The following is a 57,671-nucleotide window of genomic DNA, read 5'->3' as shown; positions in this document are numbered from 1 at the left end:
ATTCTATTCTTTGAAAAAATGATGATTCTATGAATCCCAAAAACACACTATTAGTTGTAGCAACAAAGGACTCAAAACTTTAAAAAGTCCACAACAAAATAACAAGAGGGATCCTTTAAAAAGACCCCTCTTCCCTTTAATATCTTGAATATCTACTTACATTTAATAGGACTCCCATCGCCATGAGCATGAGTGTTAACGACGACCCCCCATAGCTAAGGAATGGCAATGTGATCCCTGTTACTGGTATTAGGCCTGTCACAACCCCAATATTAATCATTACTTGTATGGCAACCATCGAGATAATTCCAACAGCAAGGAAACTTCCATAAAGATCTGGAGCTCCTAAGGCAATTCGTATGCCCCTCCATAAAAGCAGTGCAAATAATAATAGGACAACACTTCCACCTATAAATCCAAGTTCTTCGGCTAGGATGGCAAAAATAAAATCAGTTTGTGGCTCAGGTAGGTAAAAGAATTTTTGCCGACTCTCACCAAGACCTAGTCCAAATAATCCACCTGGCCCGATGGCATATAATGATTGGATAATTTGGAAACCACTTCCCAGCGGGTCAGACCAAGGATCCAAAAAAGAGGTAATCCTTTTAATACGGTATGGAGCCGATATGACGAGTCCAACAAAACCAAGAACACCGATTAAACCTAGACCAACGAAATGACTGATTCTTGCCCCTGAAATAAAAATCATAATAATACAGGTTCCAACCATTACAGTTCCTGTTCCTAAATCCGGTTGAAGCATGATGATCCCAAAAGCTGAAAAAACAATCCCAAGTGTCGGAAGTAGTCCTTTCTTGAAGGAAGTGATATATTTCTGACGTTCAGATAAATACTTCGCTAAAAAAACAATCATGGCCAGTTTCATGAACTCGGAAGGTTGAATGGAGAAAGCACCGACCCCAATCCAACTACGAGAGCCATTTCTCACCATACCAATCCCAGGAATTAAAACTAAGATCAATAAACAAAAACAAATAATCATGATGACTTTCGCCCAAGATCGCCACGTCCAATACTCCATATTCATAATCATAAACATTGCGATCACTCCCACTCCCGCAAAAAACAATTGCCTTTTTGCAAAGAAGAACGAATCATCGAATTTATAATCGGCCCAAATAGCACTCGCACTATAGACCATAATTAAGCCAATTGCTAATAGTCCAAGCGTTAAAAAGATTAGGATAAAATCTGGAGTAGATTTTTTATAAGGCAATATCAACACCTCAGATAACTTTATTAGAGCCATCTAAGCACGAACAGGATTTACCCTCTCTAAAGGTGTTGTTCTTGGTGAAACATCTGTTCAAACTGAAAAAGACAAGCTCTTAATCCAGTTTATGCACAGCATCAATAAAAATATCACCACGTTGTTCAAAAGTTTTAAATTGATCCCAACTTGCACAGGCTGGAGATAATAAGATGATGTCCCCAGCTTCCGAATGCTTAAATGCCTCTGGTACAGCCTGTTCTACAGTATCGACATGTTGAATTATTTTTAATCCCGCCCGTTTCGCTGTTTCGATCAATTTTGGAGCCGTTTCACCAAATGTAATGAGTGCCTTGACATGATCAAAATAAGGAATTAAATCATCAAAACCATTTCCCCGATCTAACCCTCCAGCAAGCAAAATAGTTGGTTGACAGAAGGCGGATAAAGCTACTTTAGTCGCTAATGTATTCGTAGCCTTGGAATCATTATAAAATTTTCGACCGTGAAGTTCCCGAACAAATTGGGTCCGATGTTTTACTCCGGAAAAACTAGTTAACACTTTCCGAATCGATTCATTTCGAACACCAGATAATTTCACCGCTGCAACAGCCGCTAAAATATTCTCTAAATTATGAGCTCCTGGAAGAACAATATCGCTTACTTTCATAATCTTTTCGCCTTGAAAGTATAGTTCACCATTTTCCACATAAGCACCATCTTCATCCTTTTTCTTCGTCGAAAAATAAATCTTTTGCGCTTTAGAAGGAGAAATTAGTTCTATTAGCTCTTCTTGGTCCCCATTCACAATGAGAAAATCTTCTGGTGTTTGTTTTTTTATCATATTTGCTTTTGCTTTTGCATATTCTTCTTTTGTCCCATGATAATCAAGATGAGCATCATATAAATTGGTCCAAACTGCAATATGTGGACAGAACTCGTCAACTCCCATTAATTGGAATGAAGACAGTTCCATAACGACAACCGAATCTTCTTTCGCCTCTTGCACAACCTGTGATGCAACTTTTCCAATATTCCCTGCAATGAGTGCATCTTGTTGATCCGTTGTTAATATTTCATGAATTAGCGTGGTGGTCGTCGTCTTCCCATTTGTTCCTGTGATGCCAATAATAGGAGCATCAGATATTAAATAAGCTAATTCCACTTCTGTATAAATAGGAATTCCCTTTTTGATTGCCCCATCCACCAAAGGATTTGAATATGGAATTCCCGGGTTTTTTACGATAAACTCAAACCCTTCGTCCAATAATTCTATCGGATGACACCCACAAATCACTTTAATTCCTTGCTCTAATAAATTTTGTGCCTCTGGATTTTCACTTAATGGTTTTCGATCATTTACCGTTACAAACGCTCCAAGGTTATGTAAAAGCGAGGCTGCACTTACCCCGCTTTTAGCTAATCCAAGAACTAAGACTTTTTTATGTTGAAATTTCGTGATTGTTTTCAATTACATCCACACCCCGATATAAATTCCTAATCCTGCACAAAGTAAGCCCACAAACCAAAACGTCACAACGACACGCCATTCTGACCAACCTCCAAGTTCAAAATGATGGTGTAATGGACTCATGCGAAAGATTCTTTTTCCTGTCGTTTTAAAGGAAGCTACTTGTATCATAACCGAAAGGGTCTCGATGACGAAGATAGCCCCAATAATCAATAATAAAAATTCCATTTTCGTTAAAATAGAAATGGTCGCAATCGCTCCCCCTAATGCGAGTGAGCCTGTATCTCCCATAAAGACTTTAGCTGGGTGGGCATTGAACACTAAAAATCCTAAAACCGCGCCGACTACAGCCACTGAAAAGATCGCAACTTCAAATTGCGATTGATTCCATGCCAACACGCTAAAGGCACCAAATGCAATTGCAGCCGTTCCGGACAGTAACCCATCTAATCCATCTGTTAAGTTCACAGCATTGGAGAAGCCAACAAGCCAAAAGATTACAAACAATACGTAGAACCAGCCTAAGTCAAAGGAAATGTCTGTTAATGGGATTGTTAGTTGAGTAGAAAAATCATTTTGCTTATACACAACATAAAATACGGCTGATATAATAATTTGACCTAATAATTTTTGCTTTGATGTTAATCCTAAATTACGCTTCATCACTACTTTTATAAAATCATCTAGAAAACCAAGGACTCCAAAGCCAGCAGTGACTAATATTAATAAATAAGTTTCTACACTAGGTTTTGAAAATTTACCTGTCATAACGAAGGTCGTAATGATAATCGAAAGAAGGATGACGATCCCACCCATTGTTGGTGTTCCCGTCTTTTTTTGATGAGATTTCGGCCCTTCCTCTCGAATACTTTGCCCAAATTTTAATCTCCTAAGGAATGGGATAAAAATTGGAGAAAGCAATACAGCTATTAGAAATCCCATTAGGGTTGTAAAAAATATAACTTGTTCCAACATTTTTACCCCCTCCCTTCCAACCGAGCCTCTAGACAAGCCTGCAATGCTTTTACATGTTTATCTTCAGCAATATCATATGTGAAATAACAATCATTCAGAAGTTGATCCTTAAAATAAATCATTTTTATCATTTGTTCCCACTCTTTTTGTTTCATTTTCTTTAATGTTTTTTGAAATAAATCGAAAAAAGCTTCTGTAAAAGAGGATTCCATTGTAAAAATTGGAAAATAATTTGGAATCCATCTGGGGATTTCTTGCCCTTTTGGCCAAATAGCTGCAATCGCACCATGTTCAATCGCAGTAAACGTATCCCGAACGTCATCGGTTACGATAAACAGCCCTTTAGGCATCTTCTCATTCGGCGCAATCGAAACTGTATGAAACACCAGATGATCACCTATTATTCCGTTTTTTTGATGAAAAAGCTCTTTCACATCATGTAATGTGAGCATCTTTTTATCGCTCCTTTAAAGCTTCTAAGGCTACCTTTTGATCATCAAAATCGATTACCTGATCCCCAAGAATTTGATAGGTTTCATGACCTTTACCTGCAATCACAATGACATCTCCTGTATTTGCTTCTTTAATGGCATGTGTGATGGCATCACGACGGTCAGCAATTAGTTCATACTGCTTTCCTGGAACGCCTTTTTCCATATCCTTTAATATAGAGATCGGATCTTCACTTCGAGGGTTATCTGATGTGAAAATTGGGTTTGTGGCATATTCGCAGGCCACTTTTGCCATTAAAGGTCTTTTTGTGCGATCACGGTCTCCCCCACAGCCGACGACAACAAAAATTCGTTGATCTGTTAGAGGTCGTACTGTTTTTAATACATTTTCAAGACTATCAGGGGTATGAGCATAATCAACAATGACAGCAAAATCTTGTGTGCCTTTCACTAGTTGAAATCTGCCTGTGACTCCTTTTATTTTTTTCAATGCTGTTAGAATCGTGTTCATGTCGATATTTGCAACAAATGCTGCCGCAATAGCTGCTAAGGCATTATAAACATTGAATTGTCCTACCAAATTCGTTTGAACCTTCTCCATTCCATTTGGATAAAAAAGCTCAAAACTAGTTCCTTCAGCTGTCAATTGAATATTTCGGGCTTGAAATTGTGCGCTTTTTTCAATTCCGTATGTAACGACATGTGCGGCTGTTTCTTTTTCGAATTCTTGCGATGCTTGATCATCCGCATTGAGGACGGCATATTTTGGATTCTTCACATCATACGTATTTCCAAGCTGGGAAAATAATAATGATTTGGCATGGCGATATTCTTCCATTGTATGATGGTAATCTAAATGGTCTTGTGTTAAGTTCGTAAATACAGCAATATTATAATCACACCCATGAACTCGGCCTTCAATTAAAGAGTGTGAAGAAACTTCCATAATCGCTGTTGAAACATCCTCTTCTTTCATTTGATGAAATACTTTTTGCAATGTCAGGCTTTCAGGTGTAGTATTTTTAGTTTTTAATACTTCTTCTCCAATTTTCATATACATCGTGCCAATTAATCCTGTTTTTTCGTTCGCTTCGCGGAACATTTCTTCGATTAAATGGCTCGTTGTTGTTTTCCCATTCGTTCCTGTAATCCCGATTAATCTAAAATCTTTTGTAGGTGAAGCATAAAAATGATTCGCAACTATTGACATTGCTCGTTTCGTATCAGGAACGAGAATGACAGGCACATCTACCTCAACAGATTTTTCCGCTAAAATGGCCACAGCGCCTTTATTGACAGCTTCTTTCGCAAATTGATGCCCATCTACTGTATACCCTTTAATACAAATAAATAAAGAACCTTTTTTCACTTTCCGGTGATCATTTTCGATTGATGTAATCATTGGATTTTTATCTTGGTTTAATTCATAAAATGGCAATGATTTAAGCAAATTTAGCAAATCCATATTTCCCAATCCTTTCTCTGAAAAAGGCTCATGTTTTTCATCAGTCCTTAATTAACGGAAATCCCGCCATTTTATGACCTGATGACTAAAACGCCTTAGTTGTTGGGGATCATTCCTTATGACTTTCTTTTCAGCCTAGCAGTTGCGGCATTTGCTTGTCGCGCCTGGGCAGTCGGCTCCGCTTTCCTGTCTAGCTGCGGCTCCTAGGCGCTCGAGGTCAAATGTGCAGCCCTTCTGTGGCAAAGTTCGCCACGGCATGGCTGCAGCATTTGCTTGTCGCGCCTGGGCAGTCGCCTCCGCTTTCCTGTCTCTTTTGGAAAATCCCTTCCTTATGTATCGAGTGATTTTTTATTTCTTTCTTATTTTAGCGAAAAAGCGAACATTTCGCCAATTCGTTTTCGTATTCACACCATTTCAATCATCATCATGATGAAAAAAACTTCCTTTGCAAATAAAAAACTCACAACGAACATATTATCATAGTTTCATTGTTTTGAACCGTATTTTTTGTCCTGTTTTTTCACATGTAACGTTAAATATCATTTTTATAGAATAAAGGGAACCATATTGGTTGTTTCACCTATCATTTAATTGTAAGAAAGGCGGCTTTTTGCCGCCTATTTAATTCAAATAGATTCGAATAGTGGAACCTGCTTCTACTTTCGTACCTGGTTTCGGAGCTTGACGGACCACTTTCTCTCCATCTCCACTAATATCTAGTTTTAAATTGACTAATTGTTGGGATAACTCTTTCTTTGATAACCCTGTTAAGTCTGGCACTTCTACCATGACTGGATCATCCCATCTAGTTTTCTTTTCAATTTGTTTTTTCCGTGGTTGAACATCCATTGCTTGAAGGCTGTCTTCTAACATTTTCCCTACAATTGGAGCTGCCACCGTTCCACCGAATTGAACGGTCCCTTTCGGATTATCGACGGCAACATATATAACGATTTGAGGGTCATCTGCAGGAGCAAAACCGATGAAAGAGACGATGTGATTATTCTCTAAATACCCCCCTCCTTCTTTCGATTTCTGTGCTGTTCCTGTCTTCCCACCAACACGGTATGATTCAACAAATGCATTTCGTCCCGTTCCTTGAGCGACAACACTTTCTAATGCGTGACGCACTTTCTTTGAGGTTTCTTCTGAAATAACCCTTTTCTTTGCAACCGGTGTTTTTCTCATTACCACTTCCTTCGTCTCCGGATCAATGAGTTCTTTTGCAATATACGGTTGATATAGAACTCCACCATTAATAGCTGCTGACACAGCGGTAATCTGTTGAATTGGAGTGACAGCGACCCCTTGACCAAATGCCGTAGTGGCTAATTCAACTGGCCCGACACGATCGATATTAAATAGAATTCCTTTTCCCTCTCCTTGTAAATCAATCCCTGTCTTCTGACCAAAACCGAAATTATGGATATATTTAAATAATTTTTCCTTTCCTAATCTTTCCCCTAATTCTACAAACCCCGGGTTACAGGAGTTTTGTACCACTTCTAAAAAGGATTGGTGTCCATGACCTCCACGCTTCCAACAACGTAATGTCGCATTTGCCACCTTCACACTACCAGGGTCATTAAAATGATCCTTTTCTAAATCTACCTTTTTTTCTTCTAATGCAGCAGCCAAAGTGATAATCTTAAAAGTAGATCCAGGTTCAAAAGTACTCCAAATGGGTAAATTACGATTATATATTTCTTGTGGAACATGTCTGAAATCAGTTGGATCAAAGGTTGGTCTACTAGACATAGCCAGCACTTCTCCATTATTCGGGTTCATTGCAATAGCAATGATTCCATCAGGATTATACTTTGCTTCCGCTATATCAAGTTCCCTTTCGATTATCGTTTGAATTTTTGTATCAATAGTCAATTTTAAATCGACTCCATCTACAGGTGCTTCATAATCATCTGACATATTAGGCATTCTTTTGCCTTTAGCATCGGAGAAAAATTGCATCGATCCCTTTGTCCCACTTAGTTCTTTATTATAATAAGCTTCAAGCCCCATTAAACCTTGATTATCTACTCCTGCAAACCCTAAAACATGTGATAAATAACTTCCATATGGATAATGCCTTTTCGAATCCTCTGCAATATAGACTCCTTTTAAACCAAGATCACGAATTTCTTTTGCCTTTTCATAGGAGATTTTTCTTCCTTCAGGATGGATTCTCTCGATGGAGGTTTTTTTCGTGACATGTTTATACGCCTTTTCTGTTGACATATTTAAAGCAGCGGCTAATTTTCCGGCCGTCTCCGCTGGATTTTCGATTTGTCTCGGGACGACATAGACTGTTGGAGCACTTTTGTTTGTCGCTAAAGAAACTCCATTGCGATCCACTATTTTTCCTCTTTCTGGTTCGAAAGGGATATTTCTGCTCCAAGAATCTTTCGCTTTTCCCGTTAGTTCACTCCCCATAAAAAATTGTACATACCCTAATCGAGCGTCAATGATGGCAAATATTAAAATCCCTGCAAGTAAAACAAACGCTAAACGTTTGCGAACGGTAACAGTTGAAACCCGCTTCATGATTAGCCTCCCTCCTAGCTCGTTCAAGTATATGCTTGTACAAAAAAAGTTAGAACGTTCAACTAAAAGTTCCAGCCTCCCCTTTTCTATTTGGATCGGAATAAGAAGGGATCTTTTCCATTATACATTGGGCATTTTATCGACATCCTTGATTCAGTGCCTTTCCCTGATTATAAACGCTTCGAATTTCGCGATCCTTTTGGCAACAGAGTTGAAATGATTGAGAAAATTTAATAGGTCTTTTTATGACAAAAATTCATAAATAAAAAGGGAACTACCATCATTTCAGTAGTTCCCTTCTTTCTAATCAAGCGGGAGTTTTTTCTCATCCTTCTCTTTGTCTTCCTCGACCTGATCATCTTTCTTTTTTTCTTGTTTCTTTTTTTCCTGTTCAGCGATATTTTTCGGCTTCGTAAAATTAACGACTAGATGATCCCCTTGTCTAACTGGGGAATTAGGTTTTAAGTTTTGTTTGGTTACATAACCTTCACCATTTACACTTAATTTTAAATCTAATAGTTCTGAAACTTTCATGACATCTCGCAATGACCAACCATCCATATCTGGAACAATTAGATCTCCATCTGTCCGCAACATGATTTTGGCACCTTGCAGAACATTAGTCCCCTCAATCGGTAATTGTTCTTCAACCTTTTTCCCTTTTCCTAATACAACGACATTTAATTGTTGGGATTTTAAATGTTGGGACACCTCATTGACTGATTTTCCATCATATCGATCGATTTTTACTGGCTTTGCTATTTCATTTCCATTAGGTTTTATATTTAAATATTGAAGACTATTCTTCATAACAGGGTTAAATACTTTAGAAACAGGGATCGCCCCATTCTCATTTTTCAGATTAGGTTTTTCTACGGCAACATACATAACGAGTTGTGGATCATCTTTCGGTGCCATTCCTAAAAATGAAAAGAGGTAATTTTCACTTCCATATAAATAACCTCCCCCTTTAGGATCAGGTAGTTGGGCAGTTCCCGTTTTTCCAGCGACGTCATAGCCTTCAATATTGTACATCTTTCCTGTTCCATTTTCAGCTGTGACGACAGTACCTAAAATATTTCGTACTTCTTCCGCTGTCTCTTTTGAAATGGGTTTTCCCACCACTTTTGGTTTGGTATCCTTGATGATTTTTTTCGTATCCGGTTCAACGATTTTTTCAACAACATAAGGTTTCATCATTTGACCATGATTAGCAATTGCTGTTGTTCCTTGGATAAGCTGTAAAGGTGTGACAGTTGATCCTTGTCCAAAAGCTGTCGTAACTTTCTCAATGGGATACCGATATAATATATTTCCGCTCGCTTCATTAGGTAATCCAATTCCCGTTTTCATACCAAAGCGAAAGCGATCTAAGTATTCACGAAACGCTTCCGAGCCCATTGTATCCAACATATTCGCAATCGCTACATTCGATGAACGTTGAATTCCTTCCAAATAACTAATCGTTCCCCATCCGGCACCACCATTATGATCACGAATCGTACCTTTTCCTACAGAATATCTTCCTGATTGGTAAAAAGCATTAGGGTGGAAGGTCCCTTCTTCTACAGCAGCTGCAAGCGTAAAACTTTTCATCGTCGAACCAGGTTCAAATGCCGATTCCACGACTTCATTATGCCAATTATCTGCAAGTCCTTTCCTTGTATCGGGATGAAAGGATGGACGTTGTCCCATCGCTAATAGTTTCCCTGTCTTAGGATCCGCTACAACGGCCAGTACTCGCTCTGGTTTATATTGTTTTTCCACATCGTTTAACGCTTCTTCTAAAAAAGTCTGGATCTTCGAATCAAGCGTTAAATAAATATCATTCCCGTTATCAGGCTCCTTGATCATTTCCTTCTCGTTGGGTAAAAGATAGCCCCATAAATCACTTTCATATTGGATTTTCCCGTTCTTTCCTTGTAAGTATTCGTCGTATTTTTGTTCAATCCCCATTTCTCCAATGGTTTTCTCCTGTTTTGAACCTTCCTCTTTTCGGGCAAAACCAATTAAATGAGAGGCAAACACACCATTTGGGTAAAATCGTTTTGAACTTTTCAGAAAAATAATCCCAGGCAATTTTTCTTTTTCGATTTTACTTTTTAATTCATGATTGAGGTCTTTTCCTGCCGTCCCGAATTCGACTTGTTTGATATCTTCGTCCTTTGGAGTAAGAATTCTATAAATTCTATCCTCACTCATATCAATGTAATTCGCAAGTACTTCAGCGGTCATTTCAGGATCTACGACATGATGTGGGTCTTTCGGATTTGGGGAGACCGACTTATCCAATACAGCAGCAATCGTATAGGAAGTCGTATCTTCAGCAATCACTTCTCCATGTGAGTCATAAATCGTGCCTCGTCGCGCCTCTAGAACATTTGTTTTCATGTATTTTTTCATGATTTCAGTTTCTAATTCACGACCATCCGCTCTGCCGGTCATTTGGATATATAAAATTCGGAAAAATAAAGTAAAAAAGAGCACGGCAAATATCAAAAATATTACCGCAGCTCCTCTTTTTCGATTGAGTCGTATTTCCTTCATTTTGGTTGCACAACCTTAACATTTTGTTCATTTAGATCCAAGCCTAACTCCTTTGCCTTTTTCCATATTTTTTCATATGTACTTTCTTCACTCACTTGGATTTTTAATTCTTTGTTCACTTTTTTCTGAACTTTAATTTGTCTCTCCATATCTTGTATTTCTCTATTTGCAGTGTATATAGCTGTTTCGGTTGAGATAATTTTAACCCCGATGAAGGATATTAACACGACAAATAATAGTAGGAGTAATTTCTCTCCAGGGGTTACCCTAATTTTCTTTTTCTGTTTAGACTGCCGCTGCGAAGCATTCTTTTGTTGATGTTGCTCTTCTATTTGGTACTTTCTTGCTAAATTACTCATCGTTTCCCCCCTATTTCATTTCATCATAATTTCTCGGCGATTCTCAACTTTGCGGATCGAGACCGATTATTCGCTTCTACTTCCTCTTTAGAAGGTAAAATGGGCTTTCGATTCACCAATTTTAATATAGGTTTATATTCATCAGGGATGATCGGTAATCCATGAGGTAATTCGGGTCCTGTGCTTGCTTCCTTAAAAATATTTTTACAAATTCGGTCTTCCAACGAATGAAAGGTAATGACACTAATCCGTCCATGAGGCTTTAGCAAGTCAATGGCCTCTTTCAATGATTGTTCAAAAACATTTAACTCATCATTCACCGCAATTCGAATAGCTTGGAATATTCTTTTCGCTGGGTGTCCGCCTTTTCTTCGGGCTGGAGCTGGAATTCCTTCTTTAATTAAATCTACTAACTGAAATGTCGTCTGTATAGGTCCATCGACTCTTGCAGCTTCAATTTTCCTCGCAATTTGCTTAGAAAATTTCTCTTCCCCGTAGCGGAAAAATATTTTTACCAAGTCCTCATATGGCCAATGGTTGACAACCTCAAAAGCACTTACACCTCTGTCTTGGTCCATCCTCATATCCAGGGGTGCATCATGATGATAGCTAAATCCACGTTCAGGTGTATCTAATTGTGGAGAGGAGACGCCTAAATCATATAAAACTCCGTCTACCTGTTGAATACCATAATGTTCAAGTTCCTCCTGAATATACCGAAAATTACTCTTAATGAAAGTCACCTTGTGTAAATAAGATGCTAACCGATTTTTAGCATGTTCTAACGCTTGTTCATCTTGGTCAAACGCATAAAGATGACCCTCATCCGAAAGCTGGGATAGTAAATATTCACTATGGCCTGCTCCACCTAATGTGCAATCCACATAAATTCCATCTGGTTTAATATTTAAACCATCTACTGTTTCTTTTAATAATACTGTTGTATGTTCAAATGTCATCGTTTCACCATTCCATTTCGATGCTAAATATCAAAATCAATCATATTTTCAGCTATTTCTGCAAAAGATTCTTCAGACTTTGCAAAATAGTCTTCCCATAATGGCTTCGTCCAAATCTCAATTCGATTGGAGACTCCGAGAATAACACACTCTTTTTCTAGCTGAGCATAATTCACAAGGGTTGACGGGATATTAATCCTTCCTTGTTTATCCAGTTCACATTCCGTTGCACCTGAAAAGAAAAATCTTGTGAATGATCGAGCATCTTTTTTCGTTAGGGGTAGTTTTTTTAATTTTTCCTCAAGGACTTTCCATTCACTTAAAGGATAGCCGAACAAGCATTGATCTAATCCACGGGTTATGATAAATGCTTCGCCCAAATCGTCTCGAAATTTTGCAGGTATAATGAGGCGACCTTTCGCATCAATGTTATGTTGGTACTCCCCCATGAACATGCCCCATACCCCCCACTTTCTTCCCTTACCTTACCACATCCCCCCACTTTTCTCCACATATTTTTATTTCTGTAATGTTTTCGTAAATCCTTCTTAATGAACCTGTTTTTTTGTCCTCATCGTTCGTATTTTTCATCTAAAAAAATCGGTATTTTTACAATAATTCTTTGGAAATGACAGCATCTCCTATTTTATCTTTTGCTCATTGCCCTTTCATCCCCCACATTTTTCCTTTTAAGTTCTCTTATCCCCCACCTCATTCATAGAAAAACAAAAAAAAGCACCTGGAGTTATTTCATGTTTAGAAATAATTCCAGGTACTTACAGGAGTAGTACTATATACGAATGAGTTGATGAGATCCATCGAAAGGATAAGAAAATTGTAGTAATTCATCAATGAAATCCAAGCCATATTGATTAAGGAAATAAAAAACATTCCAAACTCTCTCTTGTGGACCATTATTTGGTCTTAATGAACAATTCACCTGATCATATCTATTTAAGACAACTTCATGCTGCTTTTCAATCAATTGATCTGTCTTTTGTTTTAAGTATTCCAACTGATGATGGTGTATTTTTAAATTTTTCTCAATAATTGGTAATAATCCTTTATCTAGTTCTTCGGCACGTTTTTGTATCTCTTGATATTGGTAAAATAATTGGGTAGCTGTTTGCTCTACTAAATCATGTAGCCCTTCTTCCTTAACCGTTTCCCAATACTGTTGTTTTTCACGTTCGACCCCTTCACTGAGGACGTTTTCGATTTCAAGTTGAAACTCTTTTATATATTTCTCCTTGTCTCTTTCTAGAATCGTCACATTTAATCGTGGAACAATCGGAGGCATTTTCATATGAAAAAATTCAAATGCTTGCTTCAGTTCAGCCCAATAGGCAATCTCCCCTGGACCCGCAATAAAGGCCAATGTTGGAAATAACCATTCTTGCATAAGTGGTCTTGTCACCACATTATTACTAAATTTCTCAGGTGATCTTTCCAAAAGCTGCATAAACTCCTCTTGTGTCCATGATGCCTCACCATTTTTCCCTATAAAAGATTTGGTTGAATCATCATACTCTAATAAGATCCGTTCATGGTCATGATAAATAAACAAATTCGCCGCGTTATCACTAAATTCAATAGCCGGAGAAAATCCTGTTCTTTTTATATCCGCCTGCTGTGAAAGAACCTTTTGATTCAATAATTGGTTATTCGTAATCAGTTGCTCAAAAAATGGTTTCTCAAGTCTTCTTAGTGGTGGAAATGCAGCGTCAATTAATAATAAACCAGAATCTTTAAAAAGTTCGCTAATAATATAACTGAACAGCTCCGTCATCGTTTCTGTTTGTTGAATGGCTTCATCCATTAATTGAATCAGTTTTTTGGTATGATCTGTTTCACCAAAATAGCTAATAACTTCGCGAATCCATTGATTCATTTGATCTTTATTAAATAAAATGTCTGATACCATTCTTTTCTCAACTAAACGCTCTGGATAAATGCTTTTTTCCATTCGGCTATTTTTTTCAACAAAAACATGATTGACTTCTTGAAAATCATGATCCTCACCTGCGATCCAGAACACAGGGACAACAGGAATTTGAAGGTTTTTTTCTTGTTCTTCTGCTAGCTTTATAATAGATAAGATTTTATGTATAGTATATAAAGGCCCTGTTAATAAACCTGCTTGTTGTCCCCCTATTACCACTGTAGAGTTAGGCATTTTCAATTTTTCAATAGAATGTTGCACTTTTGGAGATTTTGGCATCCATTTCATATATTCTTCGATACAGGTCGCAAGCTCCTGACGATGAAACTCTCGGTTTTTTAAGTCTTCCACCCTTTGATTAAACTCTTCAGTATTCGTTAAAGGATAATGGAAAAAACCTGTAACCGATGTTTGCTTATTTATGTAATGAGAGGCAAATCGATTGATAGCTGGAATTGACAGACTTGCCAAGTTCATAAAAGTTCTTCCTTTCTTTAAAAAAGTTTATCTGTTACACCTTAGATATGTAATGAAGTAATTTCTACGGTGATTCTCCACCGCCTGCTTCTTTTCCCCTCTATGTGTTCAAGGTTCTAATAGGCTGACAGTGGTCCCACTTCTAAAGAGTATATCATCTATCGAATCGAAAGAAAAAAATTTGAATTAGGCCAATTGAATTTAGACCATTTCCATCACATTCACGGTCAATCCATAAAGCAATAATACGATGTAGACAAATAAAAAGACAAGAAAAACAACACGCCATGCCCCTCTTAATACTTTTGAAACATCCATTTCTTCATATACTCTCCAATAATAAATGGAAAAAATGAACCCTATGATTAAAACGAGTAAATATAATAGCCATAATAATGAAATATTCCAAATCGTTTTAATAAAAAAATGGACGGAATATAATAAAAAGAATGTGGTGAGATCAATCGATAAATGAACAGCTTTTCTATGATTTTTTAACGTATTTTTTGTTATAATAAAAGCCAAAATATACCCAATAAGCGGGAATACTAAAATCAGCGCAATTAAGCATGCGAAAACAGTGACCATTATAATCCTTCTTCCTTTCCCTCCATCCCACAAATCATTGAGTAAATGGCCGTACAAACGGGCAATGTTCTTTTCATCTTTTTCGCTTCATTTATTATATATCCAATGATTGCCTCAATTTCCGTTGGCCGCCCATCTTCAATATCCCTCAGCATCGAGGACCGGTTGTTAGCCGTTTTTTTACAAATTGCTTCGATGTTTTGAAAGTCTTGTTCATTTCCATCGAAAACATTTGCAACTTCACTGAATACTTGCTTCATTAGCGAGTAATAATAAGGATTTGAAATTAATTCTCCATTTTTTACTTTTAAAATGGCCGTTAAAGGATTGATCACGGCATTAGCAAATAATTTCTCAAGTAACATTTTTTGATATTGATTGTGCCAATGAAACGGAAACTCTTTAATAGAAGTGCTCATGATTTGCTTGATTGTTTCAGGATTTCCTCTAAATAAAGCGATATTTGTTTTTCCTCTTCCACGGATGTGGATTGAATTCTGATCTTTTCGGAAAACTCCATGCTCGATCGTGGCCACAAAAAGATGTTGTTGAGGCAATTTTTCCAGAAAAGCTAGATGTCCCATTCCGTTTTGTAAAAAAATGAGAGGAATAGAAACAGGTAAAGAACATAAAAATGTCTCTAAAGCTTGTAAATGATACTGCTTAACCGCTATAAAAAGTACATCTTCTCTACTTGCTTCCTTCACTTGTAGTGAACGAGCCTGTAAATTGATTCGATTCTTTCCTCCATTTTCCTCAACCCATAAACCATTTTGGCAAATTTCATCAGCTTGTACCTGTTTTCTTGTGTATTGTGTGACATTGAAGGAGTCATGCAAACAGGCAGAAAAGAACATTCCAATTGATCCCCCACCAATAATTCCAATATTCATACAAATTCTCCTTACTTATGATCATGATTACTATATTTGCATACTTTTTCACAATTTGTTAATTTTCGATCGCTAATCATAATCCTAGTGGATATATTGTTGTCCTAATGAAAGAACGATTCTTTAGAACAAACTCTTTTTAATTAAACATTTTAACAGAAGAGACTTACTACGAAAATACAGATGATTTCCTTGTGATTCAATCGCAAATAGTGATTTTTTGAGTAAAATGAAAGTCAATTTGATTGTTTCCTTGGAAATAAATATTCTGGATTAAAAATAGAAAACGGTTTCGAATTCTTTTCTAAAATAGTATATAATAATAATGATAGCTTAATATCATTTTTCATCATTTGTTTTTAGGAGGTTTTTCAATGCTTGGTACAGTAGAAAACTTAAAAATAAATTTCAAAACGATGGAAGAATTTAATATATTTAAAGAATTCGGATTACAGGAATTATCTATGCTTGAAGAAATCCAAATGAATTTTGTTGAGGATCACACAGATTCACCATTTTATGGAATCTATTATGGTGGGAAACTGGTAGCTCGTATGTGTTTGTATATGAGAGAAGAAACATTTGAACAAGAATCCACCATTCCAAAAACTCATCTGGAAATATGGAAACTCGAAGTATTATCCGATTATCAAAATAAGGGATTCGGACGTATTCTTGTAGATTACGCAAAAAGCTTCCATTTGCCTATTATTACAAAACCTCGAGTAAAATCACATGACTTTTGGAAGAGAATGGGCTTCCGTACATTCATTGATGATGAAACCCGTTTCTTGTGGATACCAGATGAAGAATTAGACCAAAAAATCAGTTAAGTATCCATGATGGGCATTTTTTTAAGCCCTGGCACCCCAGGGCTTTATGTCAGTTTCTTCCTTATTTATTCTCAACGGTTAACTTCCTCGCCTTTTCTAACACCAATAGGACAGAATGGTAGTCATCCTCTAACTCTTTATATTTGATTTTCAACTGATCATAATCACTTTGCGTCTGATTTAATTGATTCTGCAATTTACTTATTTCATCTTGTAAAATATCTGTTTCTTGAGATACTCGTTCCACTAGTTGCGCTTGTTGAGCAATGTTATGAATAAACGTTATCACATCATCCACCGATAGGGTAGGTGATGTCTTCTCATTAAAGGAAGAGTCCTCCTTCATGCTATGCCCAGCATCCATGGTTTCCTGTATTTTCATTTCTTTTCTTTGCTTTTTCGCTAATTCTATCCCTGACTTATACTGTTTTCGAACGAATGAATTCCAGCGAAAGCCACAAGCTGCAGCCGTTCGATTAAGCCTTTTGCCAACTTCATCAAAAGCTTGAAGTTGGGTACTGCCTTCCCGAATATGCTGAAGAACAATTTCCGCTAATAATAAATCTTCCTCTTTTGTCCAAGCATCCTGCCTCATAGAAGACAAGTCTATCACCTCTCTCTAAGTTACTTATTTAATACATATGACAGTAATAGAGGTGATAGACTATACTTTGATTATTTTTATGGATCTCGAGTGGGAACAATCTGTTTCCATCATGCAGGAAACTATTTAGCTTTCGATTTTTTTTTATTCAAGAATTGTGCAACAGCCTCATGATGGGGTTCTCGTTCCCAAAGAATGGCACATGTACGCATTTCTTGTTCCATTCTTGTATATAGATTTGTTTCCAGCCATTTTCGGATGATTGTTTGCTTATAAGCTGATAGTACAGAACTATGTATGGTTGACATTTTTTCTAAGAATACTTCAACAGCCTCTTTATTCACATGATCAACCAATTGATCGATAAATCCTACTGAATGGAGCGAATCACTTTTATATACGGCAGCTTCAGATAATATTTTTAAACCAATTGAAGGTTGAACTCTTTCTAAAAGTAAAGTTCCTCCTCCCCAGCCCGTCGTAATAGCAAGACTTCCTTGGATAAAACCAAGTTTCGTATTTCTTCTTGCAATACGGAAATCACATGCTGTGGCAATTTCACATCCTCCACCAACTGCCGTTCCATTAATCAAGGCAATCGTTGGTTTCGGTAATGTAGCTAGCTCGTATAGGATTTTTCCCATTTTGGATAACATTTCATATGCTTCCGATTCTGTCTTTAAAGCATGAAATTCAGATAAATCCCCACCTGAACAGAAAGCTCGTTCTCCTTCACCTGTTACTACGAGCGCTTTTATATCATCTTCTTTCGCTCTTTCAATTGCCTTTTTTAATCCTTCCATTACTTGAAAGTTAACCGCATTTCTTTTCGACTCCCGAGTAATCGTAAAATAGAGTAAACCATGACCCTCAACATCGATTCTGTAATCCATTGTTCTCCTCCCCCTTTATATATATATTACCGTGAACAAGTTATAGGGTACAAGAGGAACATTGCTTATTCATTGAAGTTAAAACATATACATCGCAAGCAAAGTCGTCTTAATGAATATTTTTTTGTTCCCTATACAGCAAAAAAACGTGAAGAGCCATGGCCTCTTCACGTTTTTTTGTCATTATTTATTTACAACGTCTTTTCCTTTATAAGTTCCGCACTCTTTACAAACACGGTGCGCTAATTTCATTTCACCGCAGTTAGGGCATTCAACCATACCAGGTACTTGTAATTTAAAATGTGTACGGCGTTTATTTTTCTTAGTTTTAGAAGTTCTTCTAAAAGGTACTGCCATTCTTTCCACCTCCTTAAAGAGATTCACTATATATGAAGGCCAGAAAACTGGTACTTCTCCATTTAAATTATTTTTCCTTATCAAAAAATTTCGCTAAACTAGCTAAACGCGGGTCAATCGAATCCTTTTGACTTTTTTCCAATTCATCTTCTGTCATCATGTCCCAACCTTTTCCTGAAGGTAACTCAGAATGCTTGGCTTCCTCACTGATCACTTGAATGGGTATTTCTAACAAAAGAATCTCCTCAATCACTGGAGTTAAATCGATTGTATCTCCCGTTACTTGATAAGCATCTTCTATTTCTTCAGAAGAAGGTTTTAATAAAAAAGTTTCAATTGTTTCAACATCAAACGGGTAAGGAACATCTACAAGTGTCCTTGAACATGGCAAAATAAAACAACCCGTTATTCTTAAATGAAACGTTACTTTTTCAGAACTGATATCTGTTCTTCCTGTAATATGAACAGGAGAGATATCTCGGATTTGATTGTCTCTTTTAGATAATCCATCTAATTGAACTGTTTCATCAATCAAAAGACCTTGTTCACGTGCTTTTTGTAATTGAATTATCGACCATTTCATTCTTATCACCTCAAGGCAACAAAAGTAATTATAGCTTTCTCATTATCTTTTGTCAATATTTTTTCTTTACAGTAACAAATGCGGAAGCGCCCCGTTCATCGGCGTACGGATTTCTTTAGTTTAGACTGAGATAAAGGAAACGAGTGCAAGGTCCTTTTCGAGCTGATGTTGACTTATCGTAGGATGAAAACGAAGAAATTCGCTAGACGATAGACGCTGTCATCAAATGCGCAAGCACCTAAGCACCACTCCTTTTAAGTCCATCTATACACATCCTTATATTCCCCTATTATATTCTACAATGATTTAATAAGCGAATGTGTCATGAGTATTTTGAATTTTTACATTGTCCAGCCTAGCATGTGTTAAGATAAAAAATATGATGTTTTTGAAAGGACGATAACCATGAAAAGTGTTGGTATTGTAGTAGAATATAATCCTTTTCATAATGGGCATTTTTTTCATGCTTCAAAAGCTCGCGAAATCGCTAATGCAGATTGTGTCATCGCCGTCATGAGTGGGCACTTTTTACAAAGAGGGGAACCAGCATTAACTTCTAAATGGGCAAGAGCTCACATGGCTTTGCAATCTGGTGTCGACTTGGTTGTGGAACTACCTTACGCCTTCTCAACTCAAAGAGCAGAGAGATTCGCATTTGGAGCCATCCATATTCTTCATCAACTATTTTGTAAAAGCTTTTGTTTTGGAAGTGAATCAGGGGAAGTACAAGACTTCGAAGAAATGGTACAACTTACGAATAATCGGCATAATGACATACAAAAATTAATCCAATTGCATATGTCTCAAGGATCGAGCTATCCAAAAGCACAATCATTGGCCTATGAACAGCTTTTTCATTCTACGGCCCCGATTGATTTAACAAAACCTAATAATATCCTAGGATACCATTATGTTCAGGCAAATCAACAGTTTCCTACACCGATGATTCCCCTGACCATTACTAGAAAAAATGCCCATTATCATGATGAAATTTTTTCATCTAAACATATCGCAAGTGCTACAAGCATTCGTAAGGCACTGTTATCTACAGAAAATGGAATTGATGAAATTGCTCCGTATGTACCTAAAGCGACTTTTCTTGCATTACAGCATTATTTACAAACATACGGAAGTTTCCACTACTGGGAAAAATATTGGCCATTTTTACAATATAAACTCCTATCTTCATCCCCTTTGGAATTAAGAAAACTATACGAAATAGAGGAAGGAATTGAGTATCGGCTAATAGAATGGGCAAGAAAAACAAATACATTTGAGCATTTCATGAAACAAGTAAAAACAAAAAGATATACTTGGACAAGGATTCAAAGAATGCTCATACATATTTTGACTAACACGTCGAAAGAAGAAATGAACAAAAAGGGAAACTCTCCAGAATATATTCGTTTACTAGGGATGAATGAAACTGGGAAAACTTATTTAAATCAAATTAAGAAACAAGTCAGCATTCCATTAATAACGAAAATATCCGCTTTTAAAGAATTGATTGCGTTTGATATTAAAGCTACTAAAATATACAGTTTCGCATTAGCTCCCGAGTTCCGTCAGAAGCTTTTAGAGAGTGAGTGGAAACAATCTCCTCTCATCGTATCGTCCCCAACAGGAAAAGAACTTTCTTGAACAAAAAAAGACTGTCTCAAACGTTTTATTGAAGTATTTGAGACAGTCCCTTTCATGAAAACAATTATCCCGCCTTAGCGGGCAGTAAAACCTCCACCTCAAAAAGATAGGTAGAGGATCACGACCCCTAAAGGTCCGATAAGTTCAACTAACATTCAGTGGGGGATGAAGAAACCCCCCACTGAATGAAGTTTCACTTTATAATGTTTGCAAATAATCTAATGCTTCCTGAAAGGTTTTGATCGGGATAATTTTCATTTTCGTGTGAATATCTTTTGCAGCAATCAATGCTTCTTCATAATTGGACTTCATGTCTGGATATTTTTTCTGTAAATCTGGTGGAATTTCATCATGAGGAGCAAGAAATATTTCTGCGCCGGCCTGATCCGCTGCCACAACTTTTTGTTGAATTCCTCCAATTCTGCCAACGATTCCATCAGCTGAAATCGTTCCAGTTCCGGCTATTTTCTTTCCTTTTGTAATATCTTCCTTCACTAATTGGTTGTATATTTCTAGACTGAACATCAAACCCGCTGATGGACCGCCAATTTCAGATGTGTTTAGACCTACTTTGGGATCGCTAATGATTTTTCGATCATCCACTAACCCGATGCCAATCCCGACCCGCTCTGGATGAGACTTAAATTGATCTATATACACATCTGCCTCTTTTTTCTCTTGATCTCGAAAATATGTAAGATGGATTTTGTCGCCAAGTTTTTTGTCCGCCACATATTGGGTGAATTGTTTCGATGATTGGAATACCTTCCCATCTACTCCTACAATCCGATCCCCAGCCTTCAGGATTTTAGCTGCTGGCATTCCTTGAAAAACATTTAAAACGTAGACCCCTTTATAGTCAAAATGATAGGGTTTTTTTGCAAAGTCAAACGCAACCATGATCGCATTATATTTCGAATTATCCATCATGTACATTTGTCTCACATTATATTCTTCATCCGTTTCATGCGGACTATGAACTTCTTCTACTGGAATAATTTCCTCGTATTTTTTTAAAGAAGCTAATGCATAAGAATATATATTCGCTCTCCCCATTCGGACCGTTGTCAGCATAAGCTGGCCTTCATCCTCATCTCCACCTTCAACCTGAACGATCGGCTTTAATTCATGTGCTAATCCAGGTTTCGTTACATAATAAGGCAATGTGAAAAATGAAGACCCTATCACGAGGGCAAAAATGAGAAATATGACAGGAAGTAACTTTTTATTCTTCATTCGATGTCTCCTTCCGCTTGTTGATTACATCCCATATTTCTGGTATTATGGCTTCGGCTGCTTTCTCCCCTTCTTTGATAATTTCTTCAATATGAGTAAAAGCTCGTGAACTAAAGTTTTCAACAGATGGGCGAATCATTACATCAGATGCCACACTTCGGTTCTCGATAATCTCCAGTTGTAATATATCAATACTTTGCATTATCACATCGTATATGGTCGATATTTCTCCATTTTTCTTCACTTGCGAAACGTCTACAGCAATCACAATATCCGCTCCCATTTCTTTTACAACTGAAACCGGCACCCGGTCAATAACACCTCCATCTACTAGTAGTTTCCCATCTTTCTTTTCAGGAACAAAAATACCTGGTATAGAAATACTCGCTCGTACAGCCTCTGCAACTGGTCCTTCAGTAAACACCACTTTTTCTGCATGATGAAGATCTGTTGCAACAATAGCGACTGGTAAATCTAATTCTTCAATATTTTTCCCATGCGTAAATAATCTAATAAAATCTTTTATTCTGTTACCCGCAATAAATCCCATTCTTGGGACGGTAAAATCCAAAAAAAACTTGCGTCTAAATGCAATGGATAATTTACATAATTGCTCCATATTATGACCAGCACCATAAAAGGCGGCAACTAATGCACCCATACTGCTTCCTGCTATCATATCAATAGGGATTTTAGCATCCTGTAAAGCCTTTAATACGCCAAGATGCGCAAACCCTCTTGCCCCTCCTGAACCAAGTGCAACCCCAATTTTTGTCTTTTTCAAAGCTTTCCCCACCTAGAATGAACATTTTTTCAAAGAATCACAATCTTTTCTTTTATCTTATGGTCTATTCCCAAAACCTATGAGTATATTGAAATAGACAAGGACAACTTGTGCTCTCTCCATTTATTTTACAGAAATAAATGTTCCATTCAAAGTAAAAGGTCATGAAAGCTACATCTTCCCCGTTCAGCTTTACTTTTTGATTTTTTTAAATCACTTAATGGCAAAGCTCGATCAAAAGAATGATGATGGAAATGAATGACTTTTAAAGGTTGGACAAACTTGTTATTCATCATTATTAACTTAAGGAAGATTTGCTTTTGGATTAAGGAGGTACATAGCTTGAATGCTTCCAAATTAAAAACTTTAATTCTCTCTATATGTGCAACATCTTTTGCGATCTCATTAATATCCTTTCCTAAGGAATCAATGGATGCCTCCATTCGCGGACTGAATATGTGGTGGGAAATCGTCTTCCCTTCCTTACTTCCTTTTTTTATCATATCTGAAATGCTAATCGGTTTTGGGGTCGTAAAATTTATCGGCGTTTTATTGGAACCACTTATGAGACCCCTGTTTCGAGTCCCTGGAATCGGTGGCTTTGTCTGGGCGATGGGAATGGCATCTGGTTTTCCTGCAGGAGCAAAACTGACTGCTAGACTTCGACAAGAGCGGCAAATCACAAGAGCAGAAGGAGAAAGACTTGTTTCTTTTACAAATTCCTCTAATCCATTATTTATATTTGGTGCGGTCTCAGTTGGTTTTTTCTACAACCCAAATTTAGGAATTATGTTAGCTTTAGCCCATTATTTAGGGAACTTTATGGTTGGATTGACCATGAGATTTTACGGTAATGACCGCAAACAAAAAAAAGAAACAAAGAATCATTTTTCAATCAAGCATGCCTTTTCCGTTCTGCATCAAACAAGAATTAAAGATGAACGACCGATTGGAAAGCTATTAGGCGATGCCGTCATTTCATCGATCCAGACATTACTGATGATTGGTGGCTTTATTATATTGTTCTCAGTTATTAATAAGCTACTCTTCCATTTACACATTACCTCGTTTTTAGCGAAGGCAATTAATTATTTCTTTCATTTATTTGGTTTACCATCATTGCTCAGCATCCCTTTTATTTCCGGTTTATTTGAAATTACCCTTGGTAGCCAATTGACTAGTCAAGTTCAAGGAGTATCATTGCTACAACAGGCGGTAATTGTAAGTTTTATCTTAGCCTTTAGTGGTTTCAGCGTTCAGGCCCAAGTTGCGAGTATACTAGCACAGACAGACATTCAATTTAAACCTTTTTTCTTCGCACGGATTCTTCACGGTTTCTATTCAGCCATCATTATGGCAGTATTATGGAAACCTGTGTACGAACACTTTTATGAAAATGGGGAAACAATCCATTCCATCCCTGTATTTATTCAGGGAAATGCTAAATGGTGGGAAGTGGCGATCCATTGGCTTCAAAATATTGGTCCACTTCTTACCATTAGCGCCCTTATCATTTATATTTTGATCTACGCCCGTCGGAATTTACAAAATTGATTAAATAACAAAAGCGGAAGCGCCTCAGATCCAGGCGTACGGATTTCGAAAGTTTAACGGAGATAAAGGAAATGAGAGCGAGACGGTTTTGTGAGCTGATGTTGATTATCGTAAGGAGGAAACAGCGAAATTAATTAGACGATAAGCGCTGGAGCACAAGGTGTAACAAATGAATTGTCTTGTTTCGTTCTAAATTTTTTAGTACCAAGCCATAAAAAAAGAACCTTCCCATTTTAGTGAAGGTTCTTTTTACCCCTTTTTTATTTAAACTTCTTTTTCAATGCAATTGCAACTTCAGGTGGTACAAGTCCGGATATATCTGCATCGTATTTTGCTACTTCTTTTACGATGCTTGAGCTTAGAAATGAATATTGATTTTTTGTCATCATAAAAAAAGTTTCAATATTTTGGTCTAAAATCCGGTTCATAGACGTTCCTTGCATTTCATATTCAAAATCGGACACCGCTCTTAATCCACGAAGAATCGCATTCGCCTTTATACTCCTGGCATAGTCTACTAAAAGTCCATCATAACTGTCAATTTCTACATTTGGCAAAGAAGCTGTTACCTTTTCTATTAATTCCATTCTTTCTTCCACAGTAAATAACGGGTTCTTCGCCGAATTTTTTAATACGACTACAAACACCTTTTCAAACACATTGGCCCCCCGTTGAATAATATCAAGATGCCCGTTTGTAATCGGATCAAAACTTCCAGGACATACCGCAATACTTGCCACAATTTCTCCCCCTTATGTGGATTCTCCCCTGTTTTTTTGAGGTGAATTTCAGTTCTTTGGCGCCTTTTGTTCATAAATAGATATTCCAATGATCCCATATGATTCTTGTTTCACTATATGAAGATTCCCCACTTCATATGGCATTTCAATATCAGAACTATGCTCGCAAACGACAAAACCATCTTTTCGTAGAAGTTGCTCTTCATCAATTATTTGTAGAAGCTTATGCAACTTCTGTTTTTTATATGGTGGATCTAAAAAGATTCCATCGAATTGAATTTGTCTTTTTTTTACAGCATTTAGCGCACGTTCAGCATGATTTCGGTATATTTCACTTTCCTCACGTACATGACATTGGGATAAGTTCGTCTTAATCGTTTGAACCGCTTTCATATCTCGGTCTACAAAAATCATTTGATGAAACCCTCTGCTTAATGCTTCAATCCCAAGTCCACCACTGCCAGCAAAAAGGTCTAAACCAATCCCTTCTAAAAAATAGGGACCGACTATATTAAAAATCGCTTCCTTTACTTTATCTGTCGTTGGTCTGGTATCTTTTCCTGGAACAGCTTTAAGTTGTATACCTTTTAATTTTCCTGAAATTACTCTCATACATTCTCACCATTTAATTAGAATTCTTCATTATCGTAACACAATTTAATTTGGTAATCTACAATCTTTGACAAATAAAGCGATGCGGAATTCGTGCTTGATTTTTTCATATGAAAGTATAAAAAGTGATTTTATGTACATAATAGACCTAACAACATCAATCGAGATGTTGTTGCCAACCGCGGAGAAGACTTACGTTTCCCCATAAGTTCTTCCTCCGGTTTCTCCTCTCCCTTTGCCTTCTATCCTAGTTAAAGGATGATGAAGGAACCTGCAGATATTTCTGCAGGTTTTTTTTATTTTTTGGAAACAATAAAATTTAAAACTGAGAAAAGACGATTCATTTGTTATACCTCTAGCTCTAGCGCCTATCGGCTAGCGTATTTCTACGTCTCCTCCCTCCGATAAGTCAACATCAGCTCGATAGGGCCCTCGCTCTCGTTTCCTTTATCTCAGTCAAAGACTCCGAAATCCGTACGCCGATGAGCAGGCGCTTTCGCTTTTGTTCTTATAATCTTATTTCGATGGAGTGTTTTTTATCTGTAATGGTGGCATCGAATATTTCCTCGAGCCAAATCTTTTCCATATAAATTTTCCCGTTGATTTGTTCAAGTGGATTTTTTAGTAATCCATAGTCCTCCTCATTTAACATGAAATGATTTTTATTTAAATAAAACCGATACAAATTTCGATCTTTTTTGATCACATACTGGTTATTCTCGTCAATCGCTGTGATATCAAACCCCATCGCCTTTAATGTAATTTCAAAAGGGAATACTAACCGATTTTTCTCCAACATTAACTGAATATTATCCTGCCTTTTTCCATTCACAAAGACTGGCCTTGGGTCAAAAAAGGTAATTTTTTTTAACGGAGTTGTTGGATTGGCATTTTCCTCAAAAAAGTTCGTATTCCATCCCATTACTTCATTGAGTAAATCATCTAGTTGATTTCCATCTATTTCATGACCCTCTTGTGCTCTTACCTTCCTTTTCCAATCATGAATTTTCTCCTTTGGAATACTACTGACAAAATGAGCATACATCTCTTTTGCTTTATTAGTCCCAACCGGTTGATTTAATAGAATGGAAACTAAAAAATCACTATACCATTTTTCTTTCTCTGGAAACTGAAATCGTTTATCTACGTAGTCCTTCATCATCTTCTCTGGAATATGAGATAATCCCGAAGAATCGTTCAGCAACATAAAATATTCTGATTTATACTCAGAATGCAAAGGAGTTATAACAATAATGATAGGTTGTGCGAACTGATAAGAGTCCTTAGAAAAATATGAATGATCCATTTTGATTTTGTCCAGGTCATTCCCATATACAATGAGACCTGGCTCATCTAACACTTGATTAGCATCTTCACTTTGCCAATAAAGGATGGGGGATTCTCCTTTCCCTGCAAACACATAATAATCAACAAGGTTTAAGGTTTCTTCTCCAACCCTTGGTAAGCTCGAAAACCACTCCCCACTTCTCTCTGCTTTTTCTGTTAATTTAATGGTTGTAGCCTTTACTTTTGCTTGATCGACACGAATAAACCAATCGGTTAATAAAAGAGATGGCTTAGAACGTACATGATTCATTTTATATTGGATCGTAATACTCTCGCCTTTTGGGATCAGTTCTAAAGTTTGCCCTTCGACATTACATTTTCCTTCTTTTGAAAAACATTGAATTTGGAAAGCTTCTGCAGGGGATTTAGCCATCACTTTTTTCATTTCTTTAAACCCCTGAAAAGTTTGATTGATGATCAATTGGTGATTTTCTTGTTCAATTGAAATCGTTTGTTGTAATACAGGCATTTCAGATCCTTTTATCTTATTTTCGTATCCATTCCATTGAAAAAATAAGATTCCCGCACTTAACAACAAAAGGAAAATTATCATCACAAGGGCCTTATTTACCATAAATCATCACCTATTATCATTTTTTTATCTGCAATAGCAATATTATCCTATACTTATAGTAGTAAATTTTGATTACTTTTGAAACTAATTAATTATGAATTCTTTTGTCATATTTTGAAGTGGAATGGATGTTAATTAATGATGCGTTTCTTTGTCCTCATCCAAATAGATCTATGAAAAAAGTTGAGACGTCCATTCATTAAAGGTAAAATGGGGAGGGTCTAAGGTAAAAAAGTATTTGAAATGAAGTTTGTGGAACATCCACTGTTTACAAAAAGGGAGGTAATCATTTGATACAACGATTTATTGAACTTGGAGAAGGGTATTCAGATCTTTATGAACTTATCGAGATAACAAAAACAAACCAACATCGACTATTTACTATGCTAGCGTTCCATACCGTTGTAAACGAACGGCCTGTTACCTCATTAGCAACCGTCCTGGAAGCAACAACCCCTGGTGACTTTCAACCAATTTATATCTGTCGTGAAGGTATACCCCATCCTAAATTTAAAGAAAATAAACGCTTTGAACTCTTTAAAAATTTAGCGCATTCACTAGGAAAAAAATTGATTGAATTGGAGATAAAACCTTCTAGCATTTTCGCTGAAAAAGAGCTGTATTATCAGTATCTAATCGGGATCTTAAGGATGAATCGATATATTCCTCCAATGAAATAATAAAAATTCCACATGTGATTTTGTATTCAATGAAGGAACGAGCACACCACTATTGGTATGCTCGTTTATTATACTTCGAGTTTATAATCGTATTGCTTTGCCTTATCCGGTTTTGAATTTTCAAATTCTGTTTTTAAAAATGGTTTGTATGAGGGTTCTGCCCTTTTGACAAAAGGTAAAGATTGGAGTTTCTCCATATTGTATTCAACATTTTCTTCATCGCAATAGACAACGACATATTTTAATTTTTTTGATACGTAATGAACATTCCCATATCTTCTCATTGTTTTGGCATGTTTTAAATTGTATAACCAAACAATGATCCCCTGGCGGTTTTTAAACATTTGCGATCTCCTCGATATTAATATGCTTTTCCACAGTCTATCATAAACCGAAAAGATTCATCAATAGTCTTCCACCCATTTCATTATGCCGAGCAGCTGCAACCTCCCCCAGAACCACAACCCCCACCACAACTCGAAGCGCCCTCAAAAAAGGGGTTACCCGTCGGAACTTTAATCCCAATCGAAACAGAACGACCAATCATCACACTAATTTCATCCAATAATTGTTGTAATTCATTTTCGATCTTTCGAAACTCAGAAACATTATGATCCAGGTCCATTTCACGTTTTACTTCACGAATATTTTTCATCACCTCTGAATAATCAGGATGATAACGACCAAAACGTTGAACTTCTTCATATCTCTCTTTATATTGAACAAAATGTCGGACTTTTTTTGCAGTGACTGGATGTTGATATAATTTATAATAATGCTCGCGGTATTGATCCGCTAAGTCAGATTGTAAAATCATTTCGGCTAAATGTTCTGCCTCTTCGACAATTGCAATTTTTTCCATTGTAGTCGTAAGCAAAATCCCACCTCCATCTATCCATTATAGCATGTTTCAAATATCCGAGCGAATCATTATGGGATCGTCATATAGAATTCTTTTGATAAACCCAATGGTTGATTACGGTAAGTCAAAACATCTATTTTAATATGATGTGGACCTTTATCTACTCCTTTAATGATAAATGCGGCTGTGTTGTACTCCTTATAACGCTTTCCATCAATTGAAACCACTATTTTCCCACGTTGATGACCTTTTTTTCCGTTTGTAAAGGTAATATGAGGAACAATACATTCAATGAAGATTTGATTGCCCTGAATAGTATGGCGAACATTTAATGAGTTTTGACCATTTACGATTGCAGCGTCTACTTTTGGAACATCTTTTTGTGATTCAGGTTCAGGGTATTGTTGCTTACAACCTGTTACCATAAAAAGAAGAAGAAAAAGTAAAAAGGTTTTCTTCATATCATCACTCCTCGTTTTTTCTTATCCTTTGCATTCCGTTCTTTTTTAGTCATAAAAAAGAAGAACCGATCATCTTTTCACGATTAATCGGTTCTTTCCGTATTCGTATTTTGATTAAATGATTGTAACATTCCCATCATCATAGATGCCCATTGTAAACCATTTGAGATTTTTTCAACTTTTTGAGGAATAGTCCTTTCAAAAAAGGTCATGGACTGAATTTCAAATTGCTGTAACTGTTCGGGATGGCGGCTTAAAATCCGATACCATTGTGGTTGTTGATGTAAAAATTGTCTTAACTCCAATTTAGATCGAATATAATTCATTACATCCTGGCGCATTTAAAATCTCCTCCTTCAATCTTTTCTAAACATAAATGGATGGGATGTTTTTACAGAATCAGGTGCCTTTTGAGGAGCTTTTTCACTTGTCTGGAACTGGGAGAGAATTCCCTGAACTGCACCTAATGCTTCATTTAAATGCTGTAAATGTTGCTGGATTTGATGGGGATCCATATCTTTTACAATCGATAACACATTCTCTATCCAACCTGTTTTCTTGTTATTTTGATCCTCTACTTTGTCTTTATTTATCTCTTGTTGATTTTCTTTGTATTTCAACCAATGGGAATCATCTTCTCCAAATAAATACCATTCTTCATATAAATCCTGTAAGGTACTATTTCTTTTTTTTATTTCATCCTTTAATTTTGGATGGCTTTCCATAAATTTTTTGAATTTCATGACACTTGGATGTAAGTCATCTTTTTTCAATATTGTCTACCCCCACCACTTGTAATCCATATTTTTATTTTATGAAAAGACATAGAAAGAGTGAAATGGAAAAAGTTTTCAATCGAATAGATACATGATATGATTAAAAGACCACTTACATCATGATTCATACAACCATTTTTTTAATAAAATAAATATGATCTAATTTAAGTAGGTGATTTCATGAAAGACCAACAAATTTCCGATTTATTTCAACAATGTTTACATACAGCTACGGATAATGAAAAAGTGATTTTACATCAATTGCTTTTAGGATTTAAAGAAAAAATAAAAGAAGAGGGTTCTTATATTGGAAGGTTGCTAAGAATGAAGAGAATTTTGACGGAAACTGAGTGTGAAATTTCGATTCCAGTCTCTGAACTTGTCCATAATAGCCTTCAGATTGTTCATGGAGGAATTACAGCGACCATTTTAGACTCATCTATGGGTTCCATTGCAAACGCAGTCTGTCCCCCTTCTTCAAGTGCCGTTACCTCTAATTTAAATATTCATTATATTGCTCCTGGGAAAGGAGATTTTCTTAATGCGAAAGCAAAACTCCTTCATAAAGGATCAAAAACTTTGATTGTTGAAGGTGAAGTGGAAATCATCGATTCAAACACAGATACAGTCAAAAAAATCGCGCATGCTACTGGTACTTTTTTTATTCTTCATCCCCCTACTGAAAATAAATCATAGCCAAGGACCGTTATAGTAAAACGGGGTGCATTAGACCTTCAGTACATGATTGTACGAAGAACATAATGAAACACCCCGTTTAATTGGAAACTTTTTGAATAAAATTTTGCGTGTAATACTTTTTATACACACCAACACCTAAATGTGTAAATTCCTTTTCAAGCAATGTCTTCCTATGGCCCTCAGAATTCAGCCACCCTTCAACTGCATCTGGAGCATCAATGTAGTTTACAGCGATATTTTCACCGGCTTGCACAAATTCGATTTCCGCTAATTTCAACCGATCCCCCAAATTTCCGGAAGAAGGTGATTCATGAGAAAAAAACTCTTTTTCGTACATCTCTTTGCTATGTTCTAACGCAATATTAGCTGTACCTTTATCCCATTTCACCTTTTTCAGTTCAAATCTCTTTCGGACAATATTCGTTAAATCCAATACTTGCTTTTCCGCTCCTTCTTGGATCTTATCCCAGTCTTGATCAGAAGGTTCATATGGATCAGAGAGTTCTCCATGATACACCATCTCATAAGGACGTTGCTTAATTAAAACATCTTTATTCATAAATCGAACACTCGATAAAGTTCCATTTAATTTATCCAAATATATTTGTGCATAGATTTCCCCAAGAGGGACGAGAGGACGAATATTTAAATCATCTTCAGAAAGTTCAAAGCGGTATGTTCCCTTTTGATTCGTGATTAATATTTCCGTATCTATAAAATTCTTGCGGAAAATTTCCTCTACAGGTTGATCAATTTTGAAAGGAGCTATATCCACTTGATTGCCCATCACATAGGCAGTAACAACTTTATTATTTTCCACCCCAATTTGCATATAAGATTCATTGTGGTTATAAATCCACCAATCATATCCATATAAAGAAGGATCAATTCTCCTTGGTTTTCCAAACACTTTAATGATCTCTTCGGAGGATTTCCCAATATACATGGAGATTCCTTGAGTAGGCCTTTCCCCTAATTGAGCTGGATTTGTAGGATGATATAACTTTTCTTGAACATCTATTTTTGAGGGGGATTTAGATACGGGGTTTTCCAATAATTCATCTTTTTCAATCGCTTTATTCGTATAAATTCCAATCAACAAAACAATGGATAATATAATCAAAATTCTTATAACAGTACGCAGAAGTCATCCCCCTTTCCCATCCTTTTAAGTCATAATCAAAAACTCTCCGTCACCATTTCTCATTTGATTACCATAATGGTCTTAAATACCGTGTCAATCATTATATTCATTATAACATTATTCTTAGGGTCATCCTATATTTTCGTATTCCCAATCCACACTAGTCATTTTCCTTTTGTGACAAATTATTTACTTTATCTCTATGAGAAAAAACAGATTCTAATAATGTTTCGTTGCAAGATTTCTTTTTTTGGACTATTATTAACAATGAGGTAAATTGTACGTATTTTACATACAATCATTATGAATAGTTTTTTTAGGATGTAGGAGGGACATTACATGAGATTTGAAAATACTGGTTTAGAGGACATTAAAATTGATCTGCAAACTTTAGATCATGCTATGAAATCCCATCAGTTAATTCGTGCAGGTCAGTGGGATTATGAACGTGTAACATACGACCGAAAAATCCAAATAAAAAATGATATTTACTACTTACGCATACAAGGTTATGCAATCGAGGGAAATGTTGACTCAAGACACGCGACAATTCAATTGATCACACCAATCCTTGGAAAGCATTATTATCCTCATGGAGTTGAATATGGTGAAGACGAGAATTTCCCATCCCAGCTAGTTAAAACATGCGAATCTGTCATTGAAAGTGTAAAAAAAGAGTTACAACAATTAGCACAATAATTTTTTAAAAGCACAGGATCATTGTTATCTGTGCTTTTCTTTCTTTTTTCACCATTAATACTGTTCAACCTATACGCTCTTTACTATAATATATTTATCATGTTTTTACTGAATTTTTATCCAGATTCACAAGAATCAGTGGGGGATGACGAAAATTCCCCACTAATTGAAGTTTCATTATATAAGAAAGGAGTACAGAATTGGCAAAATTTTTTAGTAAAAAAAGAATTGCAATTATTTTGGCGATCTTATTAATTGCGGTAATTTTGTACTTAGTACTCCCCGTTTCTGTTCCATTAATTACTGCGCTAGTTACCGCAATAATACTAGAGCCTCCTATTGCTTTTTTACATAGGAGATTTCACTTAGAGAGAAAATGGTCTGTAATGATCATTTTTATTAGCTTTCTATTGTGTATCTTTTTTATTACTTATGTCGTTTCTACGAAGGTAATTGGAGAAGCAATAAACTTAGTAGAAGGAGCCCCTCAATACATCAATAATATATCGGATTTATGGATCCAATATGAAGATAAGTTACTGAAGGCCTCGGAAGATTTACCAAAAGAATTAGTAAAAGAAGTTAGTGATACAATTCAAAATTTCTTTACAAGTTTTAAGGATAGCATAAAGCAATATTTAAGTATTGAAAAAATAAGTAGTGCATTAGCTGATATTCCAAATTATTTAGTTAGTTTTATCGTCTATTTAATTGCTTTATTTTTATTCATGTTAGATTTACCGAAAATAAAAGAAGGATTTTACCGTCACCTATCAGATCAAACAGCCGATAAAGTACATTTTATGACTTCAAGATTATCATTTGTTATTTTTGGCTTTTTAAAAGCACAATTTCTCGTCAGTATTATTATTTTTATCGTAAGTTTGATCGGGCTATTGTTCATTACACCGCATGTAGCAGTTGTCATGTCATTGGTAATCTGGGTCATAGATCTCATTCCTATTATCGGATCTATCGTTATTTTAGCTCCTTGGGCGCTTTATTATTTTATTATGGGGGACATTACCATTGCTACACAATTATCGATTTTAGCGGCTGTTCTACTAATCATTCGGCGAACCATTGAACCAAAAGTGATGGGAAGCCATATCGGATTATCCCCACTTGCTACATTGATTGCGATGTATCTTGGTCTGAAATTACTCGGGATCCTTGGGTTTATTATTGGTCCATTAATCTTAATTTTATTTAGTTCTGCACGAGAGGCAGGAATTATTAACTTGAATTATAAAATATAACAAAAAGCTCCTAATGACCGTTCATTAGGAGCTTTATTGTCCATGAAGTTTAGAAACCCAAAATGGCCTTAATGACGGATGTCGTTTCTCCCCCTTTGTATAAAACATATAGAAGGAAATAGACTGCTACACCCGTAATGGCTGTAAAGAACCAAATAATACTTGTGATCGGACCAAGTTTTCGGTGTTTCACTAAATTATTCTTGTAACCCGTTAATAAAGTCACAATACCAAAAACAGCCCCAGTTGTAGCAAGAGTGATATGGAAAATTAAAAAGATTGTATAAAAAATCTTAAGATCATCAGGGCCTCCAAATGCAGTATTTCCAATAAAAATCGTTCTACTTGCATAGATAATGAAAAAAATTAAGGCAAAAATGGCGGCAAGAAACATTGTTTTTTTGTGTGTTTCTATTTTTCTTTGTTTTATTTGTACCCATCCGACCGCTACCGTAATCGCGCTAAGAACGATAAAAGTAGTGCTAATCGTCGGTAAAATCGGTAAAGACATATTAAGATCCTCTCTCCCATTTTCATCTTCATTATGATATGAACAAAAGCGCAAGCGCCCAGCTCTAGCGTACGGATTTCGCAAGTCCCGACCGAGATAAAGAAAACACAGCGAGGTCTTTCACGAGCTGATGTTGACTTATCGTAGAAAAGGCAGAGAAATTCGCTAGCCGATAGGCGCTGCAGCTAGAAGTCATCAAAAGTGCAAGCATTGATGAAAGGAAGCAATCGATGAGAAAGTATCGATCACAACTTCATCATGTTTGCATATACTTCATACTTTAGGGTAACCCTTTTTATTCTTATTTTACAACGCGTGGGTTGTTGTTTTGCATAATGGTTGCAGAATCAATTTCATCCACTTTTTGACCTTCTTTACGATACCATTCAACAAAAATACGAGCCAACACTACTCCATAAACAACCTCTTGGATGATTTTCATTACGATTCCACCCAATTGTTGGTCTTCTAAAACCGGCATATTAGAGAATAACTCCGGTCCACTTAAGTTTAAACCTTCGAGAGTAGACACTGGTACACATAATTGCATAGCTTGAAGCCATGCTGAAGCATCACTGTACGTCACATACATAGGTTCACTAGCAAATATAATCAATGCACAGGCAGGAAGTAATAAAGCTCCGTCAGCAAAGATATAGCCCACCTTTTTTAATCCACTCAATTCATATTTGCCACCAAGTTCATTGATGATAGGCCACCACATGAAAATAGCTAAAACGAACAACATGAAAGTATATAATCCATGCATTGTCTCACTTAGCTTAATCGTGTCAAAAATTAAGGGGATATGATAAAAAGAAAATATTCCATTAAAAAGGACAACAGCAATCAGTGGTTTTGTAAATAAATTAAAAATAGGTTTAACGACAGGAACATTAATGATCGCTCTCCATAACCAAGGAGGAATTCCTTTCATTAATAACGGGACAACAATCATAAAAAGTAGAGCCATTTGCACCATATGGTAAGTAAACATAATATGCCCCATTAAATCTAACGGAGAACCTTTTGTCGCATAAAGTAAGATGACCCCCATAACGAAATAGGTTGCTTGCTTTTTTGTAAGCGGTTTACTTTCTTTAAAATCTTTTCTCCACTTAACAGTTATAAGGAAATAGACAACAGTCAGAAATAATAATGCGATAATGAAAAAAGGGCTCCATAATGCTTGAAAACCAAAAATTCCTATAGGCATAAAAATCACCTCTATTTTTTTGAAATGCCTTTCTTTAAATTATAACTTTTACAAAGGTGTGATTCAATGTAATGAATTGACAAGTTCATGACATTTTAAACTCCCTCTTAAATTGATCCATTGTATCACTACCACAAACTACTCTCTGCACCAGACCCATTTGTCTTTTATCCATTCATTTCTAGTATCTTCCAACCGAATCATAAAAAAAGGGCAAAAAGACCAATTCATAAAGAATTGGTCTTCTTTTTAAAATTAAATCCATACAACAGTTAGGAAAGCTAAAATAGTGGCAAAGGCAACTGTAATAGCTGACCATAGAAATAATGATGGAGCTTCGTGTCCTTTATGACTCATATGCATGAAATAGTAAAGTTGGAAACCAACTTGAACAGCAGCAAGTAATAAAATAAACGGCACGACGAACCATTTTGATAATTCTAATCCAACTACCACAAATGCAATGACTGTGAAGAAAATCATGAGTGTAAATGAAATAACTTGCCCTTTCATTTCTTCTGCATTTTTTTTGCGGCGATATTCGTAATTTAATCTTGGGTTACCTGAATTAGATTGTTGACTCACCATCAGTCTATCCCACCATCCCCATCAAATATACTACAGTGAAAATAAATACCCATACAACGTCAATGAAGTGCCAATAAAGGCTTGCTAAATAAAATTTAGGTGCATTATATAGGCTTAATCCACGTTTTGCATTTCTAAGCATTAAAGCAATGATCCATGATAGTCCAAAGATAACGTGAGCACCATGGAAACCTACTAAAGTATAAAATGCAGAACTAAATGCACTACTTGTGAAAGTGTGGTTATACTCATGCACATAATGATTAAACTCGTAAATTTCTAAACCAAGGAAGCCGAGTCCAAGCAATACTGTAAAGAATAACCATAACTGCATTTTCTTAAAGCTATAGTTCTTCATGTGATACATTGCGTATACACTAGTCAATGAACTTGTTAAAAGCAACATTGTCATAACAAATGACAGCGGTAACTCAAATAGATCTTTTGCTAAAGCATGATCTGGACTTGGTACTTTGTCTTTTAAAGCAAGATATGTTGCGAAGAGAGAGGCGAAAAGCACAGTCTCTCCTCCTAAGAATAACCAGAAACCTAAAAATTTATTTTTCCCTTCCATTGTTGCTTTTTCAGGAGATTCTGGCCAAGTTTGGGGTGTAAATTTTTCCTCTACTTGCATTATGCCTTAACCCCCTTATTATCAACTTCCATTAAATCTTCTTTATGAATATGGTAACCATGATCGTCTTTTAAAGAACGATATAACATAGAACCAAACGAAATAGCTAAACCAATAATTAACACTGGAATACCCCAAGGTTTATCATCAAATTGATACATAGCACCAAATGATGCGATGAAGAATCCTAATGAAATGACAAACGGAACGAATGAAGAATTTGGCATATGAATATCTCCTAATGGTTCAGCCGGAGTAATTCCTTTTCTTCCTTCCATTTTATCAAGCCAATATGGATCTAAACCACGTACAAGTGGAGTTTGCTTGAAATTGTAAAATGGTGCTGGTGAAGAAATAGCCCATTCTAAAGTACGACCATCTTCCCATGGGTCATTTCCAACTCTTTTACCTTTTGCAGTTGTAACCACAACATTCAATAATAGAACGATAACCCCTGCAGCCATGAAAGCAGCCCCAATGGAACTTACTAAGTTTCCTGTTTCTAAACCTTGACCTGGCAAGAATGTCCATACACGACGAGGCATTCCCATCAAGCCTAAGAAATGTTGGATAAAGAACGTTAAATGGAACCCTACAAAGAATAATACAAATGTAATTTTTCCCATAGCTTCATTCAACATTTTACCGAACATTTTTGGCCAGTAAAAATGGGTTGCAGCTAGTATACCGAATACTACCCCACCAACAATTACATAGTGGAAGTGAGCAACGATAAAGTAACTATCATGGTATTGGTAGTCAGCTGGTGCTGCAGCTTGCATAACACCTGTTACCCCACCCATTACAAAGGATGGAATGAAAGCGACTGCCCAAAGCATCGGCGTCGTAAACTTAATACTTCCGCCCCACATTGTCAAGAGCCAGTTAAAGATCTTAATTCCTGTTGGAACGGCAATAGCCATTGTAGCAACAGCAAAAATCGCATTGGCGATAGGACCCATACCTACTGTAAACATATGGTGAGCCCAAACCATAAATCCTAAAAATCCAATTAAAACTGTCGCGAATACCATTGAAGAGTATCCGAAAAGACGCTTTCTTGAGAAAGTAGCAAAAATCTCTGAGAATATACCAAAAGCAGGTAAAATTAAAATATAAACTTCAGGGTGACCAAAAATCCAGAAGAAGTGTTCATAAATAATGGTATTACCACCGTTTGCAACAACAAAGAAGTTAGATCCAAACAAGCGGTCAAACATCAACATGAAAATTCCAATTGTAAGTGGCGGAAATGCGAATAAAATTAGCGCAGAAGCCACAAAAGTAGTCCATGTGAATAATGGCATTCTCATATATGTCATACCTGGAGCACGCATATTAATAATCGTAACTAGGAAGTTAATTCCCCCAATTAATGTTCCAAATCCAGATACTTGAATACCTAATAGATAGAAATCAATTCCATGACCTGGTGAATCTAAGGATAGAGATGCGTAAGAAGTCCATCCTGCATCAGGTGCCCCACCTAAAAACCAAGAAAGATTTAGGAAAAGGCCTCCAAAGAAAAACAACCAAAATCCTAGTGCATTTAAGAATGGGAATGCTACATCACGCGCACCAATTTGAAGTGGCATAATAGCATTCATAAATCCTAAAAGCAATGGCATCGCTGCCAAGAAAATCATTGTTGTACCATGCATAGTAATAATTTCATTAAACAATCCTGCACTAACGAAATCATTGTTTGGTACAGCAAGTTGAATACGAATTAAAAGTGCTTCAATACCACCCATAAGGAAGAAAATTCCGCCGGCAATCAAATACAGAATCCCAATCTTCTTATGGTCGACTGTTGTTAAAAAGTCCCATATAGTAGCGGCAAAGCCTTTTTTTTGTGCTTGTGCTAGGGTACTCAACGATTAAACCTCCCTTTTATTTTAAAATATCCCCTGTTAATCTTGAACCTTTAGGCTCATTAAGTAAGCAGCTAATTGATCAATTTCTGTTTCTGTTAATTGACCATATGTTCCAGTCATTTTATTAGCTGGTTTATATTTCTCTGGATCACGGATCCAATTTTTCACTTGTTCTTCATTGTGTTCAAGAATTCCCGCAACTCGAGAGCGTTCAGCAAAGTTTGCTAAGTTTGGAGCTGTACGAGCTGCTTCAGGTCTACCATCTTGTGGAGATACTGCGTGACAGCTTAAACATTTTTGATCAAAAATCTCTTTCCCTTGTGCAGCTTGAGAATCAGTAGGTTTTACTTCCTTAGCTGTTTTCATATCATTTAACCAAGTGTCAAATTCATCCTGTGGAATGGCTTTCACTTTAAAGTCCATTAAGGCATGTGAAGGTCCACATAGCTCAGCACATTTTCCATAGAATAAATTTCCAGCCTCTTTTGCTTTGTCTGCATCAAATGTTAAATAGAAAGTATTAACATTATCAACGTTTGTATCCATTTTTCCTCCGGCAGCTGGAATCCAGAAGGAGTGTTTTACATCTGAAGCTTTAAGATTAAAGTATACTTTTTGGTCTGTAGGAACGACTAAATCCTGACTTGTAACTATTTTTTGGTCAGGGTATTCAAATTCCCACCAATATAGACTAGCACGAACATTTACTACAAGTGCTTCGCGATTACCATCTGCATCCTTCTTATCCATCGCTTTTGTATCAGCAAGTTTAAATGTAGCTGCTACTGTAGGAACAGCAAGAATAAGAAGAAGGATAATCGGAATTGTTGTCCATATGATCTCTAAAGTATGGCTTCCTTCCACTTGTTTTGGGATTTTGTTTTCGTCGCCTTTTTTTCGACGGAAACGTACAATGGCAATAACATAAATGATAACAACTACTAAAATTACAGCAACCATAATACTTGTACTCAATACCATTAGATCGAATTGAGTTTTCGCTACTTCTCCTGCGGGAGTAAGTGCGGAAAGAAATGGTTCACCGCAACCGGACAGAACAAGCGTCAACATTGCAAAAAGCGTAAAGAGACGCCATTTTGTTTGCCTAGTATTCATAGCTTAATCAAACCCCTCTTTCATTTAATTTCTAAAAAACTTTTCTATATATGGATTTCTTTAAAAGAAAGATCTCCCAACATTAAATCACTGTAACGATGACCATTGCCACAAAAAGGATGGTTAAATACTGCAAAGAGTAAACAAACATAAGTCTAGCCCATTTCAAGTCATCTTTGATTTTGTAACCATATAATCCTAATGCAAGCCAGCCAATGTTTAACACAGTGGCCAAGACAACAAATGTTGTACCTAATGAGGTCATAAAAAATGGCAGTGGTAATAACGCCGTCACCCAAAGAACCATATGACGTTTTGTTACAGCAAAACCTTTTACTACTGGAAGCATGGGTATTCCCGCAGATCTATATTCTTCACAGCGCTTCATGGCTAATGCGTAGAAGTGTGGTGGTTGCCAAATGAACATAATCGCAAATAGCATCCATGCCATAATATCAAGATTTGGATCTACTGCTGCCCATCCAATTAATGGTGGAACAGCCCCGGAAACACTTCCTACAACTGTATTACTTACATGAACACGCTTCGACCACATTGAATAAACAACAACATAACTAAATACTCCAATTAGACCGATAATACCCGCCATAAAAGTTGTTAAGAACAACATGATCGTTCCAAGTACGACTGTGGATATTCCAATGATCAGCACTTTAGAATCACTATATTTCCCCGTTACGGTTGGCCGGGATTTTGTACGTTCCATCAAAGGATCAATATCTCGATCAATATAGTTGTTCAAACTTGCAGATCCAGCAATAATCAGTGAGGAACCGACTAAAGTTAGAAAGATAATATCTAATTGATTCAGGAAATGCATCTCATTAAAGGTGAAGGCTAACCACATTCCAGTAAAGGTTGTGATTAAATTTGAATTCACTATTCCTATTTTAACAAGCGCAAAAAAATCCTTTAAGACTGTTGATTTAGGGATTTCTGACTCTTTAACCGAAGTAACCACACGGCTATCTGACACCATTCTCCCTCCTCTCTGATAAAAGACAAATTTCATTCTTACTTCACAAATATAAACGAAAATTGTATTCTTTTCTATATCTATTTTTTAAAAGCAAAATAACTTTCATATAAAAATAGATATTAGTTTACATTTATTATAAACGATTTTTTTATACAGTCTCCCTTAATTTAATATTTAATCATACTTTTCCCCTTTTTTGTGAACAGAAGTTGAACTATTTATGTCGAATTTGTGTCTGTAGCATTTTAACTGTTCCTGTTCTCATGATTTTGTAAGATAATAAAAAGAGTATGCAAATTTGAATCTGCACGTCTATTTTGCCTATACCCTATTACTAGCAAAATATAACGTAACTTTCAAGCTCATTCTTCATTTGCTGCATGTTATAATCCCTTTTAACAGTTGTCTTTTTATTTTTTCTTCTGTAATATCAAGGATGTCGTACCTTACGGAAAAACTGAATACGTAATAACTATATTTATTAGATTTCTATCAAGAAGGTGAAAAACATTGCGACGAGGTTTAAAATGGTTGGCTGTTCTAACTTCAATAGGCATGCTTTTCGTCTTGATCGGTGGTGCTCTAGTTACTAAAACTGATTCAGGACTTGGGTGTGGTCGGGAATGGCCGCTATGTCATGGACAAATTATTCCAGACGAAATTACAATCGAAACAATTATTGAATTAGCACACAGACTAGTTTCAGGTGTTGTTGGAATTTTAGTATTAGTTTTATCAATCTGGTCATGGCGAGCTATTGGCTATATACGAGAAACGAAGTTTTTATCCATATTATCCTTCTTTTTCTTAGTCCTTCAAGGCTTGATTGGAGCCGCAGCAGTTCTTTGGGGACAGAGCGATTTTGTTCTTGCTTTACACTTTGGAATCTCTCTTATTTCATTTGCTGCCGTCCTCTTACTAACATTATTGATCTTTGAAGTTGACCAAAAATTTGACGCCCACAAACTTATAGTAAGTAATAAAATGAAATGGCATACGATTGGTGTCACTTTGTATAGTTATATCGTAGTTTACACTGGAGCCCTTGTGAGACATACAAAGTCAAGTTTAATTTGCCCAGACTGGCCATTTTGTGTCAATTCCTCCATTGTTATGCCGACTAACTTGTATGAATGGGTACAAATGGGCCATCGCGTAGCGGCGGGACTGATATTTATATGGATTGCCTATATTACTTATTTAGCTATTAAAAATCATAAACACCAGAAAATTCTATATTGGGGTTGGATCATCGCATTTATTTTAGTTACATTGCAAGTAATTGCTGGTGCCTTTGTCGTGATTTCCCGTTTAAATCTGTATATTGCACTTGCACATGCTTTATTTATCTCTTGTTTATTTGGTCTATTATGTTACTTTATACTGTTAATCTCACGGAGTAATTTCATTCAAAACAAATAAAGTACACTTATGGGTATTTTCCCCTAATCTCAAAAAGAAATGCGCAGTGAACTTATTATAGTTCACTGCGCATTTTTTTATCCCACTCCTAACGGGTAGGAAAACCTTCACTCAAAAAGAAGGAGTTAACTGCCCCTAAAGGTCCGACGACGGAAAGGTTGTGACTTACCAGGCGAAGCCACAAGGACGTGGCATTCTTTGGCTTGGCAAGTTCACATTTAGCGGGTGATGCCCTCCTTATGCCTTTTGTAATTCAATTAATAAATCACCCGCCGAAATGGCATCTCCATTTTGGACATAAATATCTTTAATGATTCCTGAGAATGGTGCTTGTACCGTTGTTTCCATTTTCATTGCCTCTGTGATCATTAAATGATCGCCACGTTTCACTTTTTCACCTTTATTAGCAATCACCTTAATAACTGTTCCTGGCATTGTCGCACCAATATGCTCCTCATTTTTTGGATCTACTTTCGCTTTAGCAGCGACGGTTGATTTAATGCTTTCATCTTTAATTACGACTTCACGCGGTTGTCCATTTAATTCAAAATAGACAATTCTAGTACCGTCTACTTGAGGTTGTCCAATCGACACCAATTTTACAATAAGTGTTTTACCTGTTTCAATCTCGACCTCTATTTCCTCTCCTAATCTCATTCCAAAGAAGAAAGTTGGAGTATCAAGAACACCTACATCTCCAAATTGTTCGAAGGTTTTCACATAATCCGTAAACACTTTAGGATATAACGAATAGGCAATGACATCTTTATTTGTCACCGGCTGTCCTATTTCTTCTGTTAATTGTTTTTCCAATTCCTCAAAGTCCACATCTTCCATTAATTCACCTGGGCGAACAGAAATTGGGTTTCTTCCTTTTAGAATCACTTTTTGAAGTTTTTCAGGAAAACCTCCATATGGTTGACCTAAATATCCTTCAAAAAACTCGATAACCGATGCAGGAAAATCGATCGTGTCTCCTCTTTCAATGACATCTGCTTCACTTAAATCATTTTGGACCATAAATAAAGCCATATCCCCAACTACTTTTGAAGATGGAGTTACTTTAATAATATCTCCAAACATAAGGTTTACTTGATGGTACATCTCTTTCACTTCATCCCATCTGTCACCTAGACCAACTGCCTTCGCCTGTTGTTGTAAATTACTATATTGCCCCCCTGGCATTTCATGTTGGTATACTTCGGTATGAGGTGCAACCATTCCACTTTCAAAATCACTGTAAAATTTACGAACATCTTCCCAATAACCAGATAATGATTCTAATGATTTGATATCTACATTCGGCTCACGTTTTGTTCCTTTTAATGCATAATACAATGTATTCGCACTTGGCTGGGAAGTTAATCCAGACATGGAGCTCAATGCAACGTCCACAATATCCACGCCTGCTTCTACAGCTTTTGCATACATATAGATTCCATTTCCACTTGTATCATGTGTATGCAAATGAATCGGAATATCAACTGTCTCTTTTAATTCAGAAATTAAACGGTAAGCAGATTGAGGTTTTAATAATCCTGCCATATCTTTAATTCCTAATATATGAGCCCCTTGGTTTTCTAATTCCTTAGCCATTTTTTTGTAATAATCAATATTATATTTTGTTCTTGTCGGATCATCAATGTCCCCTGTATAACATAACGATGCTTCCGCAATTTTTCCGCTTTGTCTTACAGCATCAATGGCTACTTCCATGCCTTTTACCCAGTTCAAGCTATCAAATATGCGGAATACATCAATTCCCTCATTGGCAGATTTTTCAACAAATTCACGAATTACATTATCTGGATAGTTTTTATATCCTACTGCATTTGAAGCTCTTAGAAGCATCTGGAATAAAAGATTTGGAATTTGCTTACGAAGGGTCGCCAGTCTTTCCCAAGGGTCTTCTTTTAAGAATCTGTAAGATACATCAAATGTTGCTCCACCCCACATTTCCATTGAAAATAATTCTGGTAGTAATTTGGAAGTTGGTTTTGCAATCTGTTTCAAATCATTAGTACGAATTCTTGTCGCTAAAAGGGATTGGTGAGCATCTCGGAATGTCGTATCTGTTAACAACACTTGGTTTTGATCTTTTACCCACTGAACTAACCCATCAGCGCCTTTTGCTTCTAAAATTTGCTTCGTACCTGAAGGGGTTTCATCAAATTGATGAACTTTCGGGATACGTGGCTTTTCAAAAACTGGTTTTTTTCTTTTTTCAACCCCTGGGAAGCCGTTAATTGTAACAGTACCAATATAATTTAACATTTTTGTTCCACGGTCTTTACTTGCAGGGAAAGTAAATAATTCTGGTGTAGTATCGATAAAGGAGGTATCATAATCTCCTGTTACAAAGTTTTCATGTCTCATTACATTTTCAAGGAAAGGGATATTGGTTTTGATTCCACGAATACGAAATTCACGAAGGTTACGGACCATCTTAGAAGCAGCTTGTTCAAAGGTTAGTGCCCAAGTGGATACTTTAACGAGCAATGAATCATAGTAAGGGGTAATTTCTGCACCTTGGAAACCATTACCAGCATCTAAACGTACACCAAATCCTCCACCAGAACGATATGCCATTATTCTACCAGTATCTGGCATGAAGTTATTTAGCGGATCCTCTGTTGTTACACGTGATTGAATAGCATATCCATTTATCCGAAGGTCATTTTGTTTTGGAATTCCCACTTTCTCACTATGTAATGCGTGTCCTTCCGCTATTAAAATTTGTGATTGTACAATATCGACACCTGTTATCATTTCAGTAATTGTATGTTCAACTTGTACCCGTGGATTCACTTCAATAAAGTAAAATTCATCTCCAGCTACTAGAAATTCAACAGTACCTGCATTAATATATGAAACATTATTCATAAGGCGTACAGCTGCATCACAAATGCGATTGCGCAAATCTTCGGAAATTGATACACATGGAGCAACTTCAACTACCTTTTGGTGACGTCTTTGTACAGAACAATCACGCTCGAATAAGTGAATAATATTTCCCTGTTGGTCTCCTAAAATCTGTACTTCAATATGTTTCGGATTCTCAACGAACTTTTCTGCGTATACTTCACTATTTCCAAAGGCAGCCTTTGCTTCCGATTTTGCACGTTCAAATGATTCTTTTACTTCTTCCGCACTTCGGACAACACGCATTCCGCGGCCACCACCACCTAGAGAAGCTTTAATCATAATAGGGAATCCAACCGATTTCCCAAATGTTACAGCATCTTCGAAATGTTCAATTGGACCATCACTACCTGGAATGACAGGAATATCGGCAAGTTGGGCCTGCTTTCTAGCCTTGACTTTATCACCAAACATGTCTAAATGCTTGCTCTTTGGACCGATAAAAAGAATGCCTTCGTCTTCGCATCGTTTTGCAAATTCAATATTTTCAGATAAAAAGCCATACCCCGGATGAATAGCATCTACTTCTGCATTCTTGGCAATCTCAATAATTCCCTCAATATCAAGATATGCATCAATCGGCTTTTTTCCTTCCCCAACAAGATAGGCTTCATCCGCTTTGTAACGGTGGTAAGAGCCTGAATCTTCTTTCGAATAAATAGCGACTGTTCTCATATGCAGTTCCGAACACGCACGGAATACACGGATGGCAATTTCACCCCTATTAGCCACTAATACTTTTTCAATTTTTCTCATCATCCATCTCTCCTCTGTCTAAATGAAAAAATATATATATAAAAAGGTTCATAATTGAACCTTTTTATTTAAATATTGGCTTGATAATCAGTTAAGCCTGTAACATTTGTTTTTTTCTTTTTATATTCTTTCTCAAATTTAGAAAACATCGCTACATTTACTAGTATCCCCATGGAAAGTGAAAGTAATATTAAGGAGGAACCACCATAGCTAATAAATGGAAGTGTTACGCCAGTAATAGGAATTATACCAGAAACTCCACCTAAATTGATAAAAGATTGAATTCCAATCATACTAGAAATACCTGTAGCAAGCATAGAACCAAACGGATCCTCACATTTCATGGCAACCCGTATTCCCCTTAATACAATAAAAGCTAATCCCCCAATAACTAGTGCCACTCCTAATACTCCTAGTTCTTCAGCGATTACTGACATTATAAAGTCTGTATGGGGTTCAGGTAAATACCCAAGTTTTTGAGTACTTTGACCTAATCCTAACCCTTTTACTCCACCTGAACCTATAGCTAAGTAGGAATTCACTAGATGATAACCATCTTCACTTGCATGTTTAAAGGGATCTAAAAAACCATAAATTCTTCCCATTTTCACATCTGTAAATATGGAATCTTTTTTAAAATAAAATAGGGGAGATAAAAGAATCACAGTACCGAGGCCCAGCACAACCAGTTTCCATATACTTTTAAATCTCATTCCCGATGAAATGATAATGGTACATCCAATTAGAAAAATAATTAAGGCTGTACCGAAATCTGGTTGAACGATAATGACGGCACAAGTGACAATTAGAAAAATAACGGGAGGTATGACTCCGGAGTCAAATGAATTAATTTTCTTTTGTTTTTTTGCATAGATAGCTGACATATAAATGATGATGACCAGTTTAGCAAACTCCGATGGTTGGATACTCATGGCTCCAAACCGAAACCAACTCTGTGCATTATTGGATACATGTCCAAAAGCAAATAATAACAACAAAAATCCTAATGTTGTAGCCGTAATTGTCATTAGAAATTTACTATTTTTATAAATCTTATACGGAAAAATAGCCCCGCAAAGGAAGACAATGGTTGCGATTACCAGATGTATTTTTTGCTTATTATAGAAGAAGTCACTCTCCCAATGATACCGTTGAACAGCCATCACTGAACTGGCACTATAGATCATCATTAATCCAAAAAAACAAAGAACAAAGAACGTAAGAATCAGCGAGTAATCATAGGATCTTAAGATTTTTTTAAACATCAAACAATCATCCTATCTTTCGTCTTTACATCAAACTATTTTCGCAAAATTTTGCTACAATAACAACAAAGTAATGATTTCCTATTATCGTCCTTGGAAGGAGTTTGAGGTTCTTAAGGATAAGCGAGACATTTAACTGTGAACACCCCTATACCCCGACAATAGAAAAGAACCTTACAAATAAGTTAATACTTTCTTGATGCCCTTGCAATATTATTGTACAAAAAAACCCAAACAATCACTAGTACTGTTTGAGTTTTTTATCCGTTATTTCTTTGTGGAAGCATCATGTAGTGCTGATAATTCCCTCTCTAAAGAATCTATAAGATTTTTACCATCTTTTTCGTCTACTAAACCTAGACGAATAGCAAAATCTATTTCACGGGATAAGCCAAACATTTGTGTATCTAAAACTTCCTCATATAGTGGACATTGAGGCATCGTCAAATTATCCATTTGAACCTTAATTAGGCGCAAAATCTTGTCTGCGTCTGCTTTTAAAATAGAGTAGGCTTTTTCCCGATGGTTCACTGTCATTTCAGACGCCATTTCTTTTCCCTCCCGTTTCCGAGCGATCATGACCTATAATTTAAAATTTTATCGTTAAAAGCATAATAATGCAAGGAAAACACATAATTTACAAAGTATTTTATCTATTAAACAAAAAGTGGAGGCGACTGCACAGTTGCGACAAGCAAAAGACAAGATCCGTAAGAAGGAAGGTTTTTTCCTTCTGAAGGAGATTGGCTTTTGACCTCGAGCAACTAGGAGCCACAACTAGATTAACAAAAAGTGGAGGCGACTGCACAGTTGCGACAAGCAAAAGACAAAATCCGTAAGAAGGCGTTTGGTATAAAAAATTTATTTTTTCTGGTAATCCCTTCTTGATAGCCTATGTTGATTTAGTTTAAATGAAAAACATTATTTAAAAGAATAGTTTTAGACTGACATTTCATAATAGAAACGCTATACTTTTATAAGAAGAGATTAAGGAGGCAATGGAGGAAATGATTATTCCATTTAAAGGTAAAGTCAAATTTCCTATCACTTTAGATGCAGGGGTATGGATCTTTGACGACCGTAAAATTGATTTGAATACATATTTTGAAGACGAAAACAAAGAAAACCTTAGTGAAAATGAAGAATATGCAAAAAAACTCTCTAAATATTGGGAAAAAGAAATACGAGAAGGTGCAGTTTCACCGCCTACTGTTAAATCAGAAAGACAATATGAAAAAGTGAAACTGCTTACAGGTACATTTGGAATTAAACTAGCGCCTTTTTTAAAAAATGCTGAGCCCAAAGAAGGTTCAACTGTATTAGTCATAGAAACTGAAAAAGACGATGTCACAATCCCTCTTGAAAAAGCAGAAGATCTCATTCTTGGCTTTTCTAAGGAAGGGAAACCTCTTCGTGAAGATGGCCCCATCCATGTTTATTATGGGGATGGTTCTAACAAGGAACAACCTATCCGTTTCGTGAAAGCATTTCGGGTCGAATAAACAAGTAAATTCGCAAGCGCCAAGGTCTTGCGTACGGATTTCGTAAACCTTGACTGAGTCAAAAAAGCCAGCCCTTTCGAAAGGGTCCTGGCTTTTTTTCATACTCGAATAAAATCACCTTACTGTTGATCGTTGTTGCCATCGGCCTTCTTACCTATTAATGTTATATCTGTTTCATCAATTAATATCGAAAAATCTTTAGACATATCTACCTCATATGGCATTAACAACTCATGCTTATCTTCTTCTAAAATTCGAACAACAGGCCGATCGCTAAAGCCCTTGCTCTGACTAACAACTATTCCTTTTCTTCCATCATTCAAATGTACAGATAGTCCATTTGGATAGACAATGATTGCTCTTCGGAAAGATTCTACCATTTCTTTTTCAAATAATTTCCCTACACCTGCAAATAAAATTTCAAATGCGTCATGCGGAAGTAATGCCTTTCTGTAAACCCTATTGGAGGTAACGGCATCATATACATCTGCTACAGCCATAATTCGCGCATAAATATGAATTTCATCTCCCTTTAACCCCCGGGGATATCCTGATCCATTTAGCCTTTCATGATGCTGAAAGGCACAATGAGCCGCAACTAATGGAATGGTAGATTCCTTCCTTAATAATTCAAAGCCCTGAACCGTGTGCTGTTGGATGATGGCATATTCCTCATCTGTCAAGCCCCCGGGTTTCATTAATATTGGTTTGGGAATGAATACTTTTCCAATATCGTGGAGCATTGCACCAAGCCCAATTTCCTCCAGCTGTTTTTGGTTAAATTGGTTTAATTCAACCGCTAATGCAAGCGAATAGATCGTGACATTAAGTGAATGAGTGAAGATATATTGGTCGTAAGAAAACAATTCAGATAGTAAGGATATGGCTTCATGATTCCCGCGAATTTCCTGTAAAATATTACGAACTACAGTAGAGAATCGTCTACCTATTTTGTCAAAAATGAATTTATTGGATAAATCAAGATCATTTTGAACGAGTTCGAAAGTATCTTTTATCACCTTAATGGCTTCTTGTCTAGTTTCATCAGATAATACTTGTCTAACGACAACATCATTTGTATTGGGGTCGTGAATATAGACAAATGAAACTCCAAGTGTCTTTAGCCTTTCGATCATATATTTTTTTAATGGCACTTCCTTTTTAATAAGAATGCGTCCCTTTTCATTGTAAATCGGTTTTGCCAATACTTCATCTTCTTGTAGGGATTCGACTGATTTAAGTCTCATTCAATAATCTCCTGTTCTTTCGACAAATTCTGTTTTTTATTTTAGCATAAATTGAAAAAATAGGAACAAAAAGATATGTATGTATTATTTTTAGTACATCTTTATATGAAAAAAGACACATTTTGCTCCTGTGCCTTTTTAAAAAATATCATTTTCTCTGGCTACAAAATATCTGCTGCTAATTGGGCTAAACCTGAGCGTTCCCCTTTCATCAATTTAATGTGGCCGGCAACTTTTTGATCCTTAAACTTCTCAATGACATAGGTTAACCCATTGTTATATTCGTCTAAATATGGATGGTCAATTTGGGCTGTATCCCCCATTAACACAATTTTACTTTTTTCTCCCACCCGTGTTAAAATGGTTTTTACCTCATGCTTCGTTAAATTTTGGGCTTCATCGATAATGATAAATTGTTCTGGAATACTTCTCCCCCGAATATACGTTAGGGCTTCTACTTCAATGGAATTTAATCCCGCTAAAATATTATCGATCTCCCCTGGCTTTTTTGTATTAAATAAATACTCTAAGTTGTCGTAAATTGGTTGAATCCATGGGCGAAGCTTTTCTTGTTTTTCCCCTGGTAAATACCCAATATCTTTTCCAACAGGCACAATCGGTCTTGCAACAAGAAGTTTATTATAGGATTTATGATCTTCTGTTTGCAGTAGACCGGCAGCTAAAGCTAAGAGCGTTTTACCTGTTCCGGCTTTCCCAGCCAATGTCACAAGCGGAATATCCGCTCGTAATAACATTTCCAACGCCATCATTTGTTGAACATTACGAGGCTTGATTCCCCAAATAGGGTCTTGATCATAGATTAATTTCTTGACCATTTTCCCAGTTGAATCTACTATTCCGACGGCTGAAGCAGAACTTCCTAGTGCATCTTTTATAATTAAAAATTGATGAGGATAAAAAGGATGATGAGTAATTTCTGATAATTGCAATTCACCCTTCACATAAAAATAATTTAGGAGATCTTTCGAAACATACACTTCTAAAAATCCACTGTATATATCATTTAATTCAATTACACGATCATTTAAGAAATCTTCCGCCTGTAAGCCTAGTGCATCAGCTTTTACACGCACAAGAGTATCTTTACTTACTAATATAACAGGGCGACCATTCTCTTTCTCTCCTTCTTCAAGCGATAAATTTTTCGCTACAGCTAATATCCGATTATCATTCGTTTTTTCAATAAATATTTCTTGAAGCTGATGGAATGATCGGTGATTTAATTCAATTCTTAATGATCCACCATTTTCGAGAGGAATTTTTTCATGGAGCTTGCCTGTTTGTCTTAATTTATCAATGATTTTTGATACTTGTCTTGCATTCCTTCCAATCTCATCCATATATCTTTTTTTTGAGTCCACTTCTTCAAGTACAACTGCTGGTATGACTACTTCATTCTCTTCAAAGGAAAATATTGCAAATGGATCCTGTAACAAGACGTTCGTATCTAACACATAAATTTTACCCAAATTCATGCCTCCTGCTCCAATAGTCTTTAGTACATTATATGAAGTGAGCCTCCTGTAAGTTCAAAAAATTGGACTTACTATTAATAAAATATATGTATTAAGGTATAAAGATAGAAGAACTTTACAAAATATATAAATGATACGAAAAACGGTGGATTTATTCCCAATGGTTTGGCTCATCCATGGCACCGTTTCATTGCCTCCCCCCACTACTTTCTACAAGAAGTTATTTTTTCCTTCTATTGGGACGAAAAAAAGTGAAATGAGCTGTTAACTGCCGTAAAAAGTTAGAGAAATACAAACAACTACGAAGAATGAGAGGGATCCAGCATGAAAAAATGGCTACTGTTTATTTCAATTTTCTTCTTAACGGCTTGTGCGCAAAATAATGATGTTGGTTTCGACAACCAAAATAATCGAAATGGAGCGGTTCACCCAGAGAAAGTAAATGTTAGAAACACAACAAATAAAGATGTTGACCGTGAAAGTGGTCAGAAAATCGCCAGACATTTAGAAAAATTAGCGACAAGTATACCAAACGTTCGCGGTGCAACTGCAGTTGTTATAGGAAATTATGCCGTAGTGGGGATTAATGTAGATGCAAATACCGAACGTTCCCAAGTTGGCACAATTAAATATTCTGTTGCTGAAAGTTTGAAAGAGGATCCACATGGTGCAATGGCAGTCGTTGTCGCTGATCCCGATGTCAATGCACGTCTTAAAGAAATACAAAATGATATTCAAAATGGTCAACCTATTCAGGGGATTACCAATGAATTAGCGGATATTGTTGGAAGATTAATGCCTGAAATACCGAAGAATCTTGTCGAACCTCAAAATCCAGATCGTGCCCCTGATAAGCAAAAAAAGGAAATGAGTCCAAAGGAAGAAAAACAATTAGAGAAAGAGCAACAGGATCAATCCAATCAATATAAAGATTAATAAACAGAAGGTTGTCCCGAAAACGATGAGAAAAACGGGGCAACCTTTTTTTATAATGAATCGTAATTTGAACCATCACTCGTTCTTTTTCAAAAATAACAAAAGGAAAAAAAGTGTTTTAAAAATATTCATGCTATACTATTAATGGCTTTAATTTAAATATTACTTGAGGTGTGACTGTTGAGAGTTAAATGTATTTTATGTGAACAAATTGATCAATTACAGGATGAAACACTATTAGCAAAAAAATTACGCAATCGACCTATCCATACGTATATGTGTCCTGACTGTCATAAACGAATTACGGAAAGAACCAATCAACGGAAGGCCACTGGAAAATTTCATCTGTACCGGTCTAAAAAAGTTGAGGATGAATTTTAACTGTTTTTAATAAAATGAATTCTCATTCAATGGGGGTCTTTCTTCATCCTCTACTGAATGTTAGTTGAACTTATCGGACCATTAGGGGCAGTGATCCTCCACCTATCATCTTTGTTTCCAAATCATTTTGAGATGAAAGTTTTACTGCCCGTTAAGGTGGAATAAATAACTGAAATTAGCAAATCACCTATAATACTATAGCTGTTTCACTCACTAAAGAAGTGAAACAGCCTTGTAATAAAGGGTTGTCCCCAAAAATGTCTGTACACTTTGGGGACAACCCTTTTCACTTAAAGGAAATTAATGAAAAATTTTTCTATACATCTTTATTTTCAGCTGATTTGTGCATCCGTAAGCGAATTTTATATATTCCTAACACGACTGTCGCAACGAGTAAACTTTCGACTACAGGTAGTTGGTAGGACAAGATGAGCAAAAGCAGTGATCCAATGATTAATAGAAAATATATAATAATATTTTTCCCTAATGACAGCTTTTTTGCAAAACCTAAATTATATACAAGAATAGACAGTATGATAATCACTACAAAGTAAATTCGAACTGCCCAATTAACATCAACAACTTGAATCAATGCACCAAGCAATGGACTGACGTGCTCCATTCCTGCCACTTATATTCTCCCCCTTATGACTAATCCATCTCCGCATATTTTTTCTTTTTAGCAAGTTTTTCACGTTCATTTTTATCTAATATTTTTTTCCGAAGACGAATCGATTCAGGTGTAACTTCACAATATTCATCTTCATTCAAATATTCCAATGCTTGTTCTAAAGACATGATTCTCGGTTTTTTAAGTGTAACGGTATGATCTTTCGTAGCAGAGCGAACATTTGTCTGTTGTTTTACTTTTGTAATATTCACGGTAATATCATTTTCTCTCGTATTCTCTCCGACGATCATTCCACCATATATTTCTGTACCCGGTTCAACAAAAATCGTACCGCGGTCCTCAATTTGCATAATTCCATATGGGGAAGCTTTTCCCGTTTCCATCGAAACAAGAACACCTTGACGTCGCCCGCCAACACGACCTTGTTGCATTGGTTGATAACTATCAAAGGAATGATTAATAATTCCATACCCTCTTGTTAACGTTAAAAATTCTGTCGTATATCCGATAAGACCACGGGCAGGCACCATAAAAATAAGACGGACTTGTCCGTTTCCGTTATTAATCATATCTAACATTTCCCCTTTACGGGTACCTAATGATTCAATAATTGGGCCTGTATACTCGTCAGGGATATCGATTTGTACACGCTCAACAGGTTCACAACGAACCCCATCAATTTCCTTCACAATAACTTCTGGTTTAGAAACTTGAAGTTCATAACCTTCACGTCTCATATTTTCAATTAGAATCGATAAATGTAATTCCCCACGTCCAGAAACAACCCAACGGTCTGGAGATTCCGTATTCTCAACACGTAAACTTACATCTGTTTCTAATTGAGATTTAAGCCGTTCTTCAATTTTTCGAGATGTTAAATATTTTCCTTCTCTACCCGCAAACGGACTGTTATTTACTAAAAAGGTCATTTGTAGAGTAGGTTCATCTATTCTTAAAACAGGCAGAGGTTCTTGGCAGTCAATAGGACAAACTGTTTCACCCACATTGATATCTTCCATGCCTGATACTGCAACTAAATCGCCTGCAAATGCTTCTTCAATTTCTACACGTTTTAAACCAAAGAAACCAAAGATTTTCGTTACACGGAATTGTTTAACAGATCCATCCAATTTCATTAAAGCTACTTGTTGGCCGACTTTCATTGTACCTCTAAAAATTCGTCCGATTCCAATACGTCCAACATAATCATTATAGTCAAGTAAAGCAATTTGGAATTGTAAAGCTTCATCTCTATTATCGATAGGAGCTGGAATTTTTTCAATAATTTCATCGTACAATACTTGCATATTTTCATCTTGTTGATCTGGCGATTTGCTAGCAGTTCCATTTATACCTGATGCATAAATAACTGGGAATTCCAATTGATCTTCATTAGCATCCAATTCAATAAACAATTCCAATACTTCATCCACAACTTCTTCTGGTCGGGCAAAATCACGGTCAATTTTATTGACAACAACAATAGGTGTTAAATTTTGTTCTAATGCTTTTTTTAATACAAAGCGTGTTTGTGGCATACACCCTTCATATGCATCGACAACTAATAAAACACCGTCAACCATTTTCATAATTCTTTCCACTTCACCACCGAAGTCGGCATGCCCTGGTGTATCCAAAATATTAATCTTTGTATTTTTATATTGAATGGCAGTATTCTTCGCTAAAATGGTAATTCCACGTTCTCTCTCGATATCTCCAGAATCCATCGCACGTTCTTCAATATGTTCATTGCTACGGAAAATTCCTGATTGACGTAGAAGTTGGTCGACTAATGTCGTTTTTCCATGGTCTACGTGAGCTATAATTGCAATGTTGCGTATATCATTTCTTTTGTTCAAAGTTGTTCCTCCTGACTAATTAGTTGACATTGATATTTGCAAATAACCATTTGATTTCACATTCATTAATTTAAAGCTTTAGGCAATCTTCATACAACTGGTTATTTACTTTTTGTCCACTAAGTAAGAAAAGAGCAAAGTTCCCACCCAAAGACTTCTTACATCCGCCTTACGAGTGCCGAAGCTAGATTAAGGAAAGCAGAAAGCACACACTATAGTTCACTGCGTTTCTATGCTAAACAAATAATCTAACACCTAAAATTCATTCTTCCTTACTCTAAATAATGAAATTTAATTCTCATTATTAACTTACCTATTATATCACAGATGTAGAAAAGCAAAAAGAATTTATGTAAAATAGAGGATAGAAGATAGATTGTAACATCATAAATCGGGGTATTAAACCCTAGCAAGGAGGATCTTGTCAAATGAAAGAGATAAAATGGGTTTTCCTTCTGTTTGCCGTTGCTGCAGCCATGAGTATCATCGGAATCGGAATTGCGATTGCAGAAAGAAGTACCATTGGAATTATTGCTTGTATTATCGCCTTATTCGTGATCATGGGCCAAGGCTTTAAAACCAAGAAAAAAATGAGAGAGCAAGGGAATTTATAAGTAAATAGACCTTCAAATAAACGTCCCTTTACATAAAGGGACGTTTATGATGAATGTAAATTCGAGTGAACTACCCGTCAATGAATTGACTGAGCTTCTCGCTTCATCGGGCGGTCTATCGACCTGCCCTCCACGAAGGTTCATTCCGAACCTTGCAATGGTTTCAAATGAGTGGGTCTTTCCCACATGACAGGCATTATTTTACGTGGTGACTGTTCTTTCTTCACCACAACCCCATATAATGCAGTTTTCAAAGAACACTCGTTCTTGTAAGTAGTATATCATGTTTTGTCTTGCCATCCCACAAGGGGATTTCGACAAAAGCGTACTCTCATCTCTACTCTAAAGAGGTAGAGGATTCCCGTCCGCAATCCTAAAAAACCTCCTAAAGCCTTTTTAGATTATGAATGAGTATTTTTTAGTAAAAAACGTTCAAGAATTTCTTGATGTAATCCCGGCTTACTTACAAAAACAGGATTGACCCCCATTAAATTCAATGGGTTTCCCCCCAAGTCAGTCACAATCCCGCCAACTTCTTCCACAATCACTTTTCCTGCCGCAAAATCCCATGGTGATAATCGCATTGTGATATAACAATCTAATCGACCACTGGCAATGTAAGCCATTTCTATTGCTGCTGACCCAAAAGATCTCGTTCCTCTTACAGTATTGGCTAACGGGATTAAAATTTTCGGATCCATTCTTTTATTCCGAATAAGCCATGTGGCATTAATATTTAATATCGCTTCTTCTACCTTTTTTTGCTGTAGATTTGGAAGTTGTACGTCATTGAGAAAAGCTCCCTTCCCTTTTTCAGCAAAATATAATTCATCTTGAACGACATCATAAATATATCCTAAATGCCCGACTCCATCCTTGTACACCCCAATAGAAATAGCAAAGTTTCTTCTCTGATGAATAAAATTCATCGTTCCATCAATCGGATCAATAATCCAAACGACCCCGTTTAACGATTGTAATTTATCTCCAAACCCTTCCTCACCTAAAATTCGATGAGAAGGAAACTGTTCTCTTATGTTTCGAGCAAAAAATTGTTCAGTCTCTTTATCTATATTGGTAACTAAGTCATTAGGCTCAGATTTAGAAGAAATTTGTAAAGAATGAGTAAAAGATTCTCTTATACTCATTCCAGCTTCCATTATCCAACGTTTTGCATATGTATCAACTTCCGCCCAATTCATCATATATGCTTCCCCCATCATAGGATATCCTTCATTTTAATTAATAGCTTAACGAAAATTTAAGACCCATTCAAGTTTTCTTTACTACATATGGAAAACTTATTCAAATAGCTTATCCGTTTTTCTTTCTAACTCAACTTTCGCAGAGTGAAATCGACAAATAACCCTTGATATAACTAGGAAGGCCAGAGATCCACTGCTTAAGTTGACTTTGAATTAAATTTTTGATTTTCTTATTCGTCTTTTTTAACGCATCTT

At 36.3% G+C, this 57,671-nt stretch carries 55 protein-coding genes and 1 pseudogene; 13 read left to right on the top strand and 43 right to left on the bottom strand.

What is annotated here, in order from left to right; translation table 11 throughout:
• Nucleotides 1–136: 136 nt before the first annotated feature.
• The 6 genes from spoVE to J2S13_RS08060 all read right to left on the bottom strand — a co-directional run bounded on the left by spoVE (nt 137) and on the right by J2S13_RS08060 (nt 8,135).
• Complete coding sequence (gene spoVE, locus J2S13_RS08085; protein WP_370873991.1) at nt 137–1,270, bottom strand: stage V sporulation protein E; 1,134 nt, start codon at nt 1,268–1,270, stop codon at nt 137–139.
• A gap of 79 nt (nt 1,271–1,349) precedes the next feature.
• Nucleotides 1,350–2,702, bottom strand: a complete 1,353-nt coding sequence (gene murD, locus J2S13_RS08080) for a UDP-N-acetylmuramoyl-L-alanine--D-glutamate ligase (protein WP_307257236.1) — start codon at nt 2,700–2,702, stop codon at nt 1,350–1,352.
• Nucleotides 2,703–3,677 carry a phospho-N-acetylmuramoyl-pentapeptide-transferase gene (gene mraY / locus J2S13_RS08075; RefSeq protein ID WP_307257235.1) on the bottom strand — a complete coding sequence of 325 codons (975 nt, stop codon included), beginning with the start codon at nt 3,675–3,677 and terminating at the stop codon, nt 2,703–2,705.
• A 2-nt stretch (nt 3,678–3,679) separates the two neighbouring features.
• Nucleotides 3,680–4,129: a hypothetical protein gene (locus J2S13_RS08070; RefSeq protein ID WP_307257234.1), complete on the bottom strand. Its 450-nt coding sequence runs from the start codon at nt 4,127–4,129 to the stop codon at nt 3,680–3,682.
• 4 nt (nt 4,130–4,133) lie between these two features.
• A complete protein-coding gene (locus J2S13_RS08065) occupies nt 4,134–5,594 on the bottom strand; it encodes a UDP-N-acetylmuramoyl-L-alanyl-D-glutamate--2,6-diaminopimelate ligase (RefSeq protein ID WP_307257233.1) in 1,461 nt (486 codons plus the stop codon).
• 621 nt (nt 5,595–6,215) lie between these two features.
• Complete coding sequence (locus tag J2S13_RS08060; protein ID WP_307257232.1) at nt 6,216–8,135, bottom strand: stage V sporulation protein D; 1,920 nt, start codon at nt 8,133–8,135, stop codon at nt 6,216–6,218.
• 132 nt (nt 8,136–8,267) lie between these two features.
• Here J2S13_RS08060 and J2S13_RS08055 point away from each other — a divergent pair.
• A pseudogene (locus tag J2S13_RS08055) lies at nt 8,268–8,369 on the top strand (VOC family protein); the annotation flags it as partial.
• A 69-nt stretch (nt 8,370–8,438) separates the two neighbouring features.
• Here the strand turns inward: J2S13_RS08055 and J2S13_RS08050 are convergent.
• The 7 genes from J2S13_RS08050 to J2S13_RS08020 all read right to left on the bottom strand — a co-directional run bounded on the left by J2S13_RS08050 (nt 8,439) and on the right by J2S13_RS08020 (nt 15,900).
• Entirely contained in the window at nt 8,439–10,682 is a 2,244-nt protein-coding gene (locus tag J2S13_RS08050) for a penicillin-binding protein (RefSeq protein WP_307257231.1), read from the bottom strand.
• A complete protein-coding gene (gene ftsL / locus J2S13_RS08045) occupies nt 10,679–11,041 on the bottom strand; it encodes a cell division protein FtsL (protein WP_307257230.1) in 363 nt (120 codons plus the stop codon). The genes J2S13_RS08050 and ftsL overlap by 4 nt, the downstream gene beginning before the upstream one ends.
• Nucleotides 11,042–11,064: 23 nt before the next feature.
• A complete protein-coding gene (gene rsmH / locus J2S13_RS08040) occupies nt 11,065–12,000 on the bottom strand; it encodes a 16S rRNA (cytosine(1402)-N(4))-methyltransferase RsmH (protein ID WP_307257229.1) in 936 nt (311 codons plus the stop codon).
• A 23-nt stretch (nt 12,001–12,023) separates the two neighbouring features.
• Nucleotides 12,024–12,455 (bottom strand): division/cell wall cluster transcriptional repressor MraZ, encoded by a 432-nt coding sequence (gene mraZ / locus J2S13_RS08035; protein WP_307257228.1) that lies wholly within the window; start codon nt 12,453–12,455, stop codon nt 12,024–12,026.
• 335 nt (nt 12,456–12,790) lie between these two features.
• Nucleotides 12,791–14,419, bottom strand: coding sequence for a bacillithiol biosynthesis cysteine-adding enzyme BshC (bshC, locus tag J2S13_RS08030; RefSeq protein WP_307257227.1), 1,629 nt, complete (start codon nt 14,417–14,419; stop codon nt 12,791–12,793).
• Nucleotides 14,420–14,620: 201 nt separating this feature from the next.
• Nucleotides 14,621–15,007 carry a DUF3397 domain-containing protein gene (locus tag J2S13_RS08025; protein WP_307257226.1) on the bottom strand — a complete coding sequence of 129 codons (387 nt, stop codon included), beginning with the start codon at nt 15,005–15,007 and terminating at the stop codon, nt 14,621–14,623.
• On the bottom strand, nt 15,007–15,900 hold the full coding sequence (locus J2S13_RS08020; protein ID WP_307257225.1) for a 2-dehydropantoate 2-reductase: 894 nt from the start codon (nt 15,898–15,900) through the stop codon (nt 15,007–15,009). The genes J2S13_RS08025 and J2S13_RS08020 overlap by 1 nt, the downstream gene beginning before the upstream one ends.
• 374 nt (nt 15,901–16,274) lie before the next feature.
• On the opposite strand from J2S13_RS08020, the gene J2S13_RS08015 reads away from it, so the two are divergent.
• Nucleotides 16,275–16,733: a GNAT family N-acetyltransferase gene (locus J2S13_RS08015; protein ID WP_307257223.1), complete on the top strand. Its 459-nt coding sequence runs from the start codon at nt 16,275–16,277 to the stop codon at nt 16,731–16,733.
• Nucleotides 16,734–16,794: 61 nt separating this feature from the next.
• Here J2S13_RS08015 and J2S13_RS08010 read toward each other — a convergent pair whose 3' ends face one another.
• The 4 genes from J2S13_RS08010 to J2S13_RS07995 form a co-directional block, all read right to left on the bottom strand.
• Complete coding sequence (locus tag J2S13_RS08010; RefSeq protein WP_370873990.1) at nt 16,795–17,337, bottom strand: RsfA family transcriptional regulator; 543 nt, start codon at nt 17,335–17,337, stop codon at nt 16,795–16,797.
• A 122-nt stretch (nt 17,338–17,459) separates the two neighbouring features.
• Complete coding sequence (locus J2S13_RS08005; protein WP_307257222.1) at nt 17,460–18,230, bottom strand: enoyl-CoA hydratase/isomerase family protein; 771 nt, start codon at nt 18,228–18,230, stop codon at nt 17,460–17,462.
• Nucleotides 18,231–18,413: 183 nt separating this feature from the next.
• Nucleotides 18,414–18,587, bottom strand: coding sequence for a 50S ribosomal protein L32 (gene rpmF / locus J2S13_RS08000; protein WP_307257221.1), 174 nt, complete (start codon nt 18,585–18,587; stop codon nt 18,414–18,416).
• 67 nt (nt 18,588–18,654) lie between these two features.
• Nucleotides 18,655–19,170 (bottom strand): YceD family protein, encoded by a 516-nt coding sequence (locus J2S13_RS07995; protein WP_307257220.1) that lies wholly within the window; start codon nt 19,168–19,170, stop codon nt 18,655–18,657.
• Nucleotides 19,171–19,575: 405 nt separating this feature from the next.
• On the opposite strand from J2S13_RS07995, the gene J2S13_RS07990 reads away from it, so the two are divergent.
• Nucleotides 19,576–20,811, top strand: coding sequence for a nucleotidyltransferase (locus J2S13_RS07990; protein ID WP_307257219.1), 1,236 nt, complete (start codon nt 19,576–19,578; stop codon nt 20,809–20,811).
• A gap of 198 nt (nt 20,812–21,009) precedes the next feature.
• On the opposite strand, the gene J2S13_RS07985 is transcribed toward J2S13_RS07990, so the two are convergent.
• Nucleotides 21,010–22,047, bottom strand: coding sequence for a SepM family pheromone-processing serine protease (locus J2S13_RS07985; RefSeq protein ID WP_307257218.1), 1,038 nt, complete (start codon nt 22,045–22,047; stop codon nt 21,010–21,012).
• Nucleotides 22,037–22,831, bottom strand: coding sequence for a patatin-like phospholipase family protein (locus tag J2S13_RS07980; protein ID WP_307257217.1), 795 nt, complete (start codon nt 22,829–22,831; stop codon nt 22,037–22,039). Before J2S13_RS07980 ends, J2S13_RS07985 begins: the two co-directional genes overlap by 11 nt.
• A 342-nt stretch (nt 22,832–23,173) precedes the next feature.
• Between J2S13_RS07980 and spoVV the strand changes: the two genes are divergently transcribed.
• Nucleotides 23,174–24,385 carry a dipicolinic acid transporter SpoVV gene (spoVV, locus tag J2S13_RS07975; protein ID WP_307257216.1) on the top strand — a complete coding sequence of 404 codons (1,212 nt, stop codon included), beginning with the start codon at nt 23,174–23,176 and terminating at the stop codon, nt 24,383–24,385.
• 260 nt (nt 24,386–24,645) lie between these two features.
• Here the strand turns inward: spoVV and coaD are convergent, their stop codons facing one another.
• The 3 genes from coaD to J2S13_RS07960 form a co-directional block, all read right to left on the bottom strand.
• On the bottom strand, nt 24,646–25,125 hold the full coding sequence (gene coaD / locus J2S13_RS07970; protein ID WP_307257215.1) for a pantetheine-phosphate adenylyltransferase: 480 nt from the start codon (nt 25,123–25,125) through the stop codon (nt 24,646–24,648).
• Nucleotides 25,126–25,173: 48 nt separating this feature from the next.
• Nucleotides 25,174–25,737, bottom strand: coding sequence for a 16S rRNA (guanine(966)-N(2))-methyltransferase RsmD (gene rsmD / locus J2S13_RS07965; RefSeq protein ID WP_307257214.1), 564 nt, complete (start codon nt 25,735–25,737; stop codon nt 25,174–25,176).
• Nucleotides 25,738–26,245: 508 nt separating this feature from the next.
• Nucleotides 26,246–27,658 (bottom strand): stalk domain-containing protein, encoded by a 1,413-nt coding sequence (locus J2S13_RS07960; protein WP_307257213.1) that lies wholly within the window; start codon nt 27,656–27,658, stop codon nt 26,246–26,248.
• Nucleotides 27,659–27,948: 290 nt separating this feature from the next.
• Between J2S13_RS07960 and J2S13_RS07955 the strand changes: the two genes are divergently transcribed.
• Complete coding sequence (locus J2S13_RS07955; RefSeq protein ID WP_307257212.1) at nt 27,949–28,338, top strand: DUF7147 family protein; 390 nt, start codon at nt 27,949–27,951, stop codon at nt 28,336–28,338.
• A 68-nt stretch (nt 28,339–28,406) separates the two neighbouring features.
• Here J2S13_RS07955 and J2S13_RS07950 read toward each other — a convergent pair whose 3' ends face one another.
• From J2S13_RS07950 to J2S13_RS07930, 5 genes are all read right to left on the bottom strand, one after another.
• Nucleotides 28,407–28,682 (bottom strand): YlbG family protein, encoded by a 276-nt coding sequence (locus J2S13_RS07950; protein ID WP_307257211.1) that lies wholly within the window; start codon nt 28,680–28,682, stop codon nt 28,407–28,409.
• 83 nt (nt 28,683–28,765) lie between these two features.
• Entirely contained in the window at nt 28,766–29,200 is a 435-nt protein-coding gene (locus tag J2S13_RS07945) for a YlbF/YmcA family competence regulator (RefSeq protein WP_307257248.1), read from the bottom strand.
• A gap of 68 nt (nt 29,201–29,268) precedes the next feature.
• Nucleotides 29,269–29,661 (bottom strand): hypothetical protein, encoded by a 393-nt coding sequence (locus J2S13_RS07940; RefSeq protein ID WP_307257210.1) that lies wholly within the window; start codon nt 29,659–29,661, stop codon nt 29,269–29,271.
• Nucleotides 29,662–29,744: 83 nt separating this feature from the next.
• Nucleotides 29,745–30,002: a YlbE-like family protein gene (locus J2S13_RS07935; RefSeq protein WP_307257209.1), complete on the bottom strand. Its 258-nt coding sequence runs from the start codon at nt 30,000–30,002 to the stop codon at nt 29,745–29,747.
• 15 nt (nt 30,003–30,017) lie between these two features.
• On the bottom strand, nt 30,018–30,434 hold the full coding sequence (locus tag J2S13_RS07930) for a YlbD family protein (RefSeq protein ID WP_307257208.1): 417 nt from the start codon (nt 30,432–30,434) through the stop codon (nt 30,018–30,020).
• A gap of 183 nt (nt 30,435–30,617) precedes the next feature.
• On the opposite strand from J2S13_RS07930, the gene J2S13_RS07925 reads away from it, so the two are divergent.
• Nucleotides 30,618–31,133 (top strand): PaaI family thioesterase, encoded by a 516-nt coding sequence (locus tag J2S13_RS07925; RefSeq protein ID WP_307257207.1) that lies wholly within the window; start codon nt 30,618–30,620, stop codon nt 31,131–31,133.
• A 79-nt stretch (nt 31,134–31,212) separates the two neighbouring features.
• On the opposite strand, the gene J2S13_RS07920 is transcribed toward J2S13_RS07925, so the two are convergent.
• Nucleotides 31,213–32,259 carry a CAP domain-containing protein gene (locus J2S13_RS07920; protein WP_307257206.1) on the bottom strand — a complete coding sequence of 349 codons (1,047 nt, stop codon included), beginning with the start codon at nt 32,257–32,259 and terminating at the stop codon, nt 31,213–31,215.
• A 360-nt stretch (nt 32,260–32,619) separates the two neighbouring features.
• On the opposite strand from J2S13_RS07920, the gene J2S13_RS07915 reads away from it, so the two are divergent.
• Together J2S13_RS07915 and ytvI are read left to right on the top strand one after the other, a co-directional pair.
• On the top strand, nt 32,620–32,979 hold the full coding sequence (locus tag J2S13_RS07915) for a YugN family protein (protein ID WP_307257205.1): 360 nt from the start codon (nt 32,620–32,622) through the stop codon (nt 32,977–32,979).
• 200 nt (nt 32,980–33,179) lie between these two features.
• Nucleotides 33,180–34,238 carry a sporulation integral membrane protein YtvI gene (gene ytvI, locus J2S13_RS07910; protein WP_307257204.1) on the top strand — a complete coding sequence of 353 codons (1,059 nt, stop codon included), beginning with the start codon at nt 33,180–33,182 and terminating at the stop codon, nt 34,236–34,238.
• Between the two features lie 49 nt (nt 34,239–34,287).
• On the opposite strand, the gene J2S13_RS07905 is transcribed toward ytvI, so the two are convergent.
• The 7 genes from J2S13_RS07905 to cyoE all read right to left on the bottom strand — a co-directional run bounded on the left by J2S13_RS07905 (nt 34,288) and on the right by cyoE (nt 41,180).
• Nucleotides 34,288–34,749, bottom strand: coding sequence for a DUF420 domain-containing protein (locus J2S13_RS07905; protein WP_307257203.1), 462 nt, complete (start codon nt 34,747–34,749; stop codon nt 34,288–34,290).
• Nucleotides 34,750–35,050: 301 nt separating this feature from the next.
• Entirely contained in the window at nt 35,051–35,965 is a 915-nt protein-coding gene (gene ctaG, locus J2S13_RS07900) for a cytochrome c oxidase assembly factor CtaG (RefSeq protein WP_307257202.1), read from the bottom strand.
• Nucleotides 35,966–36,220: 255 nt separating this feature from the next.
• Nucleotides 36,221–36,553 carry a cytochrome c oxidase subunit IVB gene (ctaF, locus tag J2S13_RS07895; protein WP_307257201.1) on the bottom strand — a complete coding sequence of 111 codons (333 nt, stop codon included), beginning with the start codon at nt 36,551–36,553 and terminating at the stop codon, nt 36,221–36,223.
• A gap of 4 nt (nt 36,554–36,557) precedes the next feature.
• Entirely contained in the window at nt 36,558–37,187 is a 630-nt protein-coding gene (locus J2S13_RS07890) for a cytochrome c oxidase subunit 3 (RefSeq protein ID WP_307257200.1), read from the bottom strand.
• The gene (gene ctaD, locus J2S13_RS07885; protein ID WP_307257199.1) at nt 37,187–39,064 is read right to left on the bottom strand and encodes a cytochrome c oxidase subunit I; all 1,878 of its coding nucleotides are present in this window, start codon (nt 39,062–39,064) and stop codon (nt 37,187–37,189) included. The genes J2S13_RS07890 and ctaD overlap by 1 nt, the downstream gene beginning before the upstream one ends.
• 36 nt (nt 39,065–39,100) lie before the next feature.
• Nucleotides 39,101–40,180: a cytochrome c oxidase subunit II gene (gene coxB, locus J2S13_RS07880; protein ID WP_307257198.1), complete on the bottom strand. Its 1,080-nt coding sequence runs from the start codon at nt 40,178–40,180 to the stop codon at nt 39,101–39,103.
• An 82-nt stretch (nt 40,181–40,262) separates the two neighbouring features.
• On the bottom strand, nt 40,263–41,180 hold the full coding sequence (gene cyoE, locus J2S13_RS07875) for a heme o synthase (RefSeq protein ID WP_307257197.1): 918 nt from the start codon (nt 41,178–41,180) through the stop codon (nt 40,263–40,265).
• Between the two features lie 510 nt (nt 41,181–41,690).
• Between cyoE and J2S13_RS07870 the strand changes: the two genes are divergently transcribed.
• The gene (locus J2S13_RS07870; RefSeq protein WP_307257196.1) at nt 41,691–42,602 is read left to right on the top strand and encodes a COX15/CtaA family protein; all 912 of its coding nucleotides are present in this window, start codon (nt 41,691–41,693) and stop codon (nt 42,600–42,602) included.
• A 237-nt stretch (nt 42,603–42,839) separates the two neighbouring features.
• On the opposite strand, the gene pyc is transcribed toward J2S13_RS07870, so the two are convergent.
• From pyc to J2S13_RS07855, 3 genes are all read right to left on the bottom strand, one after another.
• Nucleotides 42,840–46,280, bottom strand: coding sequence for a pyruvate carboxylase (gene pyc, locus J2S13_RS07865; RefSeq protein ID WP_307257195.1), 3,441 nt, complete (start codon nt 46,278–46,280; stop codon nt 42,840–42,842).
• A 68-nt stretch (nt 46,281–46,348) separates the two neighbouring features.
• Nucleotides 46,349–47,545 carry an FtsW/RodA/SpoVE family cell cycle protein gene (locus J2S13_RS07860; RefSeq protein ID WP_307257194.1) on the bottom strand — a complete coding sequence of 399 codons (1,197 nt, stop codon included), beginning with the start codon at nt 47,543–47,545 and terminating at the stop codon, nt 46,349–46,351.
• Nucleotides 47,546–47,812: 267 nt separating this feature from the next.
• Nucleotides 47,813–48,094 carry an Fpa/YlaN family protein gene (locus J2S13_RS07855; RefSeq protein WP_307257193.1) on the bottom strand — a complete coding sequence of 94 codons (282 nt, stop codon included), beginning with the start codon at nt 48,092–48,094 and terminating at the stop codon, nt 47,813–47,815.
• A 458-nt stretch (nt 48,095–48,552) separates the two neighbouring features.
• On the opposite strand from J2S13_RS07855, the gene J2S13_RS07850 reads away from it, so the two are divergent.
• Nucleotides 48,553–49,047 (top strand): peptidyl-prolyl cis-trans isomerase, encoded by a 495-nt coding sequence (locus J2S13_RS07850; protein ID WP_307257192.1) that lies wholly within the window; start codon nt 48,553–48,555, stop codon nt 49,045–49,047.
• A 119-nt stretch (nt 49,048–49,166) separates the two neighbouring features.
• Here J2S13_RS07850 and J2S13_RS07845 read toward each other — a convergent pair whose 3' ends face one another.
• Both J2S13_RS07845 and J2S13_RS07840 read right to left on the bottom strand, forming a co-directional pair.
• Entirely contained in the window at nt 49,167–50,294 is a 1,128-nt protein-coding gene (locus J2S13_RS07845; RefSeq protein WP_307257191.1) for an HD-GYP domain-containing protein, read from the bottom strand.
• A gap of 161 nt (nt 50,295–50,455) precedes the next feature.
• On the bottom strand, nt 50,456–51,790 hold the full coding sequence (locus J2S13_RS07840; RefSeq protein WP_370873987.1) for a PhoH family protein: 1,335 nt from the start codon (nt 51,788–51,790) through the stop codon (nt 50,456–50,458).
• A 324-nt stretch (nt 51,791–52,114) separates the two neighbouring features.
• Between J2S13_RS07840 and J2S13_RS07835 the strand changes: the two genes are divergently transcribed.
• Together J2S13_RS07835 and J2S13_RS07830 are read left to right on the top strand one after the other, a co-directional pair.
• Entirely contained in the window at nt 52,115–52,726 is a 612-nt protein-coding gene (locus tag J2S13_RS07835) for a YhcN/YlaJ family sporulation lipoprotein (RefSeq protein ID WP_307257189.1), read from the top strand.
• A gap of 180 nt (nt 52,727–52,906) precedes the next feature.
• Nucleotides 52,907–53,107, top strand: coding sequence for a YlaI family protein (locus J2S13_RS07830; RefSeq protein WP_307257188.1), 201 nt, complete (start codon nt 52,907–52,909; stop codon nt 53,105–53,107).
• Between the two features lie 316 nt (nt 53,108–53,423).
• Here the strand turns inward: J2S13_RS07830 and J2S13_RS07825 are convergent, their stop codons facing one another.
• Both J2S13_RS07825 and typA read right to left on the bottom strand, forming a co-directional pair.
• A complete protein-coding gene (locus J2S13_RS07825) occupies nt 53,424–53,729 on the bottom strand; it encodes a YlaH-like family protein (RefSeq protein ID WP_307257247.1) in 306 nt (101 codons plus the stop codon).
• Between the two features lie 29 nt (nt 53,730–53,758).
• Nucleotides 53,759–55,597, bottom strand: a complete 1,839-nt coding sequence (gene typA / locus J2S13_RS07820; protein WP_307257187.1) for a translational GTPase TypA — start codon at nt 55,595–55,597, stop codon at nt 53,759–53,761.
• A 428-nt stretch (nt 55,598–56,025) separates the two neighbouring features.
• On the opposite strand from typA, the gene J2S13_RS07815 reads away from it, so the two are divergent.
• Nucleotides 56,026–56,211 carry a YlaF family protein gene (locus J2S13_RS07815; RefSeq protein WP_307257186.1) on the top strand — a complete coding sequence of 62 codons (186 nt, stop codon included), beginning with the start codon at nt 56,026–56,028 and terminating at the stop codon, nt 56,209–56,211.
• A gap of 401 nt (nt 56,212–56,612) precedes the next feature.
• Here J2S13_RS07815 and J2S13_RS07810 read toward each other — a convergent pair whose 3' ends face one another.
• A complete protein-coding gene (locus J2S13_RS07810; RefSeq protein ID WP_307257185.1) occupies nt 56,613–57,416 on the bottom strand; it encodes an inositol monophosphatase family protein in 804 nt (267 codons plus the stop codon).
• Between the last annotated feature and the right edge of the window lie 255 nt (nt 57,417–57,671).

This window comes from Oikeobacillus pervagus, assembly GCF_030813365.1.
Taxonomy (GTDB): domain Bacteria; phylum Bacillota; class Bacilli; order Bacillales; family DSM-23947; genus Oikeobacillus; species Oikeobacillus pervagus.
The sequence above is the reverse complement of the archived record's forward strand: the minus strand, read 5'-3'. Positions and strand labels throughout refer to the sequence as shown.

What these genes read in the sequence shown, in the direction of transcription:
- spoVE (WP_370873991.1), bottom strand. Translation starts at nt 1,270, where the DNA reads ATGGCTCTAATAAAGTTATCTGAGGTGTTGATATTGCCTTATAAAAAA.
- mraY (WP_307257235.1), bottom strand. Translation starts at nt 3,677, where the DNA reads ATGTTGGAACAAGTTATATTTTTTACAACCCTAATGGGATTTCTAATA.
- J2S13_RS08070 (WP_307257234.1), bottom strand. Translation starts at nt 4,129, where the DNA reads ATGCTCACATTACATGATGTGAAAGAGCTTTTTCATCAAAAAAACGGA.
- J2S13_RS08065 (WP_307257233.1), bottom strand. Translation starts at nt 5,594, where the DNA reads ATGGATTTGCTAAATTTGCTTAAATCATTGCCATTTTATGAATTAAAC.
- J2S13_RS08060 (WP_307257232.1), bottom strand. Translation starts at nt 8,135, where the DNA reads ATGAAGCGGGTTTCAACTGTTACCGTTCGCAAACGTTTAGCGTTTGTT.
- J2S13_RS08050 (WP_307257231.1), bottom strand. Translation starts at nt 10,682, where the DNA reads ATGAAGGAAATACGACTCAATCGAAAAAGAGGAGCTGCGGTAATATTT.
- ftsL (WP_307257230.1), bottom strand. Translation starts at nt 11,041, where the DNA reads ATGAGTAATTTAGCAAGAAAGTACCAAATAGAAGAGCAACATCAACAA.
- rsmH (WP_307257229.1), bottom strand. Translation starts at nt 12,000, where the DNA reads ATGACATTTGAACATACAACAGTATTATTAAAAGAAACAGTAGATGGT.
- mraZ (WP_307257228.1), bottom strand. Translation starts at nt 12,455, where the DNA reads ATGTTCATGGGGGAGTACCAACATAACATTGATGCGAAAGGTCGCCTC.
- bshC (WP_307257227.1), bottom strand. Translation starts at nt 14,419, where the DNA reads ATGAACTTGGCAAGTCTGTCAATTCCAGCTATCAATCGATTTGCCTCT.
- J2S13_RS08025 (WP_307257226.1), bottom strand. Translation starts at nt 15,007, where the DNA reads ATGGTCACTGTTTTCGCATGCTTAATTGCGCTGATTTTAGTATTCCCG.
- J2S13_RS08020 (WP_307257225.1), bottom strand. Translation starts at nt 15,900, where the DNA reads ATGAATATTGGAATTATTGGTGGGGGATCAATTGGAATGTTCTTTTCT.
- J2S13_RS08015 (WP_307257223.1), top strand. Translation starts at nt 16,275, where the DNA reads ATGCTTGGTACAGTAGAAAACTTAAAAATAAATTTCAAAACGATGGAA.
- J2S13_RS08005 (WP_307257222.1), bottom strand. Translation starts at nt 18,230, where the DNA reads ATGGATTACAGAATCGATGTTGAGGGTCATGGTTTACTCTATTTTACG.
- rpmF (WP_307257221.1), bottom strand. Translation starts at nt 18,587, where the DNA reads ATGGCAGTACCTTTTAGAAGAACTTCTAAAACTAAGAAAAATAAACGC.
- J2S13_RS07995 (WP_307257220.1), bottom strand. Translation starts at nt 19,170, where the DNA reads ATGAAATGGTCGATAATTCAATTACAAAAAGCACGTGAACAAGGTCTT.
- J2S13_RS07990 (WP_307257219.1), top strand. Translation starts at nt 19,576, where the DNA reads ATGAAAAGTGTTGGTATTGTAGTAGAATATAATCCTTTTCATAATGGG.
- J2S13_RS07985 (WP_307257218.1), bottom strand. Translation starts at nt 22,047, where the DNA reads ATGAAGAATAAAAAGTTACTTCCTGTCATATTTCTCATTTTTGCCCTC.
- rsmD (WP_307257214.1), bottom strand. Translation starts at nt 25,737, where the DNA reads ATGAGAGTAATTTCAGGAAAATTAAAAGGTATACAACTTAAAGCTGTT.
- J2S13_RS07960 (WP_307257213.1), bottom strand. Translation starts at nt 27,658, where the DNA reads ATGGTAAATAAGGCCCTTGTGATGATAATTTTCCTTTTGTTGTTAAGT.
- J2S13_RS07950 (WP_307257211.1), bottom strand. Translation starts at nt 28,682, where the DNA reads ATGTTTAAAAACCGCCAGGGGATCATTGTTTGGTTATACAATTTAAAA.
- J2S13_RS07945 (WP_307257248.1), bottom strand. Translation starts at nt 29,200, where the DNA reads ATGGAAAAAATTGCAATTGTCGAAGAGGCAGAACATTTAGCCGAAATG.
- J2S13_RS07940 (WP_307257210.1), bottom strand. Translation starts at nt 29,661, where the DNA reads ATGAAGAAAACCTTTTTACTTTTTCTTCTTCTTTTTATGGTAACAGGT.
- J2S13_RS07935 (WP_307257209.1), bottom strand. Translation starts at nt 30,002, where the DNA reads ATGCGCCAGGATGTAATGAATTATATTCGATCTAAATTGGAGTTAAGA.
- J2S13_RS07925 (WP_307257207.1), top strand. Translation starts at nt 30,618, where the DNA reads ATGAAAGACCAACAAATTTCCGATTTATTTCAACAATGTTTACATACA.
- J2S13_RS07915 (WP_307257205.1), top strand. Translation starts at nt 32,620, where the DNA reads ATGAGATTTGAAAATACTGGTTTAGAGGACATTAAAATTGATCTGCAA.
- J2S13_RS07905 (WP_307257203.1), bottom strand. Translation starts at nt 34,749, where the DNA reads ATGTCTTTACCGATTTTACCGACGATTAGCACTACTTTTATCGTTCTT.
- ctaG (WP_307257202.1), bottom strand. Translation starts at nt 35,965, where the DNA reads ATGCCTATAGGAATTTTTGGTTTTCAAGCATTATGGAGCCCTTTTTTC.
- ctaF (WP_307257201.1), bottom strand. Translation starts at nt 36,553, where the DNA reads ATGGTGAGTCAACAATCTAATTCAGGTAACCCAAGATTAAATTACGAA.
- J2S13_RS07890 (WP_307257200.1), bottom strand. Translation starts at nt 37,187, where the DNA reads ATGCAAGTAGAGGAAAAATTTACACCCCAAACTTGGCCAGAATCTCCT.
- coxB (WP_307257198.1), bottom strand. Translation starts at nt 40,180, where the DNA reads ATGAATACTAGGCAAACAAAATGGCGTCTCTTTACGCTTTTTGCAATG.
- cyoE (WP_307257197.1), bottom strand. Translation starts at nt 41,180, where the DNA reads ATGGTGTCAGATAGCCGTGTGGTTACTTCGGTTAAAGAGTCAGAAATC.
- pyc (WP_307257195.1), bottom strand. Translation starts at nt 46,280, where the DNA reads ATGAGAAAAATTGAAAAAGTATTAGTGGCTAATAGGGGTGAAATTGCC.
- J2S13_RS07860 (WP_307257194.1), bottom strand. Translation starts at nt 47,545, where the DNA reads ATGTTTAAAAAAATCTTAAGATCCTATGATTACTCGCTGATTCTTACG.
- J2S13_RS07855 (WP_307257193.1), bottom strand. Translation starts at nt 48,094, where the DNA reads ATGGCGTCTGAAATGACAGTGAACCATCGGGAAAAAGCCTACTCTATT.
- J2S13_RS07850 (WP_307257192.1), top strand. Translation starts at nt 48,553, where the DNA reads ATGATTATTCCATTTAAAGGTAAAGTCAAATTTCCTATCACTTTAGAT.
- J2S13_RS07845 (WP_307257191.1), bottom strand. Translation starts at nt 50,294, where the DNA reads ATGAGACTTAAATCAGTCGAATCCCTACAAGAAGATGAAGTATTGGCA.
- J2S13_RS07840 (WP_370873987.1), bottom strand. Translation starts at nt 51,790, where the DNA reads ATGAATTTGGGTAAAATTTATGTGTTAGATACGAACGTCTTGTTACAG.
- J2S13_RS07835 (WP_307257189.1), top strand. Translation starts at nt 52,115, where the DNA reads ATGAAAAAATGGCTACTGTTTATTTCAATTTTCTTCTTAACGGCTTGT.
- J2S13_RS07825 (WP_307257247.1), bottom strand. Translation starts at nt 53,729, where the DNA reads ATGGAGCACGTCAGTCCATTGCTTGGTGCATTGATTCAAGTTGTTGAT.
- J2S13_RS07815 (WP_307257186.1), top strand. Translation starts at nt 56,026, where the DNA reads ATGAAAGAGATAAAATGGGTTTTCCTTCTGTTTGCCGTTGCTGCAGCC.
- J2S13_RS07810 (WP_307257185.1), bottom strand. Translation starts at nt 57,416, where the DNA reads ATGATGAATTGGGCGGAAGTTGATACATATGCAAAACGTTGGATAATG.